Origin of the sequence: Achromobacter sp. K91 (assembly GCF_003576205.1) — a bacterium.
GTDB lineage: Bacteria > Pseudomonadota > Gammaproteobacteria > Burkholderiales > Burkholderiaceae_B > Achromobacter > Achromobacter aegrifaciens.
This window is the reverse complement of sequence record NZ_QWFB01000013.1, coordinates 1-40,874: the sequence shown is the minus strand read 5'-3', so window position 1 is coordinate 40,874 and position 40,874 is coordinate 1. Positions and strand designations below refer to the sequence as shown.

Here is a 40,874-nt window from a genome sequence, read left to right as displayed (position 1 = left end):
CGCCGATGATAGTGGACGGACGTCTGTGAAAGTAGGTCATCGTCAAGCTTTTATTCCGCAGAACCCCACAGGTAACCCCTGTGGGGTTTTGTCTTTGTGAGAGCCCCTTGCGGGCGCCTGTCGAGATCTGCTCCAGGCACGCGCATCGGTCTCGCTACAGGATTGGAGCGTTTGCCCACGATAGGGCAGGCACTCAAGCAGTTACGCCTGACAACCATAGCAAGGTGGTCCCACTCCTTCCCATCCCGAACAGGACAGTGAAATGCCTTTGCGCCGATGATAGTGGACGGACGTCCGTGAAAGTAGGTCATTGTCAGGCTTTGATTCCAGGAACCCCGCAGCTCGCGCTGCGGGGTTTTTTCTTTTGCGGTGTTGTTGCGATGAGCTAGCAAGCGGTCGGCGCGGCTGCGGGCGGCTGGGGCTTTTGGGCGAGTGGTTGCGGACCGTCAATCAGGCTGCAAGCCGCGCCAGCATTGAATGTGCACAAATAACAACGGCCGTGGGCGGGGTAGCTTTGTGCGGTAAGATTGACCGAGTCAATTCGTTGGAGCGTTATCGTGAGTGATCCCCAGACCCCCGTGCCCGGAACGACGTTAGACCTGCGCACGCTGACCCACGTTGCCTATGGCTTGTACGCCCTGGGCTTCCTGACGAGCGGTTTCCTGGGCATCGCCACGCTGGCGGCCGTAGTGCTGATGTACCTGAAGCGCTCGGACGCCGCAGGTACCGTCTATGCCGCTCATTTCGACTGGCTGCTGCGTACCTTCTGGTGGGCCCTGCTGTGGCTGGCCATCAGCGGCATCGCGACGCTCATCTTCATCGGCTGGATCGGCCTGGCCGCGACCGTGATCTGGGTGCTGTATCGCCTGATCAAGGGCTGGCTGTCGTTGCTGGAAGGGTCCGCGCCGACTACCTACGCCTGAAGGCTCGCGTTCAAACAGAAGGCCGGCATATGCCGGCCTTTTGCTTTGTTGAGTTTGATCTTGGCGCCGTACTTGGACAGCGGGCGCGGGCATCAGCGAACAAGCGCTGAGTGCAATTCAGCGTTTCGAAGGCCTCTGCTGGTGCAGGATTATTCACGCTCGACACGTGGGCCCGCAGCATGTGCAGCCATCGCGCATGGGCCAATCCATGTTGCTTCCGAATGCTGGCCGTGGGACCGTGAGGAAGCCATGCCAACTGCCTGAAGAGGCGCGCCAGGCTTGGCTTTCGGGGAATGCTGGTGTGGGGAATCGGGCCGTGCCGGCGAGGTTGCGGCGTGGCTGTCGCGGTGAGAGAAAGCTGCGCTGGGGAGGCGAGCTCGCCCAGGAATGAACCGGGGCGTCGCGACGATATGAAGGCAGGGACGTACGGGGTACGCCCTTTGCCTGCTTACTTCAGATGTGCGTTGACCAGCTTGGTCAGTTCGAACATCGTGACCTGATCTTTGCCGAAGATCGGGCGCAGCTTGGCATCGGCGTTGATGTTGCGCTTGTTGCTGGCATCTTGCAGGTTGTGCTTCTTGATGTATTCCCAGATCTTTTTGGTGACCTCGGTACGCGGCACGGCTTCCGAGCCGATGACGGCGGCCAGTTCGGCGCTGGGGGTCAGGGGCTTCATGAATGCAGCGTTCGGCTTGCGCGCGGTCGCGGGTTTGGAGGTTGTGGCCATAATGCGGCGCTCCTTCTCTGGCTGTTGGAAAAATTGTCCTGCGGCCGGAGCATAACGTGTCTCTCTCGTAAAGACAAAGGCATTTATCCTCTGTAGCAACTAAAATGCACAGACTGTCCCCTCTATATCGTCATTCTGTAACCTCCTATGTACGCACGATCTCCTTTGGAATCAATTCGCCTCTTTCATGACGAATTGACGGCGCTGCGGCGCGATTTGCACGCGCACCCCGAGTTGGGCTTCGAGGAAGTCCGGACCTCCGGAATCGTGGCGGGCGCGCTGGAGGCGCTGGGGATCGAGGTGCACCGCGGCATCGGCAAGACTGGCGTGGTGGGCGTCATCCGCGGCAAACGCTGCGATAGCGGGCGCATGATAGGCCTGCGTGCCGACATGGACGCCTTGCCCATGACCGAAGACAACGACTTCGGGCACAAGTCGACCAAGCCTGGCCTGATGCACGGTTGCGGCCACGACGGTCACACCGCGGTACTGATCGGCGCGGCCAAGTACCTGTCGCAGACGCGCAATTTCGATGGCACCGCGGTTCTGATCTTCCAGCCCGCGGAAGAGGGGCGCGGCGGCGCGCGCGCCATGCTGGAAGATGGCCTGTTCGACACCTTTCCGTGCGACGCGATCTACGCGCTGCACAACTGGCCGGGCCTGAAGCCGGGCACGATAGGCATCAACCCCGGGCCGATGATGGCCGCGGCCGATCGCTTCGAGATCCTGATCACAGGGCGCGGCGGCCACGGCGCGCATCCTTACCAGACCATCGATCCGGTCACCATCGCAGGGCAGATCATTACGGCGTTGCAGACCATCGTGTCGCGCAACGTCAATCCGCTGGATTCGGCGGTGGTGTCCATCGGATCGCTGCAAGCCGGGCATCCCGGCGCCATGAGCGTGATTCCGCGCGAAGCGAGAATGGTCGGCACGGTGCGCACGTTCCGCAAGTCCGTCCAGGAAATGGTGGAGACCCGCATGCGCGAGTTGGTGTCCGCGATTGCGGGCGCTTTCGGCGGCACTGCCGAGGTCACTTACGAACGGATCTACCCTGCGACCTTGAACACGCCGCAGCACGCCAATCTGGTGGCCGACATCGCCACCGAGATGATAGGCAAGGAGAACGTCGTGCGCGATCTGACGCCGTCGATGGGCTCCGAGGATTTCTCTTTCATGTTGCAGAGCAAGCCTGGCGCATACTTCCGCCTGGGCCAGGGCGGAGCCGATTCCGGCTGCGTGCTGCACAACTCGCATTTTGATTTCAACGATGCCGTCATCCCCTTGGGCAGCGCGATGTTCAGCGCGCTGGCCGAACGGGGCATGCCGCTGGCAGATTAAGAAGCCTTTCCATGTCTACTCAAAACACGACTCAGCTCACCATCACCCGGCCGGACGACTGGCACTTGCATCTGCGCGACGGCGCAGCCCTCGAGGCGGTGGTGGCGGATACCGCGCGCCAGTTCGCGCGCGCAATCATCATGCCCAACCTGAAGCCGCCGGTCACGACCACCGAACAGGCGTTGGCCTATCGCGGCCGCATTCTGGAGGCCTTGAAGAAGGCGGGCGGCAATCCCGATGCCTTCACGCCGTTGATGACGCTGTATCTGACCGACAACACCACGTCGGAAGAGATTTTCCGCGCCTACGAGTCGGGCCAGGTCTATGCCGTGAAGCTTTATCCGGCAGGTGCGACAACCAACTCCGATGCCGGCGTGACCGATCTGCTGGGCAAATGCACGAAGGCGCTGGAAGCGCTGGAAAAATGCGGCATGCCGTTGTTGGTGCACGGCGAAGTGACGGATCCGTCGATCGACCTGTTCGACCGCGAAGCAATCTTTGTCGAGCGCGTGATGAAGCCGCTGCGCCGCGCCTTCCCCGCCTTGAAGGTGGTGTTCGAACACATCACGACGAAAGAGGGCGCGGAATACGTGCGCGACGCGGACGGTCCCATCGCAGCCACGATCACACCGCAGCACCTGCTGTACAACCGCAATGCGATTTTCCAAGGTGGCGTGCGGCCGCACTTCTACTGTCTGCCGGTGCTTAAGCGCGAAACGCACCGCCTTGCGCTGGTCGAGGCGGCGACCAGTGGCAGCCCGCGCTTTTTCCTGGGCACCGACAGCGCGCCGCACGCGCGCGGGTTGAAGGAGCATGCTTGCGGTTGCGCCGGCTGCTACACGGCATTGCACGCGATGGAGCTGTACGCCACCGCCTTCGACGCGGTCGGCAAGCTGGACAAGCTGGAAGGCTTCGCCAGTTTCCATGGCCCGGACTTCTACGGCCTGCCGCGCAACACCGGCACGCTGACGCTGGTGCGCGAGGCCTACCAGGTGCCCGAGGAAGTCGCGTTCGGCAACACGACGCTGGTTCCGCTGGCTGCGGGTGAAGCGCTGACCTGGCGCGCGCGGGGCTAGGCAATTGCGCCGTCCGGCAAGTCCGGAACAAAAGAAATGCCCCCGGATTTCGGGGGCATTTTTCATGCGCCTCTATATGTATATAGAGACAAGCTGATTACAGCGTGCCTTCGCGGCGCGCTTCCAGCAGTTCCCAGCGGGCGAAGCGCTCTTCGAGTTCGCTTTCCAGCTTGGCCAGTTCGCCGTTGATGCGTTCGACTTCGGCGGGCGCGTCGCGGTAGAGGCTGCCATCGGCGAGCTTGCCGGCAAGTTCCGCTTGTTGCGCCTCCAGGGCGGCGATGGCGTCCGGCAGGCCTTCCAGTTCGCGCAGTTCCCAGGAGTTCATCTTGGCCGACTTGGCCGGCTTGGGCTTGGCGGCCTTGGCGCGCGCGGCGGCATCGTCGACAGGCCGGGCGGCAGGGGTTGCGTCTTCGGCCGGGGCCGCGGGCGCGGGCCGCTGCGCGACCCATTCATCGTAGCCGCCCACGTAATCGCGCCAGCGGCCATTGCCTTCGTAGGCGATGGTCTGCGTAACGACGTTGTTCAGGAAGGCGCGGTCATGGCTGACCAGCAGCACCGTGCCCTGGTACTCCTGCAGCAATTCTTCCAGCAGTTCCAGCGTTTCGATGTCGAGGTCGTTGGTGGGTTCGTCCAGCACCAGCACGTTGGCAGGGCGGGCGAACAGGCGCGCCAGCAGCAGGCGGGCGCGTTCGCCGCCGGACAGGCTGCGCACGGGCGAGCCGGCGCGGGCGGGCGAGAACAGGAAGTCCCCGAGGTAGCTCATGACGTGCTTGCGGGCGCCGCCGATTTCCACCCATTCGCTGCCCGGGCTGATGATGTCGACGAGCGTGGCGTTTTCGTCCAACTGCGCGCGCATCTGGTCGAAGTACGCGACCGCGACGTTGGTACCCAGCCGCGTCGTGCCGCTGTCGGGTTGCATCTCGCCCAGGATCAGCTTGAGCAGGGTGGTCTTGCCGGCGCCGTTGGGGCCGATGATGCCGATGCGGTCGCCGCGCAGGATGGTGGTGGAATAGTCGTCCACCACGATCTTGTCGCCGAAGGCCTTGTTCACGTGGTCGAGTTCGGCGACCAGCTTGCCGGAGCGCTGGCCCTCGGCCAGCGCGAGCGAGACGTCGCCGACGCGTTCGCGGCGTTCGGCGCGTTCGACCCGCAGCCGTTCCAGGCGGCGCACACGGCCTTCGTTGCGGGTGCGGCGGGCCTCGACGCCCTTGCGGATCCAGACTTCTTCCTGCGCCAGCAGCTTGTCGAAGCGCGCTTGTTCCAGGCGCTCGGATTCGAGCCACTGGGCCTTGCGCTCCTGCCACTGCGAAAAGTTGCCGGGAAAACTCAGCAGGCGCCCGCGGTCGAGTTCGACGATGCGGGTAGCCACTGCGTCCAGGAAGCGGCGGTCGTGGGTGATGATGACGGCGGCGCCTTTCCAGGTGCGCAGCATGTCTTCCAGCCAGGCGATGCCTTCGAAGTCCAGGTGGTTGGTGGGTTCGTCCAGCAGCAGCAGGTCCGGCTCATCGACCAGGGCGCGCGCCAGCGCGACGCGCTTGCGCGTGCCGCCGGACAGGCCGGCGATCTGTACGTCCGCGGGCAGGCCGAGTTTTTCGAGCACCGAGCGCACGCGCGAGGGGCGCTGCCAGTCTTCATGATCGCCCTCGACATTGCAGACCACATCGAAGACGGTGGCGTTTTCGTCCAGTTCGGGTTCCTGTTCGACCGTGGCCACGCGCAGACCCGAACTGCGGGCGATGTCGCCGTCGTCGGGCTGGGTCCTGCCGTCCAGCAGTCTCAGCAGCGAGGACTTGCCGGCGCCATTGCGGCCGATGAGGCCGATGCGCTCGCCGGCCTGGATGGCGAAATCGGCGTGGTCCAGCAGCGGGTGGTGGCCATAGGCCAGCTGGATGTCGGTAAGGGTGATGAGAGTAGCAAGGGCCATGTGATGGGTATTGTCTGCGGCGTCTGAGCGAATCAAGGCGTATTGTCGCAGGAACCCCGTAACGCCGTTTGCACGGCTAGTGTCGCGGCTTCTTCGGGGACGGAGCTGGCGGGTGTAATAGAATACGCACCGCAAGGCGGGTCGGACGATCGCGGTGGATGCGAATCCATCGAGGAAGGTCCGGACTCCACAGGGCAGGGTAACGGCTAACGGCCGTCCGGCCGCGTCTTCGGGCGCGGTTGAGGAATAGGGCCACAGAGACGAGTCTGCGGGGCGGGCGTGCATCGCGCGCACAGATACGGCCATCTCCGTATCGCGCCGTCCGGCAACGGGCGGCGGCATCGCAGGGTGAAACGCGGCAACCTCTATCCGGAGCAACATCAAATAGGCATGCGTGCGGTCTTCGGACCGCGTAGGGCGGCCCGTCCAAGCATGCGGGTAGATGGCTAGAGCGGCTCAGCAATGATCCGTCCAGAGGAATGATCGTCCGCCAGGGAAACCTGGTGTACAGAATCCGGCCTATAGACCCGTCTTGCAACTCATTCGCAACGCGAGCCTGGTCCTGGCTGGAACCTGGCGTCGCGCTGGCCGGGCCGGACCATTTTTGGGGCCGCTCAAATCGGCGGGCCCGGCTGGAAGCCTTGCCAACCGGAGCAAACGACCGACCGTAAAACAATGCAAAGGCATTGTTAGCCGCCACTTCTGAAGAAGGACTTTTAGATAGTGCCGCAACCTCCTGATTTATTGGGAGGTTTTTCTTTTTGCGGATTTACATATTGATCTAAGTCCTTGTTGTGATTGAAAAAATTGCAACCACGCGCTTGACCGCCCCGATCCCATACCGTAGAGTGGGAAATAGTAGGAAATTGTGCAATTAAGTGGGGTAAAAGTGGTGTTTCAGGGAAGCAGCGCGCTCACGCTGGATGCCAAGGGACGGATCTCGATTCCGACCCGGCACCGTGACGCGCTCATGTCGCAGGCCGATGGCCGGCTGACCCTGACACGCCACCCTGACGGCTGCTTGCTGGTCTACCCGCGGCCCGAGTGGGAAAAGAAGCGCGAGCAGATTGCCGCCTTTCCCATGACGGCGCGCGCGTTGCAGCGGCTGTTGCTGGGCAACGCTCAGGACGTGGAACTGGATGGCTCCGGCCGGGTCCTGATCGCTCCTGAACTGCGCAACGCTTCCGGTATGACGCGCGATGTGATGCTGCTCGGTCTGGGCGCGCACTTCGAGCTGTGGGACGCCGCTACTCTGGCCAGCCGCGAGGCTGAGGACCTGGCCAAGGGTATGCCGGATGTGTTGAATCAGTTTTCGTTCTGAAAAAGTTATGGAATTCGAACATCGGCCCGTTCTGCTGGAGCCGACGGTGGACGCGCTATTGCTGCCTGACTTCGGCGGCAAGGGTGCGGCACGGTCGCATCAGCAGGCCGGGCCGGCTGCGGCTACGCGGGCGGAAGGCGGCGTTTTCGTCGACGGCACCTTCGGGCGTGGCGGGCACAGCCGCGAACTGCTTGGCCGCCTGGGCCCGAGCGCCAGGCTGGTGGTGTTCGACAAGGATCCGGAGGCGATCGTCGTAGCCAGGCAACTGGCGGCAGCGGACCCGAGGGTCACCGTGGTGCATGGCGGCTTTGCCACCATGGCCGAAGAATTGGAGCAGCTCGGCATCGGCAAGGTCGATGGCGTGATGCTGGATCTGGGCGTTTCCTCGCCTCAGATCGATGACGCTGAGCGTGGTTTCTCGTTCATGCGAGACGGCCCGCTCGATATGCGGATGGACACCACTCGTGGTCCCACGGTGGCGGATTGGCTGGCGCAAGCCAGTGTGGATGAGATGCGGGAGGTCATAGCGGATTATGGCGAAGAACGGTTTGCTTTTCAGGTTGCAAAGGCGATTGCTGCTCGCCGCGCAACAAGGCCGCTGCGCACCACGCTCGAGCTTGCCGAGTGCGTCGCCAGCGCCGTCCGCACGCGCGAAAAGGGGCAACATCCGGCCACACGCACCTTTCAAGCTCTACGGATTTACATCAATCGGGAACTCGAAGAGCTCGCGCGCACCCTCGCGGCAGCTCTAGACCTGCTCGCCCCGGGAGGGAGGTTGGCGGTGATCAGCTTTCATTCGCTTGAAGACCGCATGGTCAAGCAGTGCATCGCGGCGGCGGCTCGTCCGGCCGCCGCGCATGCGCGCCTGCCCCTGCGCGAAAGCGAAATGCCCCAGCCGGTCCTGCGCTCCCTGGGCCGCGTGCTGGCCGAAGACGACGAAGTCTCGGCCAACGCCCGCGCCCGTTCCGCCGTCTTGCGCGTAGCCGAACGTACCGAGACGCCGCTGCCCGCCGAGGGCGGCTTCGCGTTCGTGAAGATCGGTTCGCTGCCGGGCAGCGACCTGGCACCCCCGCCGCGTCGCGGCAAGGGAGGGCGCCGCTAATGGGTCGCGTCAACCTGATCGTTGCGGCTTTGCTGATGCTGTCGGCCATTTCCCTGGTCACCAGCCGGTATCAGTCGCGCCAGCTCTTCATCGAGCTGGGACGTGATCAGGCGCAGGCTCGCGACCTCGAAACCAACTGGCGGCGCCTGCAGCTGGACCGCGCCGAACTGGCCCGCAACGCGCGGGTCGACGCCATCGCGCGCGATGGCCTGAAGATGATCTCCATCGTTCCGGATCGCACGCTGTACTTGAACCAGCCGCCCGCTTCCGCCACCGGAGGCGCGCAATGAAACGCGTCCCTTTCTTCGATAACCCCGTGCTGCGCGGGCAATTGCCCACCTGGCGCGCGCGCCTGGTGCTGATCCTGCTGTTCGGCGGGTTCACCGTGCTGGCCGGCCGCGCTCTGTTCCTGCAGGGGCTGTCCACCGAATTCCTGCAGCAGCAGGGCGAGCGGCGCTATGAGCGCACGCTGACCCTGGCCGCGACGCGCGGCAAGATCATGGATCGCAACGGCGCGGTGCTGGCCTCCAGCGTGCCGGCGCGCGCCATCTGGGCGATTCCGGAAGACGCCAAGCAGGCTACCCCGGCGCAGATGGACACGCTGGCGAAGCTGCTGGAAACGCCGCCGGCCGACCTGCGTCACCGCCTGGTCGACGAAGACAAGAACTTCGTCTACCTGAAGCGCCAGGTCTCCATGGACGTGGCCGACAAGATCAAACAATTGGGCATGCCCGGCGTGCACCAGCAGCCCGAGACCCGCCGCTACTACCCGGACGGCGACGTGATGGCTCACGTGGTGGGTTTCAATAGCGTCGAGGATCAGGGGCAGGAGGGCGTCGAGCTGACGTTCAACCAGCAGTTGTCCGGCCGTCCCGGCAGCCGCCGCGTCATCAAGGACCGGCTCGGCCGCGTGATTGAAGATGTGCAGGCCGTGACCCTGCCGGTGGATGGCCGCGACCTGCGCCTGTCGATCGACACGCGTCTGCAGTATCTGGTGTTCAAGGCGTTGAAGGACGCCATGGACAAGCACCAGGCCAAGGGCGCGACCGCCGTGGTCGTGGACGTGCATACGGGCGAGATCCTGGCCCTGGCCAACGTGCCGACCTTCGATCCGAACAAGCGCGAGACCTTCCACGGTTCCAAGCTGCGCAACCAGGCCATCACCGACACCTTCGAGCCGGGCTCGATCATGAAGCCGTTCACCGCCGCGTTGGCGCTGGACCTGGGTCGCATCAGCACCAAGACCCTGTTCGAAACCGGCAACGGCCGATTCCAGTATCAGGGCAGCACGATCAGCGACGTGAGCCGCAACGGCACGCTGGACGTGGCCGGCGTGCTGCGCAAGTCCAGCAACATCGGTATGACGATGATCTCCGAGAAGCTGGAATCCCGCGAAATGTGGGACCGCTTTACCGAACTTGGCCTGGGCCAGGCGCCCCAGGTGGGATTTCCCGGCGCGGCGCCCGGACGCCTGCGTCCCTGGGATCGTTGGCGCCTGATCGAAAAGGCCACCATGGCCTACGGCTACGGCCTGTCGGTGTCGCTGCTGCAGGTGGCGCGCGCCTATACCGTTTTCGCCCGCAACGGCGACATGGTGTCGCTGACCCTGGTCAAGCGCGACAGCGATCCCACCAGCGTCAAGATCTACACGCCCAAGACGACTGAAATGGTGCGCGGCATGCTGGAAGCGGCTGCCGGCCCCGAAGGCACCAAGGCTGCCCAGGTGCAGGGCTACCGCGTCGCCGGCAAGAGCGGCACGGCGCGCAAGATCGTCGACGGCAAATACAGCATGCAGCGCTATCGGAGCTCCTACGTGGGCTTCGCTCCGGTGTCCGATCCGAAGATCGTCGTGGCCGTGTCCATCGACGAGCCGACGATCGGCGGCTATTACGGCGGCGCCATCGCCGCGCCCGTGTTCTCCCAGATCGTGGGGGGGAGCTTGCGGCTGATGGGGGTGCGCCCGGACGCGCCCTTCGAATCCACAATTGTTGCTGGTCTCAAGGAGCCAGGCAGATGAGCGCCAAAGGCTTCCTCTCCAACCCTGTCGCCACGGTTGCCGAAACCGTGGCGTGGTTGCATTCGCGCGTGTCGTTGACCGCGCACCTCAAACTGGACTCCCGCGATATCGAGCCGGGCGATGTGTTCGTCGCCTGCCCGGGCCTGTCCAGCGACGGACGTCTCTATATAGAGAAGGCGTTGGCGCTGGGCGCCAGCGCGGTGTTGTTCGAAGCCCCCGCCAACGATGCCGTCGCGGCCGTGGCGGACCAGGCCGCGATGCTGCCGGTGACTGGCCTGCGCGCCCTGCTGGGCGAGTTGGCCGACACCTGGTACGGCCGGCCCTCGGCCGAGCTGGCGGTGGTCGCGGTGACTGGCACCAACGGCAAGACGTCGTCGGTGCAATGGATTGCGCACGCGCTGAGCCGCAATGACAAGCCCTGCGGCACCATCGGCACCCTGGGCGCCGTGCTGCCCGACGGCCAGACGCTGGGCGGCGACCTGACGACGCCGGACGTCTTGACCGTGCACCGTACGCTGGCCGCCATGCGCGACGCCGGCGCCAAGGCCGTGGCCATGGAAGCGTCTTCCATCGGCATCGAGCAGGGCCGGATGGATGGCGTGCGCGTTGCGCTGGCCGCCTTCACCAACCTGACGCGCGATCACCTCGATTACCACGGCACGATGGAACGGTACGAAGCCGCCAAGGCGCGCCTGTTCCGCTGGCCGGGCCTGACCGCCGCCGTGATCAATGCCGACGACGAAGCCGGCCGCCGCCTGATTGCCGATCTGCCGGCTGGCATGGCAATGGGCTACAGCCTGAGCGAAGCGCAGGACATTCCCGCCGCCATGCGCGCGCGCGATCTCCAGGCCACCGCGCAGGGTCAGATCTTCACGCTGGTGTCGCCGCATGGCGAAGCCCAGATCGTGACGCGCCTGCTGGGCGCGCACAATGTATCGAACCTGCTGCTGGTAGCGGGCGTGCTGTATCAGTTGGGCCTGCCGTTTGCGCAGATCGCGCGCGAACTGGCCGCGACGGACCCCGTCGACGGCCGTCTGCAAACCGTCGAGCCGGTGGCGCACAGCACCCAGGCCAGCACGGGCCGCGGCCCGCTGGTGGTGGTGGACTATGCCCATACCCCGGATGCGCTGTCGCGGGCGCTGACCGCCTTGCGCGCCGTTGCGACCGCGCGATCGGGCCGCTTGATCTGCGTGTTCGGCTGCGGCGGCGAGCGGGATCCGGGCAAGCGTCCCGTGATGGGCCGCATTGCGGCGGACCTGGCCGACCATGTGGTCGTCTCCAGCGACAACCCGCGCACCGAGTCGCCTGAAGCCATCGTCGAACAGATCCTGACGGGCATCCCGGACAGCGTGAAGCCCGACGTGCAAGTGGACCGCGCGCGCGCCATCATGCAGACCATCTGGGCCGCGACGCCCGACGATGTAGTGCTGCTGGCCGGCAAGGGCCATGAAACCTACCAGGACATCGGGGGCGAGAAGCTGCCTTTCGATGACCGGGAATGGGCGCGGCTGGCGCTGCTGCTGCCGCAGGTCAAGGGTGTGTCGACCGACACCCGCCGTATCGGCGAAGGCGAATTGTTCGTGGCGCTGGTGGGCGAGAACTTCGACGCCCATAACTATCTGGATCAAGCCGAAGCGCGCGGTGCGTGCGCGGCCGTGGTGGCGCACGCCGTGCCCGACGCCAAGCTGCCGCAACTGGTGCTGGGCGACACCCGCGTCGCGTTGATGCGCATCGGCGCCGCGTGGCGCGCGCGGTTCACGCTGCCCGTGGTGGCGGTGACCGGCAGCAACGGCAAGACCACGACCAAGGAAATGATCTCGGCGATGCTGGCCGAGTGGCAGGGTGAAGCGGGCCGCCTGGCGACCGCGGGCAACCTGAACAACGACATCGGCGTGCCGCTGACTCTGCTGCGCCTGCGGCCGGAGCACCGCGCGGCCGTATTCGAACTGGGCATGAACCACCCCGGCGAGATCGCGCAACTGGCCGCGATCGCGGCGCCCTCGGTGGCGCTGGTCACCAACGCTCAGCGCGAACACCAGGAATTCATGCATAGCGTGGAAGCGGTGGCGCACGAGAACGGCTCCGCCATCGCGGCGCTGCCCGAGGATGGCGTTGCCGTATATCCCGGCGACGAACCGTATTCGGCGATCTGGGATGCCCTGGCCGAGCCGCGCCGCGTGTTGCGTTTCGGCCTGCAGCCCGGCCTGGACGTGTACGCCGAGCAGATCCTGGCTGACGTGAACGCCACCCGCTGCCGTGTGGTGACGCCGGTGGGCGTCGCCGACCTGGCGCTGCCGGTGCCGGGCCTGCACAACCTGCGCAATGCGCTGGCCGCCATTGCCAGCGCGATCGCGGCGGGGGCGCCGCTGGACGGCGCGGTGCGCGCCCTGGCAGGTTTCAGCCCGGTCGCGGGTCGCATGCAGCACAAGAGTATGAGTGACGGAACGTTGCTCATTGATGACACTTACAATGCCAACCCCGACTCGGTTCGCGTAGCCGTGGACGTGCTGGCCCGCATGGCCGGCAAGCGCGTCCTGGTGCTGGGCGACATGGGCGAGGTCGGGGACAACGGCCCCGCCATGCATGTCGAGGTGGGCAATTACGCGCGTGAGCAAGGGCTCGACGCGCTCATCACGCTAGGCGAAGCCAGCCGGGCGGCCGCGGCCGCATTCGGAGTGGGCGCACACGCCTGCGCATCGGTAGACGAAGTGGTTGCCGCAATGCGCGGCTTGCGCGCGTCCTGCGTATTGGTAAAGGGATCGCGCTTTATGCGCATGGAGCGGGTAGTGACGGCTTTTTCTACGAATGAAGGTGTGACGGCCAAGGGGCAGGGAGAGCAGAATGCTGCTTGAAATCGCCCGCATGCTGTCTGACGATGTGCGCGCACTGGGGGTGTTCGAATACATCACCCTGCGCGCTGTTCTGGCATGCGCGACCGCGCTGTTGATTGGCCTGGTGGCGGGTCCGCGCGTGATTCGCAAACTGACCGAGATGAAGATCGGCCAGGCCGTGCGCTCCTACGGTCCGGAAACCCATCTGGTCAAGACCGGCACCCCCACCATGGGCGGTGTGCTCATCCTCATTTCCATCGCCATCAGCACGCTGCTGTGGGCGGACTGGACAAACCGCTTCGTGTGGGTGGTGTTGCTGGTGACCTTCGGCTTCGGCTGGATCGGCTGGATGGACGACTACCGCAAGGTGGTCTATCGCGATCCGGAAGGCATGCCCGCGCGGCAGAAGTTCTTCTGGCAGGCCACCATCGGCATGGTGGCCGCGGTGTATCTGGCGTTTGCCGTGTCGGCGCCGGCCAATACTGAACTGTGGCCCTTGTTCAAGGCCTGGGTGGGCAGCGGTTTCACGATGTCCTTGCCGACGCGCGCCGACTTGATCGTGCCTTTCTTCAAGAGCGTGAGCTATCCGCTGGGCGTGCTCGGTTTCGTGGCGCTGACCTGGGCGGTCATCGTCGGCACCAGCAATGCCGTGAACCTGACCGACGGCCTGGACGGCCTGGCCATCATGCCTACCGTCATGGTGGGCAGCGCGCTGGGTATCTTCGCCTACGTGGTCGGCCGCGTGGACTATTCCAAGTACCTGCTGTTCCCCTACATCCCGGGAGCGGCGGAATTGATGGTGCTGTGCGCCGCGATTGGCGGCGCCGGGCTGGCATTTTTATGGTTCAACGCGTATCCGGCCCAGGTCTTCATGGGCGACGTCGGCGCGCTTGCCTTGGGAGGCGCGCTGGGCACCATCGCGGTCATCGTGCGCCAGGAAATCGTGCTCTTCATCATGGGCGGCGTGTTCGTGGTCGAGACCCTTTCCGTGATGATGCAAGTGACTTGGTTCAAGTACACGAAGCGACGTTATGGAACAGGTAGACGCATTTTCCGCATGGCCCCGTTGCATCATCACTTTGAAGTGGGCGGCTGGAAAGAAACCCAGGTGGTCGTGCGTTTCTGGATCATCAGCATGATGCTGGTGCTGATTGGCCTCTCTACCCTGAAGTTGCGATGAATACGATGGAAACCTCCCGCGCAGACGCGCCGCTCGTCCTGATCCTCGGATTGGGCGAGACGGGTGTCGCCGCCGCTCGCTGGTGCGCCCGCCTGGGTGCCCGCCTGCGCGTGGCCGACACGCGCGCCGAACCGGGCGGGCTGGCCGCGCTGCGCGAATCACTGGCGCAAAGCGAAGTGGAGTACCGCCTGGGCTGCGACGAGTCCTTCGACACGGCGCTGCTGGACGGCGTGAATCAGGTCGTGCTGAGCCCCGGCTTGGCGCCCTCCCAGGCACCCGCGGCCGAGCTGCTGCGCGAGGCCGAGGCCCGCGGCATCGAGGTCGTCGGCGAGATCGAATTGTTTGCGCGCGCTTTGGCCGATCTGGCCGAGACGCGCGAGTACCGGCCGCGCCTGTTGACCGTGACCGGCACCAACGGCAAGACCACAGTCACCGCGCTGACGCGCCAGCTGGTCGAGGCCAGCGGCCTGTCGGCCGTGGCGGCGGGCAATATCAGCCCCGCAGCGCTGGCCGCGCTGATGGAAGCGCTGGACGCCGAATCGCTGCCGCAGGTCTGGGTGCTGGAGCTGTCCAGCTTCCAGCTGGAAACCACGCGCTCGCTGATGGCCGACGCGGCCGTGGTGCTGAACGTCACCCAGGATCACCTGGACTGGCACGGCGGCATGGAAGCCTACGCGCAGGCCAAGGCCCGCCTGCTGAAGATGGCCCGCGTGGCCATCGTCAACCGCGACGATCCGTACACCGTGGACATGGTCGCCACGCTGAACGCGCTGAACGTGCGCAGCTTCGGCCGTGACGTGCCGGAGCTGGTCGGCGACATGGGCCTGGAGCTGGGCCAGGGCGTGGCCTGGCTGGTGGCCTGCGAACCCAACGATTTCGATGAACCCGCGCCGCCGGTGCGCCGCAAGAAGGACGCGCCCGAACCGACGCGCGCCAAGGGCCGCATGAGCCGCCTGATGCCGGTGGACGCCTTGCGTATCCGCGGCATCCACAATGCCTTGAACGCGCTGGCCGCGTTGCAGTTGGCGCGCTGCCTGGACCTGGGCTGGGGGCCGATGCTGCGCGCCTTGCGCGAGTACACGGGCGAACCGCATCGCGCGGCCTTCGTGCGCACGATCGGCGGCGTCGACTACATCAATGACAGCAAGGGCACCAACGTGGGCGCCACTGTGGCCGCGTTGGAAGGCCTGGGCCAGCAAGTCGTGCTGATCGCCGGCGGCCAGGGCAAGGGCCAGGATTTCTCGCCGCTGATTCCCGTGGTGGCGCAGCATGCGCGTGCCGTGATGCTGATCGGCCAGGACGGCCCCGAGATCGGCCGCGTGCTGGCGTCGACCGGCGTGCAGTGCGTGACGGTTGAAACCCTGCGCGACGCCGTGCGCGGCGCCGCTGAATTGGCCCAGCCGGGCGATGCCGTGCTGCTGTCGCCCGCTTGCGCCAGCCTGGACATGTTCCGCAACTATCCGCACCGCGGACAGGTGTTCGTGGAAGAGGTCGAAGACCTGGCCCGCGACCGTGGAGAGATCGCATGAGCCTGATCGCCGATCTCACTGCCAGCGTCAACGCCGTACGGCCCGGCCGTACCCGCATGCGCAATTTCGATCTGCCGCTGGTCATCGCGGCGTCGACCTTGCTGCTGCTCGGCCTGCTGATGGTGTATTCGGCGTCGATCGCGCTGGCCGACGGCCCGCGCTATGCCTCATATGGCCGCTACTACTTCGTGATCCGCCACGGCCTGTTCATCAGCGCCGGCCTGGTGGGCGCGGCGGTGGTGCTGGCGGTGCCGATCCGCGTGTGGCAACGCCTGGCGGTGCCGCTGTTCGTGGTGGCGATGGTGCTGCTGGTGGCGGTGCTGATCCCTGGCATCGGCCGCGAGGTCAACGGCGCGCACCGCTGGATCCCGCTGGGTCCGCTGAATTTCCAGCCCTCCGAACTGATGAAGCTGGCTGCGCTGCTCTACGCTGCCGATTACACCGTGCGCAAGCAAGAGCACATGCAGGCCTTTGCCCGCGGCTTCCTGCCGATGGCGTTCGCGCTGGCCGGCGTAGGCATGCTGCTGCTGCTGGAGCCTGACCTGGGCGCCTTCATGGTGATCGTGGCGATCGCGATCGGCATCCTGTTCCTGGGCGGCATCAACGGCAAGTACTTCAGCAGCCTGCTGGCCGTGCTGGTCGGCACTTTCCTGATGTTGATCTGGCTGTCGCCGTGGCGTCGGGCGCGCCTGTTCGCGTATCTGGATCCCTGGAACGAAGACAATGCCTACGGTAGCGCCTACCAGTTGTCGCATTCGCTGATCGCTCTGGGGCGTGGCGAATGGCTGGGCGTGGGCCTGGGCGCCAGCGTCGAGAAGCTCCATTACCTGCCGGAAGCGCATACAGACTTCCTGATGGCGGTGGTGGGCGAGGAATTGGGCTTTGCCGGCGTGATGCTGGTCATCACCCTGTTCGCCATCATCGTCTATCGCGGTTTCGACATAGGCCGCCAGGCCATCGCCATGGAACGCACCTTCGCGGGCCTGGTTGCGCATGGCGTGGCGATGTGGTTTGGCGTGCAGGCCTTCATCAACATGGGCGTCTGCCTGGGCCTGCTGCCCACCAAGGGCCTGACCCTGCCCCTGATGAGCTATGGCGGTTCGGGCATCGTGATGAACCTGTGCGCGCTGGCCATGCTGATCCGGGTCGACGTGGAAAACCGCGTCATGATGCGTGGAGGGCGGGTATGACGGCCTCTCGCACCATTCTGATCATGGCTGGCGGTACCGGCGGACACATCATGCCGGGCCTGGCCGTGGCTGATGTGCTGCGCGAGCGCGGCTGGCGCGTGCTGTGGCTGGGCAATCCTGAAAAGATGGAAGGCCGGCTGGTGCCGCCGCGCGGCATCGAGCTGGTTCCGCTGCGTTTCCAGGGCGTGCGCGGCAAGGGTGCTTCGGCGCTGCTGAAGCTGCCGTTTCTGTTGCTGCGCGCATTCGGGCAAGCGTGGTCGCGCCTGTCCGACGTGCGGCCCGACGTGGTGCTGGGCATGGGCGGCTACGTCGCTTTCCCGGGCGGCGTCATTGCGGCGCTGCGCGGCACGCCGCTGGTGGTGCATGAACAGAATGCCGTGGCCGGCACCGCCAACAAGTGGCTGGCCAGGATGGCCCGCCGCGTGCTGAGCGGCTTTCCCGGCGTGCTGCCCAAGGGCGAGGCCATGGGCAATCCGGTGCGCGCGGACCTGTGCGCGTTGCCGGACCCGGCCGCGCGCTACGCCGGCCGCAGCGGCCCGCTGCGCGTGCTGGTCGTGGGCGGCAGCCTGGGCGCCCAGGCGCTGAACACGACTTTGCCGCAGGCGCTGGCGCGCCTGCCGCAGGAAAACCGGCCGGTGGTGGTGCACCAGGCCGGCGAGCAACATTTGCCCGCGCTGCAGCAGGCCTACGCCCAGGCGGGCGTGGAAGCCGACTGCCGCGCATTTATCGATGACATGGCGGGCGCCATGGGCGAAGCCGATCTGCTGATCTGCCGCGCGGGCGCCATGACGGTGTCCGAAGTGGCCGCGGCGGGCGTCGCAGCCCTGTTCGTGCCGTTCCCGCATGCCATCGACGACCACCAGACCGCCAACGCGCGCTTTCTGAGCGACGCGCAGGCTGCCTGGCTGCAGCCGCAGACCGGCCTGACGCCCGAATGGCTGGCGCAGTGGCTGGGCCAACGCTCTCGACAAGAACTCCAAGCCGTGGCCGAACGGGCCCGCGCGCATGCGCGCCCCGAAGCCGCGGCCCATATCGCCGACGTCTGTGAACAAGCAGCGGGGCGCGCATCATGAAACACAGAATTCAACACATCCATTTCGTAGGCATCGGCGGCTCGGGCATGAGCGGCATTGCCGAGGTGCTGCTCAACCTGGGCTACACCATCAGCGGTTCCGACCTGAACGAGTCGGCGGTGACGCGCCGCCTGGCCGGCCTGGGCATGAAGATCGCAATCGGCCACGTGGCCAGCAACGTCACGGGCGCCGCCGCCATCGTCACGTCCACCGCGGTGGCAGGCGACAATCCCGAGGTGATCGCCGCCCGCGCCGCCCGCATCCCGGTGGTGCCGCGCGCCATCATGCTGGCCGAGCTGATGCGCCTGAAGCGCGGCATTGCCGTCGCCGGCACGCACGGCAAGACGACCACGACCAGCCTGGTGGCCAGCGTGCTCGCCGCTGGCGACCTGGATCCGACCTTCGTGATCGGCGGCCGCCTGAATTCGGCCGGCGCCAATGCGCGGCTGGGGCAGGGCGACTACATCGTGGTCGAAGCCGACGAATCGGATGCTTCGTTCCTGAACCTGCTGCCGGTGATGGCCATCGTGACCAACATCGATGCCGATCACATGGACACCTACGGGCACGACGTGGCGCGCCTGAAGAGCGCCTTCATCGAGTTCACGCAGCGCCTGCCGTTCTACGGCAGCGCGGTGCTGTGCTCGGACGACGCCAATGTGCGCGAGATCATGCCTTTTGTCTCGCGGCCCATCACGACCTACGGCCTGAACGAAGAGGCGCAGGTGCGCGCCTATGAAGTGCAGCCGGAAGGCACGCGCATGCGCTTCAACGTGCAGCGCACGCATCGCGACACCCTGCTGCCGCCGCTGCAGGTCGAACTGAATCTGCCGGGCCTGCACAACGTGCGCAACGCGCTGGCCGCGATCGCCGTGGCGACCGAGCTGGGCGTGGCCGATGCAGCCATCTGCGAGGCGCTGTCGTCCTTCCATGGCGTGGGCCGCCGCTTCACGCAGACGGGCGAATTCCCTGTGCCGGCCAGTCATGGCGGCGGCACTTTCACGGTGATCGACGATTACGGCCATCACCCGGTGGAAATGGCCGCGACGCTGGCCGCCGCGCGCGGCGCCTGGCCCGACCGCCGCATCGTGCTGGCCTTCCAGCCGCACCGCTACACGCGTACCCGCGACTGCTTCGAGGATTTCGTGCGCGTGCTGGGCACGGCCGACGCGGTGTTGCTGACCGAGGTCTACGCCGCGGGCGAACCGCCACTGGTGGCGGCGGACGGCCGAGCCTTGTCGCGCGCCCTGCGTGTGGCCGGCAAGGTCGAGCCGGTGTTCGTCGAGGACGTGACGGAACTGCCGCAGGCCATCGTGGATTTCGTGCGCGATGGCGACGTGGTGATAGTGATGGGAGCGGGTTCGATCAGCAAGGTCCCCGCTCAAGTTGGAGAACTGGCATGAACACGCAATTCGGCAAGGTCGGTGTGTTGTACGGCGGACGATCCGCCGAGCGCGAAGTGTCCTTGATGTCGGGCACGGGCGTGCACCAGGCGCTGCTCAGCGCCGGCGTCGACGCGCACCTGTTCGACACGGGCGAGCGCAGCCTCTCCGAGCTGGCCGCCCAGGGTTTTGACCGCGTGTTCATTGCCTTGCATGGCCGCTACGGCGAAGACGGCACCATCCAGGGCGCCCTGGAACTGCTGGGCATCCCCTATACCGGCAGCGGTCCGCTGGCCTCCGCGCTTGCCATGGACAAGACCATGACCAAGCGCGTGTGGCTGCAGCACGGCCTGCCCACACCCGACTTCGAATTGCTGGACGCCGACACCGAGCTGCGCTTGGTACCGGACCGCCTGAGCCTGCCGCTGATCATCAAACCGCCGCATGAAGGCTCGACGGTCGGCATTACCAAGGTGGTGGGCTATTCCGACATGAAGGAAGCCTATGCCGCGGCCGCGCGTTTCGACGCCGAAGTGCTGGCCGAGCAGTTCATCACCGGTCGCGAGCTGACCGTGGCGGTGCTGGGCGGCGGCAAGACCGCGCGCGCGCTGCCCGTCATCGAGATCGCCGCGCCCGGCGGCAACTACGACTACGAGCACAAGTACTTCTCCGACGACACGCAGTATTTCTGCCCGGCCACGCTGCCGCCCGAAGTGGCCGCGGAAGTCGCCGAGATCGCGGTCAAGGCTTATCAGGCGCTGGGCTGCGAAGGCTGGGGCCGCGCCGATTTCATCCTCGACCGCGACAACCGGCCGTGGCTGCTTGAAATGAATACCTCGCCTGGCATGACCAGCCATTCACTCGTTCCCATGGCCGCCAAGGCGGTGGGAATCAGCTACGCCGATCTGTGCGTGGCGATCTTGTCCGAGGCTGCGTGCAAAGTGCGCAGTCCGGCCCGCAACGCTTGACCCGGATACTCTGTGTGGAACGACGCTCGCACCACCAACCTGATCGCCAACACGCTGGCCGTGCTGGCGGTTTGCGCCATGCTCGTCGCGGGTGTGGTGTGGGTGGCGCAACGCCCGTTCTTCACGCTGCAGGCCATCGAGCTGGAATCGATGCCGGACACCGAGCTGCACTACGTGTCCACGGGGGCGGTGCGATCGGCGATCGCGGGCCGCTTCAAGGGCAATTTCTTCACGGTGGACCTGGACGAAGCGCGCGAGATCTTCGAATCGGTGCCGTGGGTCCGGCACGCCACCGTGCGGCGGATCTGGCCCAATGTGTTGCGCGTGCGGATCGAGGAACAGCAGCCCCTGGCGTTGTGGAACGAGAACCAGATGATCAACACCTGGGGCGAGGCGTTCACGGCCAACACGGGCGAGGTGGACGACGAGACCGTTCTGCCGCAGTTCTCCGGTCCGGAAGGCACCGAGTCGCTGGTCGTGCAGCGCTACGCCGAATTGGCGCGCTGGTTCGCCCCGCTGGACATGCACGTCACGCAGCTGGACCTGAGTCCGCGCTACGCCTGGCGCGTGGTGTTGTCCAACGGCATGTCGCTGGACCTGGGCCGCGATCCGGGCGCCGATGCGCCGGATCCGCATGGCCTGCCCGGCGCTCTGCCGTTCGCGGCCCGCATTCAACGTTTTGTGCAGGCGTGGCCCGCCGTGGCGGGGCGCCTGGAAGGGCGCACCGTGACGCAGGCCGATTTGCGCTATCCCAATGGTTTCGCCCTGGCGCTGGCCCCGTTGCCGCCGTCGGAAACCAAATCCAAATCCATACCGAAACCTCCCAAGAAACGCTAACGCCATGACCCGTGACATCAAGGACCTTATCGTCGCCCTCGATATCGGCACCAGCAAGGTGGTGGCTGTGGTGGCTGAAATTTTGCCTGAAGGGCGATTCGAAGTGCTGGGCCTCGGCCAGCACGAATCGCGCGGCATGCGCAAGGGCGTGGTCGTCAATATCGAGACCACTGTGAATTCCATTCAGCGCGCGCTTGAAGAAGCCGAGCTGATGGCAGATTGCAAGATTCGCGACGTCTACACCGGCATTGCCGGCAGCCATATCCGCAGCTTCAATTCCAGCGGCATGGTCGCCGTGAAGGACAAGGAAGTCACCGCCACCGACGTTGCCCGCGTCATCGAGACCGCCAAGGCGGTGAACATCCCGACCGACCAGCAGGTGCTGCACGTGCTGACGCAGGAGTTCATCGTCGACGGCCAGGAAGACATCCGCGAGCCCATCGGCATGAGCGGCCTGCGCCTGGAAGTGCGCGTGCACATCGTGACCGGCGCGGTCAGCGCCGCCCAGAACATCGTGAAGTGCGTGCGCCGCTGCGGCCTGGAAGTGCAGGACCTGATCCTGCAGCCCCTGGCCTCGAGCCTGGCCGTGCTGACCGCCGATGAAAAGGAACTCGGCGTCGTGCTGGTCGACATCGGCGGCGGCACCACCGACGTGGCCATCTTCACCGGCGGCGCGATCCGCCATACCGCCGTGTTGCCCATCGCCGGCGACCAGATCACCAACGACATCGCCGCGATGCTGCGCACGCCGACGCCCGATGCCGAGGAAATCAAGCTGCGCTACGGCGTGGCCAAGCAGGTGCTGGCCAGCCCAGACGAATCCGTGGAAGTGCCCGGCCTGGGCGACCGCGGCCCGCGCCAGGTCAAGCGCCAGGCGCTGGGCGCCGTGATCGAGCCGCGCGTCGAAGAACTGTTCACGCTGGTGCAGCAGGTCGTGCGCGACTCCGGCTACGAGGACCTGCTGGCTTCCGGCGTGGTCCTGACCGGCGGTTCGGCGCAGTTGCCCGGCATGATCGAACTGGCGGAGGACGTGTTCCTCAAGCCGGTGCGCGTGGCTGTGCCCGAATACGAAGGCAGCCTGGCCGACGTGATGCGCAATCCGCGCTTCTCGACGGTGATGGGCTTGTTGCAGGAAGCAAGAATGCAGCGCGTGCGCGGCCGCAAGGTCGCCGCCCAGACAGGCAACTTCAAGAGCCTGCTGGCGCGCATGAAGGAATGGTTCATGAACTGAGTTGTAAAGGGCAGGTTGGGGCCTGTCCTTGGTGCGGTTCGCAGCGGTATTGCGGACCGGGCCAGAAGAGGGGAGGCGCTTCAAACCCGTTGCGGGCCCGTCCGGCGACGAGTTTGAGGCGATTCACAAAACATAGGTTGGTTGGGGAATTTTTGTGATTTGCGAAATCGGACTTGTGAGGGAGTCATCATGATGAACTTTGAGATGCTTGAGAACAACACCAAAGGGACCGTTATCAAGGTCGTTGGTGTGGGCGGTGCGGGCGGCAATGCCGTGGCGCACATGATTCGCAGCGGTGTGCACGGCGTGGATTTCATCTGCGCCAACACCGATGCGCAGGCACTGGCGGCGACCAACGCCCCGGTGCAGATCCGTCTGGGCCGCACCGGCCTGGGCGCGGGCGCCAAGCCCGAGCAGGGACGCGCGTCGGCTGAGACCGCGCGCGAGGAGATCCGTGCCGCGCTGAACGGCGCGCACATGGTCTTCATCACCGCCGGCATGGGCGGTGGCACCGGCACCGGCGCAGGTCCGGTCGTGGCCGAAGTCGCCAAGGAACTGGGCATCCTGACCGTGGGCGTGGTCACCAAGCCTTTCACCTTCGAAGGCAACAAGCGCCTGAAGATGGCCGAGGACGGTATCTCGGAACTGGCCAAGCACGTGCATTCGCTCATCGTGGTGCTCAACGAGAACCTCTATGAACTGATGGACGAGGACGCGACGCAGGAAGACTGCTTCCGTTCGGCCGACGACATCCTGCACAACGCTTGCGCGGGCATCGCCGAAATCATCAACGTCGAAGGCAACGTCAACGTCGACTTCGAAGACGTCAAGACGATCATGGGCGAGCAGGGCCAGGCCATGATGGGCACGGCGTCGGCTTCGGGCGCAGACCGCGCCCGCGTGGCTGCCGAGCACGCGATTGCTTGCCCGCTGCTGGAAGGCGTGGACCTGAACGGCGCTCGCGGCGTGCTGGTCAACATCACCGCCAGCCGCTCGCTGAAGATGCGCGAAACGCGCGAAATCATGGAAACGATCCGCAGCTACGCTTCGGACGACGCGACCGTGATCTTCGGCACCGCCTATGACGAGTCCATGGGCGAAAACCTGCGCGTGACCGTGGTTGCGACCGGCCTGGGCCGTGCGCAAGCGCGTCCGCAGCTGGTGCAGAACACCGCTGAAGTGCTGCGTACCGGCACCGACAACATGCCCATGGGCGCGATGCCGGCTGGCGGTCAAGGCGATTACCGCAACCTGGACATGCCGTCTGTCATGCGCAATCCGCGCAGCCAGGCGTCGGCCCAGGTGCGTGCTCTGGAAAGCTCGGGCATGGATCATTTCGACATCCCGGCATTCCTGCGCAAGCAGGCGGATTGAACCTGAGAGCCCGTTTCGGGCTCTAAACGCACTCCCTCATCTCCGGCTTGCCTGTCCCCACAGGCAGGCCGGAGGCGGAGCGGTCCGTGTTTCCCTTGCACGGTTTCAATAAGGGACGGAGGTATCGGTCGGTCCGGACGCCAAATGGCGCCAGGGATCGGACAGAGTTACAATACGTCAGTTACGCCGGCAATCTGCTCGTCTTCTTGCCGGCTTCCTGGCTCAAAACACCCAAGTCTCATGTTCCGACAGCGCAGCATTCAAAATCTCGTCCGCACGACAGGCGTCGGCGTCCACTCCGGACGGCGGGTCGAGCTCACCTTGCGCCCGGCACAACCGAATACGGGCATCGTTTTCCACCGCGTCGACCTGCCGCAGGTCGTGGACCTGCCCGCGCAGGCCACGGGCGTGGGCGACACGCGCATGGCATCGGTGCTGCAGCAAGGCAATGTCCGCGTGTCGACGGTGGAACACCTGATGTCGGCGCTGGCCGGCTTGGGCATCGACAACCTGCATATCGACCTCACTGCCGAAGAAGTCCCCATCATGGACGGCAGTGCGGCCACGTTTGTCTACCTGCTGCGCTCGGCAGGCATCGTCGAACAGAACGCGCCCAAGCAATTCATCCGCGTCCTGAAGCCGGTGGAAGTGCGCGAAGGCGAAGGCCGCAACGAGAAGTGGGCCCGGCTGGAACCGCACGAAGGCTATGCGCTGGCGTTTTCGATTGATTTCCGCCACCCCGCCATCGACTCCACGGCCAATTTCGCCGAGATCGATTTCGCCACGCATTCGTACGTGCGTGAAATCGCCCGCGCGCGCACCTTCGGTTTCGTCAACGAAGTCGAGGCCTTGCGCTCCATGGGCCTGGCCCGCGGCGGCAGCCTGGACAACGCCATCGTCATGGACGAGTACCGCGTGCTCAACAGCGACGGTCTGCGCTACGACGACGAATTTGTAAAACACAAGATCCTGGACGCCATCGGCGACCTGTATCTGCTGGGCAAGCCCCTGGTGGCGCGCTATGTCGCGTGCAAGTCGGGCCACGGCCTGAACAACCAGCTGGCCCGCGCGCTGCTGGAGCAGCGCGATGCCTGGGAACTGATCACCTACGAATCGCAGGCGGAGGCGCCGCAGGCGTTCCGCCACGAGTGGAAGCTGGCCTGAGCGGCAAGGCCAGGCCCATCCCCAACCCCCTGACGCGGGCCCCCTGAGGGGGCGGCGCTGGCGGACCGGCAAAGCCGGCTCCGCGGCGCCCGCGCTATCATCTTGCGCGACGGGGTTCTTGCTTGATTCCTGATCGTTCGCGGTAATTCCCCGGTGCGGTTCCCGACGGATGGCTGCGGTCGTCATCCCCTAGCGCTTAAGGCGCAAACCGGCGGCAAACCATAGTATCGATCCGTCCGAGAACTTGGTTTCGCTTCGTTTCCGGGTGGGCCGGATCAAGGACAACCCTGCCGGCTTCAGCTACTCTTGTGATGCTTCAAGAGCTTGGCGACCGCGTCGGCCAGAGGACCGGGCCGCAGGTTGCCGTGCAGTGTCTCGAACGCGCCCAGGGCGGTATTGCCCAGCGGTTGCGCCTCTTTGGGAGGGCGCGGCTGACGGGCGCCGGGCTTGGGCAAACCCGCTTGTACCTTGACGGCGATTTCGTTAAGGTTCCAGCCTTGGTCTGCCAGGGACCGCGCGATGCGCGGTGCCAATTGACGCATCTTGGCCGCATGCGCGGCACTCGGCACCACCAGGTGGAGGCACTGGTTTTCCAGCTTGCCCACCTGGCATACGGCGCCCAGCGGGGCGGGCAGAACCGCCGCCACCGCGTACTGAATTTGCAGGTGCTTGCGGGCGGTCGCCAGAACTCCGGCGCCCCGCATGTCATGACCCAGCCATCCCAGGGCGGTATCTTCTTTCCGCCGGCTGGAACTGGAACGTTGACGGTATGAAGTGGGTCTATTCATCCCGGCTCTAAGAATTAGGAAGCAAACCTTGAAAATCGTGATTATGCACGCCCGCGACGGGCAGGACGGGCATTTCACCCTGGGCGGCGCGCGCCTCGCGCTGTTTCTGGGGGGCGCCTTGATCACGGCCGCCATCTTTGGCGCCGCATTACAACGATACCTTACTCCGATCCTGCCGGCCGTACATGCCGTGGGCTGGCCCCTGGCGGGCCAACCCGGGCGCGATGCCGATTTCCTGCGCGGCAACATGAATCTGCTGGCCGCCAAGGTCGGTGCGTTGCAGGCCAAGCTGGTGAGCATCGACGGCTTGGGCCAGCGCGTGGCCAAGGTGGCCGGCGTGGCCTATACCGACCCCGAATTGGCCAAGCAGCTGGCCGTGGCGCAACCCGAGGCGCTGACCCAGCCCGAAGCCACCCAGGTCATGGACGATCTGTTCACCGACCACCCGCCGCCCAGCGCGGCCTCGGCCGAGGCGCTGGGCCGCCAGCTCGACGAGATCCAGGCCAGGCTGGCCCAGCAGTCCGACAATCTGAAACTGCTGGACGCGGCGCTGACCAAGCGGTCGGCGGACCAGGCGCGCATGCCGACCGCGATGCCGATCACCGATTATCCCTACCTCAGTTCGTCGTATGGCTGGCGCCGCAACCCCGTGACCGGCCGCAGCGCCATGCACGAAGGCCTGGATTTCGCCGCGCCTCCGGGTACGCCCATCCTGGCGGCCTCGGGTGGCGTGGTGCTGGAGTCCAAGTTCCAGCCGGGCTACGGCAACATGGTCGAGATCGATCATGGCGACGGCCTGATCACCCGCTACGCCCACGCTTCCTCCCTGATGGTGAAGCAGGGGCAGCTCGTCGAACGCGGCCAGCAAGTGGCCCGCGTGGGCAGCTCCGGCCGTTCCACGGGGCCGCATTTGCACTTCGAAGTCCGTCTGGCGGGACAGCCGCTGGACCCGCGCCTGTTCCTGGGGCCGCACCAGACCGCACCGCCTTCCACGGTGGCCCACGCCGCCCAGTGAACCTGGGCGGCCCGCGCCGGTCAAACCGGCCGGCAGCGCTACCCTGGCCATAGGTTCAGGCTATTGCGCTCCATGTGCGTTAAACTGGTTCGTTTTCCAGCGGACCCCCGCTCAACCAATAACATCAAGTCACGGGTGACGCTGCTCCGGCCTTTCGTGGGCGCGGCGTGGCTCGTGCGGCCGACATACGCATGGTTTCTCTGCTCAAAAAACTCATAGGCAGCCGCAACGACCGGCTGCTTAAGCAGTATCGCAAGCTGGTAACCCAGATCAATGGGCTCGAACCCAAGATCTCCGCGCTTTCCGACGCGGAGCTGGCGGCCAAAACCGAGGAATTCCGGTCCCGTCACGCCCAGGGTACGTCCCTGGACGATCTGCTGCCCGAAGCCTTCGCGGTTGTTCGCGAAGCCGGCAAGCGGGTGTTCGGCATGCGCCACTTCGACGTGCAGATGCTGGGCGGCATCGCCCTGCACAGCGGCAAGATCGCCGAAATGCGCACGGGCGAAGGCAAGACCCTGATGGCAACGCTGCCGGTCTACCTGAACGCGATCGCCGGCAAGGGCGTGCACGTGGTCACGGTGAACGACTACCTGGCGCGCCGCGACGCCGAATGGATGGGGCGCCTGTACCACTTCCTGGGCCTGAGCACGGGCGTGGTGGTGCCGCAGCAGCCCAACGAGGAAAAGAAGGCGGCCTACCAGGCCGACATCACCTACGGCACCAATAACGAATTCGGCTTCGACTACCTGCGCGACAACATGGAATACCGTGTTGAAGACCGTCGCCAGCGCGGCCTGTTCTACGCCATCGTCGACGAAGTGGACTCGATCCTGATCGACGAAGCCCGTACCCCGCTGATCATCTCCGGCCAGGCCGAAGACCATACCGAACTCTACGTCCGCATGAACGCGGTGCCGCCGCTGCTCAAGCGCATGGCGCATGAGCCGAAGCCGCAGGAGCCGGAACCCGAAGGCGACTACTGGGTCGACGAAAAGAGCCAGCAGGTCTACCTGTCCGAAGCCGGGCACGAAAACGCCGAAGGCATCCTGTCGCGCCTGGGCATCCTGCCGGAAGGCGAATCGCTGTACGACCCGCGCCATATCGCGCTGATGCACCACCTGATGGTGGCGCTGCGCGCCAACACGCTGTTCTTCCGCGACCAGCAGTACGTGGTGCAGGACGGCGAAGTGGTCATCGTCGACGAATTCACCGGCCGCCTGATGGTGGGCCGCCGCTGGTCCGACGGCCTGCACCAGGCGGTCGAGGCCAAGGAAGGCGTGAAGATCCAGCACGAGAACCAGACGCTGGCGTCGATCACGTTCCAGAATTACTTCCGCATGTACGAAAAGCTGTCCGGCATGACCGGCACGGCCGACACGGAAGCCTACGAATTCCAGGAAATCTACGGGCTCGAAACGGTCATCATCCCGACCAACAAGCCCATGGTCCGCAAGGACCAGAACGACCAGGTCTTCAAGACCGACGGCGAAAAGTACAACGCCATCCTCGAAGACATCCGCGACTGCCACGAACGCGGCCAGCCGGTGCTGGTGGGTACCACCAGCATCGAGAACTCCGAGCTGCTGTCGGGCCTGCTGAAGAAAGCCAAGCTGCCGCACGAAGTGCTGAACGCCAAGCAGCACGCCCGTGAAGCCGAGATCGTCGCCGAGGCCGGCAAGCCTGGCCACATCACCATCGCCACCAACATGGCGGGCCGCGGCACCGACATCGTGCTGGGCGGCAGCGTCGACAAGCAGGTCGATCTGATCCGCGCCGACGAATCGCTGTCCGATGCCGAGAAGAGCGCCCGCATCGAAAAGGTGCGCGCCGAATGGAAGCCGCTGAACGAGCAGGTCAAGGCCGCTGGCGGCCTGCGCATCATCGGCACCGAACGCCACGAATCGCGCCGTATCGACAACCAGTTGCGCGGACGCGCGGGCCGTCAGGGCGATCCGGGCTCGTCGCGCTTCTACCTGTCGCTGGAAGACTCGCTGATGCGCATCTTCGCGGGCGACCGCGTGCGCGCCATCATGGAACGCCTGAAGCTGCCCGAGGGCGAACCCATCGAGGCCGGCATGGTGACGCGTTCGATCGAGACCGCGCAACGCAAGGTGGAAGGCCGCAACTTCGACATCCGCAAGCAATTGCTGGAATACGACGACGTCGCCAACGACCAGCGCAAGGTGCTGTATTCGCAGCGCAATGACGTGCTGGAAGCCGCCAGCGTGGGCGCCACCGTGCAGAACCTGCGCGACGCCGCCGTGACCGAGATGTTCAACACCTACGTGCCGCCGGAATCGGTGGAAGAACAGTGGGATGTGCCGGCGCTGCAGAAGGCGCTGGAGGCTGACTGGCATGTGCAGCTGCCGCTGACGGAAATGCTGGAAAAGGAAACCAACCTGACCGACGACGACCTGCGCGAACGCGTGGTGAGCGCCGCGCGCGAGGCCTATCAGGCCAAGGTCGACCAGGTGGGCACGGAATCGTGGTCGCAGTTCGAGCGTTCGATCATGCTGCAGGCGATCGACACGCACTGGCGCGAACACCTGTCGGCGCTGGACTACCTGCGCCAGGGCATCCATCTGCGCGGTTATGCGCAGAAGAACCCCAAGCAGGAATACAAGCGCGAAGCCTTCGAGCTGTTCTCGGGCATGCTGGATCGCATCCGCGACGACGTGGTCCGGGTGCTGATGACGGTGCGCGTGCAGTCGCAGGAGCAGGTCGAACAGGCCGAAGCCGAAGCGGCGCAGCCGCACGTGCAGAACGTGCAATACCACCATTCCGACTACGACGAAGCGCTGACCCAGTCTGAACCGGAAAGCGGTGCGCAGCCCGTGCGCAATGCCTTGCCCAAGGTCGGCCGCAACGACCCGTGCCCTTGCGGCAGCGGCAAGAAGTACAAGCAGTGCCACGGCAAGCTCGTCTGATCCAGGAGCCATGATGCTGCATTCCGTCGGCCGCACAGAATTCGACCATGCCGTGGTCATGGTGCGCGACCGGCTGGATGCGCTGGCCCCGCATTTCGAACGCCAGGGTTTTCATCTGAGCGACAAGGCGGTGCACAACCTGGGGTCGTGCAACCGCCTGATCGTGCTGGAAGGCACGTACGTCGAATTGCTGGGCTGGCCGCCCGGCGCGCCGCCCGCGCGCAAGGAAATCGCTGATTCCCCGTTCGGGCTGGAGGCGCTGGTGTTCCGCACCCATGACGCCGAAGCCACCCGCGAGCGCCTGCTGGCGGCAGGTTTTGCCGTCAATCCCGTCCAGGAACTGAGCCGCCCCGCCATGCTGGACGGCCAGGAAGTCCAGGCCCGTTTCCACACCGTGCGTTTCGCCGAGCAGCCCTTGCCCGGCATCCGCATGTATTTCTGTCGCCATCTGACGCCCGAATGCGTGTGGTCGCCCGAACTCATGGCGCATCCCAACGGCGCGCGCAGCTTGCTGCGCATCGATGCCCGCGCGCCCGATGCCCGCGCGGTTGCCGAGCGCCTGGCGCTGGTGGCCGGCGTGCAGGCCGAAGCCGCCAGCGGTGGCTGGGATGTGCCGCTGGCCAACCTGCGCATCCATGTGAGCCAGGATGCCGCAGCGGCGGGGCCTACGCTGTCGACGCTGACTCTGGAAAACAAGGACGGCGCGCATTACACGCTGGATACCGGCTTGTAAGCGCCAGGCGGCAGATGCCGCTGACAAGGACAAAATCGCCCGCAACGTCCGCGTTGCGGGCTTTTTTTGTCCCGAAAATTATGGTGAGCGCGGCTGGTAAGAGCCCGCTTCCGGGGAAACCCGGGTTGTTGGGTAAAGTGTATGCACTTTAGTATGCAGTTCATTCCCGACGATCCAACCGACCAGGTGATCCGGCATGACGCAACCCTCAGTCGCAATCCGGCCTGCAGCGCGCACCAAGGAAGCACAGGCCGAGCTGTATGGCGCGGTCAAGGCGATGGCCGTGCGCTTCGAATTCAAGCCAGGTGAGCGCATCAACGAGGTCGAGCTGGCCCGCAGGCTGAACGTCAGCCGCACGCCGCTGCGCGAGGTGCTGAACCAGCTGATGGTCGAAGGTTTCCTGACCCGCTCGGTCAATCGGGGCTTCATCGCCCGCCTGCTCGACGCCAAGCAGATCCACAGCCTTTACGAATACCGCGCAGTGTTGGAGGCGGGCATCGTGCGCGCGGCCTGCGAGCGCGCCACCGACCAGGAGCTGGCAAGCCTGCGGGAATTCGTCGAGCGTTCGCGCGACGTGCCCGAGGACAGCGACGCCACCCGCCTGCTGGAACTCGATGAGGCCTTTCACCTGACGCTGGCGCGCTATTCGCGCAACGAGGAGTTCGTGCGCGCGCTGGAAAGCGTCAACGCCCGCATCCATTTCGTGCGCTGGATCGACATGCTGCAAGGGCGCCGCAGTCATACCCAGGGCGAGCATCTGCGCATCGTCGAGGCGCTGGAGCGGCGTGACATCGACGCTTTGCCGGCACTGATGAGCGCGCATATCGGCCGCCGCCTGGACCAGATCACCGACGTCATACGTACGGGTTTTTCCACGATTTACATGCGGGACCAGGCCGAACCCGCCACGGCAGCGCCGGCCAACACCATACGAGCAGGGGAAAAGCTATGAATCACGGGATAAAGCGCGGACTGGCTGCGCTATGCATGCTGTCCGCCACGGCGGGAGCCTTCGTTGCCGCGCCGGCCGCCGCCGAAGAACGGCCGCTGGTGCTGGTCGTGCCGTATCCGCCCGGAGGCAGCACCGACATCCTGGCGCGCATCCTGCAGCCACGCCTGTCTCAGCAATTGGGCGGCCGCGCGGTCGTGGTCGAGAACCGGCCGGGGGCGGCCAGCCAGATCGCCACGGCTTTTGTGGCGCGCGCCGAACCCGACGGCAACACGCTGCTGGTCAGCTTCGACAACCACGGCATCAACCCCGCCGTGAAGCCCAAGCTGCCCTACGACACGTTCAAGGACTTCGTCGCCATTTCGCAGACGGTGCGTTTCCCGCTGGTGCTGGGCGCCAATCCCGGCGTGCCGGGGGACAACCTGAAGGAGTTCCTGGCCGCGGCCGCCAAGCAGCCGCCCAACAAGTTCAACTACGCGTCCACGGGCGTGGGTTCGCTGAACCATCTGGCGCCCGAAGAGCTCAAGCGCCTGTCGAAGGTGGAGTTGCTGCACGTGCCGTACGGCGGCGGCGGACCGGCCATCCAGGCGGTGGTGGGCGGCCAGGCCAGCATGACCTGGCTGAGCTTCGCGGCGCTGCGCGGCCAGATCCAGGCCGGCAAGATCAAGCCGCTGGCGGTGGCGGGCGAAAAGCGCCTGCCGGATCTGCCCAACGTGCCGACCGTGGCGGAATCCGGCTTCCCCGGCTTTGTCGCCTATTCCTGGAGCGGCATGTTCGCCCCCAAGGGCACGCCGGAAGCGACCGTCAAAAAGCTGACGGCCGACTTCAAGGCCGTACTGGCCGACCCGGAAATCCGCAAGAAAGTGACCGACGCGGGCTTTGAGATCGTGGCCTCCGACGGCCCGGCGCTGGATGCCTACGTGAAGTCGGAATACGACCGGTGGAGCGCCTTCATCAAGAGCAGCAACATCAATCTGGACAACTGAACGGCTCGCGGCCTGGCGCTGAGGCGCCCGGCCGCGACGCGTGCAACACAAGTGGAGATGACATGGAAAACATGACCGGCGCCGAAGCCATGGTGCGCATGCTGCAGCACAACGGCGTCAAGCACATATTCGGCCTGTGCGGCGACACCAGCCTGCCGTTCTATGACGCGCTGTACCGTCTGGACCACGGCATGCAGCACATCCTGACGCGCGACGAGCGCAGCGCCGGCTACATGGCGGATGCCTATGCCCGCGTGACCGGCAAGGTCGGCGTGTGCGAAGGCCCCAGCGGCGGCGGCGCGACCTATCTGCTGCCCGGGCTGGTGGAGGCCAACGAATCGTCCATTCCGGTCCTTGGCATCACCTCGGACGTGGCGGTGGGCTCGCGCGGCAAGTACCCGCTGACCGAGCTGGACCAGGAAGCCTTGTACCGTCCACTGACCAAGTGGAACCGTACCATCGACCGCGCGGACCAGATTCCCGGCATGGTGCGCGCGGCCTTCCGCGCCATGACCACCGGCAAGCCTGGCGCGGCCCATCTGTGCTTTCCGTACGACGTGATGAAGCAGCAGGTGGACGCGTCCGATGTCTGGGCCCAGCCCGAGCACGGGCGTTTCCCGTCCATGCGCTACGCGCCGGATCCCCTGGACGTCGCGCGCGCCGCGCAGCGGCTGGTCAGCGCGCGGGCGCCGGTGATCATCTGCGGCGGCGGCGTGGTCATCGCCGGCGCCAGCGGCGCCTTGCAGGAGCTGGCTGAATCGCTCAAGGCCGCGGTCTGCGTGACCGTGAGCGGGCAGGGTAGCCTGGCCGACACCCATCCCCTGAATGCGGGCGTGGTCGGCTCCAACGGCGGCGTGATGGCGACGCGCGACGTGGTGGCCGCGGCCGACGTGGTGCTGTTCGTCGGCTGCCGCGCGGGCTCCACCTCGACCGAGCACTGGCGCTTCCCCAACCGCGACGTGCCCATCCTGCACATCGACATCGATCCCATGGTGATCGGCGCCAATTACCTGACCGAGGTCGGCATGGTGGGCGACGCCAAGCTGGCGCTGGAAGCCCTGGGCGTGGAGGTGGCTGCGCGCCTGGCGCACCGTCCGTCCGACGCCGCCGACGGCGCGGTGCTGGCCGGCCGCGCCAAGGAGGCGCGCCGCGCGCAGCTGGAGCCGCTGGCCCACAGCCTGGACGCGCCTATCCGCCCCGAGCGCGTGGTGCAGTCCTTGAACCGCCTGCTGCCCGACGACGCGGTGGTCTGCGCCGACCCCGGCACGCCTTGCCCGTATTTTTCCGCCTATTACGACGTGTCGCGCCCCGGCCGGCACTTCATCACCAACCGCGCCCACGGTGCGCTGGGCTTCTCCATGTCGGCCGCCCTGGGCGCCTGGGTGGGCCGGCCGCAGTCCAAGTGCGTGTCGGTGATGGGCGACGGCAGCTTCGGCTTCACGGTGGGCGAACTGGAAACCATCGTGCGGCACAAGGCGCCGCTGCTGATGGTGGTGTTCTCGAACTCCGTCTATGGCTGGATCAAGGCCAGCCAGAAGGCGGGCTACGACAAGCGCTACTACAGCGTGGACTTCAACCGCACCGACCATGCCCGCATCGCCGAGGCTTATGGCGTGAAGGCCTGGCGAGTCGAGGATCCGTCCAAGCTGGATGCCGCCATCAAGGCCGCGATGGAGCATGACGGCCCGGCGCTGATCGACGTGGTGGCGCAGCCCTTGCAGGACGCGGCCGCGCCGGTCAGCCAGTGGATGGGTTGACGCTGTCGACCAGGTGGTTGACGCCGGTGCACAGGTCGTCCCGGGCCACGCCGTAGATGTGCAGCGATACGGCGATGTCCGGGCCGGCATTGCCCAGACGGTGGATCTGGCGCAGGCCTTGCGTCGCGGTGACGATGTCGCCAGGGCGGCGGATCACCGTGCCGCAGGCCTGGGCGATGGCGGATTCCTGATCCCAGCGGTAGTGGGTTTCGGTGAGTTTGCCCTGTAGCACCTGGTAGGTGCACCAGGTCTTGTGGCCATGCACCGGGCTGAACTGTCCCGGACGCCAGATAAGGTAGGCCATCGTAAAGGCGCCATGCGGGTCGGCGTAGGCGATATGGCGGGTGTAGGACTCGGCCCGTCCACCGCGGAGTTCCGCGGGCAGGTTCTGCAGCATGTCGCCGGCGTTGGCGACGCTGGCGACCAGGTCGCGCAGCAGGGCGCGCGCGGCGTTCAATTGGGCGGACTGCACCGATGCGCAGAGCGATTGCAGGTCGCCGCCGGCGAGTTGGATGGAAGACATGGCAGGCCTCCGGGCAGAGCTTCCATGGTAGGAGCTTGCGCTGGAATGCCTTTGCCAAATTCGGCGCGCCAGGGCCGCAGATTGGAAAAAAATTCCATTCCGCCCGGCAGCTGCGCGCTCCTATACTGGTCCGCGTTGGCGCAAAGCTGCGCCGGGCAGCGCAATGACAGGGGAGTCAGGCATGGATCTGGGGATCAGCGGCAAGACGGCACTGGTATTCGGCGGCAGCCGCGGTATGGGCCGGGCCTGCGCCCTGCAACTGGCGCGCGAGGGCGTGGCGGTGACGATCGCCGCACGTAACCCGGCCACGCTGGAGCAGGCCGCGGCCGAGATATCGCATGAGACCGGGATAGGAGTCGGCTGGGTGTCGGCCGACCTGACGCAGGCGCAGGGGAGGGATGCGGCCATGGCCGCCTGTCCCCATCCGGACATCCTGGTCAACAATGCGGACGGCCCGCTGCCGGGCGATTTCCGCAACTGGAGCCACGACGACTGGATCGCCGCGCTGGACAGCATGATGCTGGGGCCCATCGACATGATCCGGCGGGTCGTGGACGGGATGATCGAACGGCGCTTCGGGCGCATCGTGAACATCGTCTCGCGCAGCGTGAAGGCGCCGCACGCCGAGCTGGGCCTGTCCAACGGCGCGCGTTCGGGCCTGATCGGCTTCGTCAGCGGTCTGGCGCGGCAGACCGTGCGCCACAACGTCACCATCAACAACCTGCTGCCTGGCGCCTTCGCCACGGATGCGCAGGTCAGGCACATACAAGGCATGCTGGAGCAATCCGGCGGGAAGAGCTTCGAACAGCTCTGGGACGAGCGCGGACGCGCCAACCCGGCTGGCCGCTATGGCCAGCCCGAGGAGCTGGGCGCCCTGTGCGCCTATGTCTGTTCCGCGCAGGCCGGCTACATGACCGCCCAGAACATCCTGATCGACGGCGGCGGCTACCCCGGGACCTACTGAAGTCCGGCGCCCCGGGAGGGCGCAGGCTGGACGCGGGCAGGCGGAACAGGCAACATTGGGGCCGATCCAGCCAAGGAAACCCATGGACCAGACGGACATCAAGATACTGGCCTTGCTGCAGAAGGACGCCACCTGTTCGGTCGCCGAGATTGCCGAGCAGGTGCATCTGTCCGTCACCCCTTGCTGGCGCCGCATCCAGAAGCTGAAGGATGACGGCGTCATCGCCCGCAACGCCATCTTGCTGGATCCCTGCGCGCTGGGCCTGAACCTGACGGTCTTCGTCTCCATCAAGACCAGCCAGCACAACGAGAAATGGACGCAGAGCCTGATCAATGCCGTGATGGCCTTGCCCAACGTGGTGGAGTTCCACCGCATGGCGGGCGACGTCGATTACCTGCTCAAAGTCGTGGTCGAGGACATGGCGGCCTATGACCGCTTCTACCGGCGTCTGATCGCCGCCGTGGACCTGCTGGACGTCAGCGCCAGCTTCTCGATGGAAGTCATCAAAAGCACCACGGAATTGCCGCTGGACGCGGTGTAGGCGGCCGCGCGCAATTTTTTTTCCATGGCAGGGGGCGGCGGGGATGCAAATTCCATTCGGCCTGCCGGCCGGCCCCCATCACGCAATTCTTTTGCGCGGGCTACGGCGTAGGATATTCCCCACTCCCATCATGGGACAAATCGGGATATCAGAGGACCCTATGTCGTTGGCAGTACCCGCCGGCTGCGCCGGTACGGAAAATTCGCGGCGCGCGCTTTCGGTGGATGACCTGCTGGGCGGCTGGAACGGCGTCGACGACCTGTGGGTGTTCGCCTACGGCTCCCTGATATGGCATCCCGGTTTCACCTGGCGCGAACGGCGGTTGGCGACTGTGCGCGGCTATCACCGGTCCCTGTGCCTGTGGTCGCACGACCATCGCGGCTCGCCCGACAATCCTGGCCTGGTGTTTGGCCTGGACCGCGGCGGCTGCTGCCGCGGCGTCGCCTTCCAGATTGCCGCCTGCGACGTGCCTGCGGTGTTCCAGGCGCTGTGGCGCCGGGAAATGGTCACTGGCGCCTACACGCCGCGCTGGCTCACCTGCCATACCGAAGCCGCGCCGGTGCGCGGGCTGGTGTTCCTGCTGAACCGGGCCTGCCAGGAATACGCGGCCGGCCTGAGCGACGACCGTCTGCTGGCGTCGGTGCGCAATGCCGTGGGGCATTCGGGGCCGTGCCTGGACTATGTCGTGGAAACCGAGAGAGCCTTGCGCGCGCATGGCATCGACGATTGGCGCCTGGGCGATCTGGTGCGCAGGCTGGGGCAGGTCTTCTGAGGCCTGGGGTGCGTCAGAAGTGCCAGCGGCCGAACATGAACAGCACGTTGCCCGCGCCAGCTGACCCAGGGATGTAGGTCGCGTAGAGCATCGTGTCCTTATAGCTGGCGCTCACCAGCGGCAGGATGCCGGGAAACGGCACATAGCTCATGATGTCGTGGCGCGCCGTCAGGAAGACGGTGTAGCCCGCGCCCAGACGGACGTTTTCACTGACGCGTCCGATCTTCAGGAAGCCGTAGCCCGCGATGGGCTCGATCTTGCTGTGCGAATCCAGGAAGGCCATGGCGTACAGGCCTTGCCAGTCGCCATCTTCGTCGTAGATGCTGCGGCCGTAGCCGCCGCCCCAGGCCAGTTCGTTGAAGCTGTCGATCTTCTCTTTGCTGTAGGTGGCCCGGTTGTGCCAGGAATAACCGGTGAAGTACAGGTCATTGCCGCCTTCGGTCCAGATCTGGTCCAGGCGGTTGCAGGCGGACTTGGCCCATGAGGGCATGCTGTCACAGGCTTGGGCGGTGGCGGCGAAGGTGGCGAGCAGCAGGCAAAGGATTGCCGCCCGGAATCTTGCGGTCATTGTGGGCGCTGAAAAGGGGGAGATGACAATCCCATTACTGTAATGGAACAGTCGTCTTTCACCCTGTCAGCTAGCTGTCAAGCGGGCGTCGCCAGAGGGAAGCGGATTTTTCCTGCTGTTGTATGCGAACTACAGCAGGAAAATCGTGGCCAGGCCCAGAAAGATGAAGAAGCCCAGCGAATCGGTGGCGAAGGTCAGGAGCACGGAAGAACCCATCGCAGGATCCTTGCCGAAGCGGGCGCGCACCATCGGCACCAGCACGCCGACCGACGCGCCGACCAGCATGTTGCAGACCATGGCGGCCATCATCACCAGCGCGATCGACACCGAGTGCGAGATGACCCAGGCGAACAGGGCCGCCACCAGGCTGCCGCACAGGCCCACCATCAGGGTGACGAAGAGTTCGCGCTTGACCAGCTGCCACAGGTTGCGGCCCGTGATGCGCCCCATGGCCAGGGCCCGGATGATCAGGGTCATGGTCTGGTTGCCAGAGTTGCCGCCGATGCCGGCCACGATGGACATCAGGAACGCCAGAATGACGATCTGGCTGACCGTGCCTTCGAACTGGGAGGCCACGAAGGATGCCGTGGCGGCGGTACAGAGGTTGAACAGCAGCCAGGGGGCGCGGTTGCGCAGGGCGGTGGACACCGGCGCGAAGATGTCCTCTTCCTGCAGACCGGCGCGCGACAGCGCCTGCTCCTGCGAGTCTTCGCGCATCACGTCCACCACGTCGGCGATGGTCACGCGGCCGATCAGGCGGCCCTGGTCGTCCATGACGGGCGCGGAGACCAGGTCGTAGCGTTCGAAGGCGCCGGCGGCGTCAGCATCGGAGTCCAGGGGGTTGAGCGTCAGGAAGTCCGAGTTCATGACGGCGCGCACTTCGGTTTCGGGCTCGCTGACCAGCAGCTTGGACAGCGGCAGGATGCCCTGCAGCTTGTCCTGGCGGTCCACCACGAAGATCTGGTCGGTGTGGTCGGGCAGTTCGTGCAGCCGGCGCAGGTAGCGCAGCACCACTTCCAGGGTGACGTCCTCGCGCACCCGGACCATCTCGAAGTCCATGATCGCGCCCACGCTGTCTTCCGGATAGCCCATGGCTTCCAGCAGCTGTGCGCGTTCCTCTTCGGTCAGGCCCTTCTGGACTTCGGCCACCACGTCGGGCGGCAGGTCGGGCGCCAGGTCGGCCAGCTCGTCGGCGTCCATGTTGCCGGTGGCGGCAACCAGGTCCTGGCGGTCCATCGCCTCGATCAGCGATTCCCGCACCCAGTCTTCGACTTCCAGCAGCACGTCCGCGTCGTGCTCGGGGCTGACCAGCTTCCAGATGGCTTGCCGTTCGTCCTTGGGCAGCGACTCCAGGATGAAAGCGATGTCGGCCGGATGCAATCCGTCCAGCAGGGTCTTGAGTTCGGCCTCGTGCTGGCGGTGCACCAGGTCCTCGACCAGCGAGGCCTTGGAGTCGCCTTCCTCCTGGCGATGCACCAGGTCGGCAACCAGTTGCTGGCGGCGCAGGCGTTCCTGCACTTCCGCCAGGGCGTGTTGGGCGTCTTCCGGGTCGAGGCGGCGGGGCGTCGCGGGCGGTTTCTGCGCGGCGGCGGACTGCGTCATGCGTTACGGCTCAAAGAGTGGGGAGGGGACGGCGGCGGCGGGCTTCGTCGGTGGCGACGTAGGTCAGCGTGGCCTCGGTGACCTTGACGATCTCGGCGTCCAGCCGCTGGCGCTCCGCGTAGACCTCGACGGACACCGTGACCGACGTCGTGCCGGTCTTGATGATGGCTGCGTAGAAGCTGAGCAGGTCGCCCACGAACACCGGTTCTTTGAACTGGAAGGCATTGACCGCCACGGTGGCCACGCGTCCGGCGGCGCGGCGCGCGGCGGGAATGGATCCGGCGATGTCGACCTGGGACATGATCCAGCCGCCAAAGACGTCCCCGTGGATATTCGCGTCCGCCGGCATCGGCATGACGCGCAATACCGCGTCGCGATCGGCGGGCAAAGTCGTAAACGGGGTTTTGGTGCTGGAGGTCATGCGGCCGACTCCACTGCTAGGGAACCAGCCGATTATGCAGGAAAAACGAGACAGCGGCGTGCATGCGCAAAGCCCGCCGCTGCCTTGGGCGCGGCGGGCCGGGGATCAGGCTGCCAGCTTGACGATGCCGTAGCCGCCGACCAGCAGCCAGAGGTACAGGATCAGGCCCAGCGCCATCACCCGGGGACCGGCCTTGCGGATCTGGGCGAAGCGGGTTTCGATGCCCAGGGCGGTCATGGCCATGGTCAGGGCGAAGACGTCCAGGCGGCGGATGGCGGCGACGGCATCGGCGGGGATGATGTTCAGCGAATTGATGATGGCCAGCACCAGGAATCCCACCGCGAACCAGGGAATGGGCAGCTTGGCGCCTTTGCCCTGGCCGCCGGCATGCGAGGCCGCGCTGCGCAGATACATGCCCAGGATCAGCAGGACCGGCACCAGCAGGGCCACGCGGGTCATCTTCACGATGGTGGCGACTTCGGTGGTGGCGGGATCGACATTGCTGGCTGCGCCGACGACCTGGGCCACTTCATGGATGGTGCCGCCGATATAGATGCCCAGGGCCTGGGTGTCGAGGTTCAGCCAGCCCGCGTGATAGAGCACCGGGTACAGGAACATGGACAAGGTGCCGAACAGCACTACGGTCGCCACGGCCACCGCGCTCTTGTGCGGCGCGGCCCGCAGCGTGGGCTCGAAGGCCAGCACGGCGGCGGCGCCGCAGATGGCACTGCCAGCGGCGGTGAGCATGGCGGTGTCGCGGTCCAGGCCCAGCAGGCGCTGGCCCACCACGGTGCCCAGCAGCAGGGTGCCCACCACGACCGCCACCGAAACCGCCAGCCCGGGCAGGCCCACGGCGGCGATCTGCTGGATGCTGATGTTCAGGCCGTAGAAGGCCACGGCGATGCGCAGCAGGCGCCGCGCGGTGAAGTTCACGCCCGCGCCCCAGTCGGCGGGCATGGTGCCGCGCAGGAAGTTGCCGTAGAGCATGCCGCAGACGATGCCCACGACCAGCGGCGAGAAACCCAACTGGCGGATCGCGGGCAGGTCCGCCAGCTGCATTACCGCGGCGGCCATCAGGCCGACGAACAGTACGCCGTTGAGTTTGTCCCGCCACGGCGTCGGTCTCTTATACACATCT

At 65.8% G+C, this 40,874-nt stretch carries 35 protein-coding genes, 1 rRNA gene and 1 other RNA gene; 29 read left to right on the top strand and 8 right to left on the bottom strand.

The genetic code is table 11. From position 1 onward, the window contains the following. The first annotated feature begins 206 nt into the window (after positions 1–206). Both rrf and DXK93_RS03750 read left to right on the top strand, forming a co-directional pair. Positions 207–319: ribosomal RNA gene (gene rrf, locus DXK93_RS03755) — 5S ribosomal RNA — on the top strand. Between the two features lie 238 nt (positions 320–557). Next, positions 558–923, top strand: a complete 366-nt coding sequence (locus DXK93_RS03750; protein ID WP_013391517.1) for a membrane protein — start codon at positions 558–560, stop codon at positions 921–923. A 448-nt stretch (positions 924–1,371) separates the two neighbouring features. Here DXK93_RS03750 and DXK93_RS03745 read toward each other — a convergent pair whose 3' ends face one another. Next, positions 1,372–1,650, bottom strand: a complete 279-nt coding sequence (locus DXK93_RS03745) for an SWIB/MDM2 domain-containing protein (RefSeq protein ID WP_006217453.1) — start codon at positions 1,648–1,650, stop codon at positions 1,372–1,374. A gap of 147 nt (positions 1,651–1,797) precedes the next feature. On the opposite strand from DXK93_RS03745, the gene DXK93_RS03740 reads away from it, so the two are divergent. Together DXK93_RS03740 and pyrC are read left to right on the top strand one after the other, a co-directional pair. Beyond that, positions 1,798–2,991: a M20 aminoacylase family protein gene (locus DXK93_RS03740; RefSeq protein WP_054457611.1), complete on the top strand. Its 1,194-nt coding sequence runs from the start codon at positions 1,798–1,800 to the stop codon at positions 2,989–2,991. An 11-nt stretch (positions 2,992–3,002) separates the two neighbouring features. Continuing rightward, positions 3,003–4,067, top strand: coding sequence for a dihydroorotase (pyrC, locus tag DXK93_RS03735; protein ID WP_119449383.1), 1,065 nt, complete (start codon positions 3,003–3,005; stop codon positions 4,065–4,067). 97 nt (positions 4,068–4,164) lie between these two features. Here the strand turns inward: pyrC and DXK93_RS03730 are convergent, their stop codons facing one another. Next, positions 4,165–5,991, bottom strand: coding sequence for an ATP-binding cassette domain-containing protein (locus tag DXK93_RS03730; protein WP_054457609.1), 1,827 nt, complete (start codon positions 5,989–5,991; stop codon positions 4,165–4,167). Between the two features lie 133 nt (positions 5,992–6,124). Here DXK93_RS03730 and rnpB point away from each other — a divergent pair. The 16 genes from rnpB to lpxC all read left to right on the top strand — a co-directional run bounded on the left by rnpB (position 6,125) and on the right by lpxC (position 25,190). After that, an RNA gene (gene rnpB / locus DXK93_RS03725) (RNase P RNA component class A) lies at positions 6,125–6,529 on the top strand. 354 nt (positions 6,530–6,883) lie between these two features. Further along, positions 6,884–7,312, top strand: a complete 429-nt coding sequence (mraZ, locus tag DXK93_RS03720; RefSeq protein ID WP_006226256.1) for a division/cell wall cluster transcriptional repressor MraZ — start codon at positions 6,884–6,886, stop codon at positions 7,310–7,312. A gap of 7 nt (positions 7,313–7,319) precedes the next feature. Next, positions 7,320–8,414, top strand: a complete 1,095-nt coding sequence (gene rsmH, locus DXK93_RS03715; RefSeq protein ID WP_119449382.1) for a 16S rRNA (cytosine(1402)-N(4))-methyltransferase RsmH — start codon at positions 7,320–7,322, stop codon at positions 8,412–8,414. Beyond that, positions 8,414–8,704 (top strand): cell division protein FtsL, encoded by a 291-nt coding sequence (gene ftsL, locus DXK93_RS03710; RefSeq protein ID WP_054457607.1) that lies wholly within the window; start codon positions 8,414–8,416, stop codon positions 8,702–8,704. The genes rsmH and ftsL overlap by 1 nt, the downstream gene beginning before the upstream one ends. Then, on the top strand, positions 8,701–10,431 hold the full coding sequence (locus DXK93_RS03705) for a penicillin-binding protein 2 (protein WP_054457606.1): 1,731 nt from the start codon (positions 8,701–8,703) through the stop codon (positions 10,429–10,431). The genes ftsL and DXK93_RS03705 overlap by 4 nt, the downstream gene beginning before the upstream one ends. Further along, positions 10,428–13,283, top strand: a complete 2,856-nt coding sequence (murF, locus tag DXK93_RS03700) for a bifunctional UDP-N-acetylmuramoyl-L-alanyl-D-glutamate--2,6-diaminopimelate ligase MurE/UDP-N-acetylmuramoyl-tripeptide--D-alanyl-D-alanine ligase MurF (protein ID WP_119449381.1) — start codon at positions 10,428–10,430, stop codon at positions 13,281–13,283. The genes DXK93_RS03705 and murF overlap by 4 nt, the downstream gene beginning before the upstream one ends. Beyond that, positions 13,273–14,442 carry a phospho-N-acetylmuramoyl-pentapeptide-transferase gene (gene mraY, locus DXK93_RS03695; protein ID WP_042796413.1) on the top strand — a complete coding sequence of 390 codons (1,170 nt, stop codon included), beginning with the start codon at positions 13,273–13,275 and terminating at the stop codon, positions 14,440–14,442. Before murF ends, mraY begins: the two co-directional genes overlap by 11 nt. After that, complete coding sequence (gene murD, locus DXK93_RS03690; protein WP_119449380.1) at positions 14,439–15,971, top strand: UDP-N-acetylmuramoyl-L-alanine--D-glutamate ligase; 1,533 nt, start codon at positions 14,439–14,441, stop codon at positions 15,969–15,971. Before mraY ends, murD begins: the two co-directional genes overlap by 4 nt. Further along, positions 15,968–17,161 carry a putative lipid II flippase FtsW gene (gene ftsW, locus DXK93_RS03685; protein WP_042796415.1) on the top strand — a complete coding sequence of 398 codons (1,194 nt, stop codon included), beginning with the start codon at positions 15,968–15,970 and terminating at the stop codon, positions 17,159–17,161. Before murD ends, ftsW begins: the two co-directional genes overlap by 4 nt. Further along, entirely contained in the window at positions 17,158–18,234 is a 1,077-nt protein-coding gene (gene murG, locus DXK93_RS03680; protein ID WP_054457602.1) for an undecaprenyldiphospho-muramoylpentapeptide beta-N-acetylglucosaminyltransferase, read from the top strand. Before ftsW ends, murG begins: the two co-directional genes overlap by 4 nt. Beyond that, a complete protein-coding gene (murC, locus tag DXK93_RS03675) occupies positions 18,231–19,637 on the top strand; it encodes a UDP-N-acetylmuramate--L-alanine ligase (RefSeq protein WP_054457601.1) in 1,407 nt (468 codons plus the stop codon). Before murG ends, murC begins: the two co-directional genes overlap by 4 nt. Then, positions 19,634–20,584, top strand: coding sequence for a D-alanine--D-alanine ligase (locus tag DXK93_RS03670; protein WP_054457600.1), 951 nt, complete (start codon positions 19,634–19,636; stop codon positions 20,582–20,584). The genes murC and DXK93_RS03670 overlap by 4 nt, the downstream gene beginning before the upstream one ends. Positions 20,585–20,596: 12 nt before the next feature. Beyond that, positions 20,597–21,421, top strand: coding sequence for a cell division protein FtsQ/DivIB (locus DXK93_RS03665; protein ID WP_054457599.1), 825 nt, complete (start codon positions 20,597–20,599; stop codon positions 21,419–21,421). A gap of 4 nt (positions 21,422–21,425) precedes the next feature. Next, positions 21,426–22,652 (top strand): cell division protein FtsA, encoded by a 1,227-nt coding sequence (gene ftsA / locus DXK93_RS03660; protein WP_006217473.1) that lies wholly within the window; start codon positions 21,426–21,428, stop codon positions 22,650–22,652. A 189-nt stretch (positions 22,653–22,841) separates the two neighbouring features. Continuing rightward, positions 22,842–24,026 carry a cell division protein FtsZ gene (gene ftsZ, locus DXK93_RS03655; protein ID WP_054457598.1) on the top strand — a complete coding sequence of 395 codons (1,185 nt, stop codon included), beginning with the start codon at positions 22,842–22,844 and terminating at the stop codon, positions 24,024–24,026. A gap of 240 nt (positions 24,027–24,266) precedes the next feature. Then, complete coding sequence (lpxC, locus tag DXK93_RS03650; protein ID WP_008160097.1) at positions 24,267–25,190, top strand: UDP-3-O-acyl-N-acetylglucosamine deacetylase; 924 nt, start codon at positions 24,267–24,269, stop codon at positions 25,188–25,190. A 296-nt stretch (positions 25,191–25,486) separates the two neighbouring features. Here the strand turns inward: lpxC and DXK93_RS03645 are convergent, their stop codons facing one another. Further along, positions 25,487–25,894 carry a DciA family protein gene (locus tag DXK93_RS03645; RefSeq protein WP_082401228.1) on the bottom strand — a complete coding sequence of 136 codons (408 nt, stop codon included), beginning with the start codon at positions 25,892–25,894 and terminating at the stop codon, positions 25,487–25,489. Positions 25,895–26,021: 127 nt separating this feature from the next. On the opposite strand from DXK93_RS03645, the gene DXK93_RS03640 reads away from it, so the two are divergent. The 6 genes from DXK93_RS03640 (at position 26,022) to DXK93_RS03615 (ending at position 34,345) form a co-directional block, all read left to right on the top strand. Beyond that, positions 26,022–26,993, top strand: a complete 972-nt coding sequence (locus tag DXK93_RS03640; protein WP_054457596.1) for a M23 family metallopeptidase — start codon at positions 26,022–26,024, stop codon at positions 26,991–26,993. A gap of 191 nt (positions 26,994–27,184) precedes the next feature. Then, a complete protein-coding gene (secA, locus tag DXK93_RS03635; RefSeq protein WP_119449379.1) occupies positions 27,185–29,920 on the top strand; it encodes a preprotein translocase subunit SecA in 2,736 nt (911 codons plus the stop codon). Positions 29,921–29,933: 13 nt separating this feature from the next. Further along, positions 29,934–30,653 (top strand): VOC family protein, encoded by a 720-nt coding sequence (locus DXK93_RS03630; protein WP_054457594.1) that lies wholly within the window; start codon positions 29,934–29,936, stop codon positions 30,651–30,653. Between the two features lie 196 nt (positions 30,654–30,849). Next, positions 30,850–31,605 (top strand): GntR family transcriptional regulator, encoded by a 756-nt coding sequence (locus tag DXK93_RS03625; RefSeq protein WP_119449378.1) that lies wholly within the window; start codon positions 30,850–30,852, stop codon positions 31,603–31,605. Then, on the top strand, positions 31,602–32,588 hold the full coding sequence (locus DXK93_RS03620) for a tripartite tricarboxylate transporter substrate binding protein (protein ID WP_119449377.1): 987 nt from the start codon (positions 31,602–31,604) through the stop codon (positions 32,586–32,588). Before DXK93_RS03625 ends, DXK93_RS03620 begins: the two co-directional genes overlap by 4 nt. Before the next feature lie 62 nt (positions 32,589–32,650). Continuing rightward, positions 32,651–34,345 carry a thiamine pyrophosphate-binding protein gene (locus DXK93_RS03615; protein ID WP_082401227.1) on the top strand — a complete coding sequence of 565 codons (1,695 nt, stop codon included), beginning with the start codon at positions 32,651–32,653 and terminating at the stop codon, positions 34,343–34,345. Here DXK93_RS03615 and DXK93_RS03610 read toward each other — a convergent pair. Next, complete coding sequence (locus DXK93_RS03610) at positions 34,326–34,868, bottom strand: cysteine dioxygenase family protein (RefSeq protein WP_119449376.1); 543 nt, start codon at positions 34,866–34,868, stop codon at positions 34,326–34,328. The two genes, DXK93_RS03615 and DXK93_RS03610, sit on opposite strands and share 20 nt — an antisense overlap. 181 nt (positions 34,869–35,049) lie before the next feature. On the opposite strand from DXK93_RS03610, the gene DXK93_RS03605 reads away from it, so the two are divergent. The 3 genes from DXK93_RS03605 (at position 35,050) to DXK93_RS03595 (ending at position 37,145) form a co-directional block, all read left to right on the top strand. Further along, positions 35,050–35,832, top strand: coding sequence for an SDR family oxidoreductase (locus DXK93_RS03605; protein WP_119449375.1), 783 nt, complete (start codon positions 35,050–35,052; stop codon positions 35,830–35,832). Between the two features lie 82 nt (positions 35,833–35,914). Next, positions 35,915–36,373, top strand: a complete 459-nt coding sequence (locus tag DXK93_RS03600) for an Lrp/AsnC family transcriptional regulator (protein ID WP_042796425.1) — start codon at positions 35,915–35,917, stop codon at positions 36,371–36,373. Positions 36,374–36,533: 160 nt separating this feature from the next. Further along, positions 36,534–37,145: a gamma-glutamylcyclotransferase gene (locus tag DXK93_RS03595; protein ID WP_054457588.1), complete on the top strand. Its 612-nt coding sequence runs from the start codon at positions 36,534–36,536 to the stop codon at positions 37,143–37,145. Positions 37,146–37,158: 13 nt separating this feature from the next. Here DXK93_RS03595 and pagP read toward each other — a convergent pair whose 3' ends face one another. The 4 genes from pagP to DXK93_RS03575 form a co-directional block, all read right to left on the bottom strand. Beyond that, positions 37,159–37,713, bottom strand: coding sequence for a lipid IV(A) palmitoyltransferase PagP (gene pagP, locus DXK93_RS03590; RefSeq protein ID WP_054457587.1), 555 nt, complete (start codon positions 37,711–37,713; stop codon positions 37,159–37,161). A gap of 129 nt (positions 37,714–37,842) precedes the next feature. Further along, positions 37,843–39,315 carry a magnesium transporter gene (gene mgtE, locus DXK93_RS03585; protein WP_054457586.1) on the bottom strand — a complete coding sequence of 491 codons (1,473 nt, stop codon included), beginning with the start codon at positions 39,313–39,315 and terminating at the stop codon, positions 37,843–37,845. A 10-nt stretch (positions 39,316–39,325) separates the two neighbouring features. Beyond that, the gene (locus DXK93_RS03580; protein WP_054457585.1) at positions 39,326–39,736 is read right to left on the bottom strand and encodes an acyl-CoA thioesterase; all 411 of its coding nucleotides are present in this window, start codon (positions 39,734–39,736) and stop codon (positions 39,326–39,328) included. A gap of 105 nt (positions 39,737–39,841) precedes the next feature. Further along, positions 39,842–40,870: a YeiH family protein gene (locus tag DXK93_RS03575; RefSeq protein WP_119449384.1), complete on the bottom strand. Its 1,029-nt coding sequence runs from the start codon at positions 40,868–40,870 to the stop codon at positions 39,842–39,844. Positions 40,871–40,874 lie beyond the last annotated feature (4 nt).

Bases quoted from the DNA above. Each gene is read 5' to 3' on its own strand.
- DXK93_RS03705 (WP_054457606.1), top strand. From the start codon at position 8,701: ATGAAACGCGTCCCTTTCTTCGATAACCCCGTGCTGCGCGGGCAATTG.
- murD (WP_119449380.1), top strand. From the start codon at position 14,439: ATGAATACGATGGAAACCTCCCGCGCAGACGCGCCGCTCGTCCTGATC.
- mgtE (WP_054457586.1), bottom strand. From the start codon at position 39,315: ATGACGCAGTCCGCCGCCGCGCAGAAACCGCCCGCGACGCCCCGCCGC.
- DXK93_RS03640 (WP_054457596.1), top strand. From the start codon at position 26,022: ATGCACGCCCGCGACGGGCAGGACGGGCATTTCACCCTGGGCGGCGCG.
- murG (WP_054457602.1), top strand. From the start codon at position 17,158: ATGACGGCCTCTCGCACCATTCTGATCATGGCTGGCGGTACCGGCGGA.
- DXK93_RS03605 (WP_119449375.1), top strand. From the start codon at position 35,050: ATGGATCTGGGGATCAGCGGCAAGACGGCACTGGTATTCGGCGGCAGC.
- DXK93_RS03645 (WP_082401228.1), bottom strand. From the start codon at position 25,894: ATGCGGGGCGCCGGAGTTCTGGCGACCGCCCGCAAGCACCTGCAAATT.
- DXK93_RS03745 (WP_006217453.1), bottom strand. From the start codon at position 1,650: ATGGCCACAACCTCCAAACCCGCGACCGCGCGCAAGCCGAACGCTGCA.
- DXK93_RS03600 (WP_042796425.1), top strand. From the start codon at position 35,915: ATGGACCAGACGGACATCAAGATACTGGCCTTGCTGCAGAAGGACGCC.
- rsmH (WP_119449382.1), top strand. From the start codon at position 7,320: ATGGAATTCGAACATCGGCCCGTTCTGCTGGAGCCGACGGTGGACGCG.
- DXK93_RS03630 (WP_054457594.1), top strand. From the start codon at position 29,934: ATGCTGCATTCCGTCGGCCGCACAGAATTCGACCATGCCGTGGTCATG.
- pagP (WP_054457587.1), bottom strand. From the start codon at position 37,713: ATGACCGCAAGATTCCGGGCGGCAATCCTTTGCCTGCTGCTCGCCACC.
- DXK93_RS03595 (WP_054457588.1), top strand. From the start codon at position 36,534: ATGTCGTTGGCAGTACCCGCCGGCTGCGCCGGTACGGAAAATTCGCGG.
- ftsW (WP_042796415.1), top strand. From the start codon at position 15,968: ATGAGCCTGATCGCCGATCTCACTGCCAGCGTCAACGCCGTACGGCCC.
- DXK93_RS03740 (WP_054457611.1), top strand. From the start codon at position 1,798: ATGTACGCACGATCTCCTTTGGAATCAATTCGCCTCTTTCATGACGAA.
- lpxC (WP_008160097.1), top strand. From the start codon at position 24,267: ATGTTCCGACAGCGCAGCATTCAAAATCTCGTCCGCACGACAGGCGTC.
- mraY (WP_042796413.1), top strand. From the start codon at position 13,273: ATGCTGCTTGAAATCGCCCGCATGCTGTCTGACGATGTGCGCGCACTG.
- DXK93_RS03670 (WP_054457600.1), top strand. From the start codon at position 19,634: ATGAACACGCAATTCGGCAAGGTCGGTGTGTTGTACGGCGGACGATCC.
- DXK93_RS03620 (WP_119449377.1), top strand. From the start codon at position 31,602: ATGAATCACGGGATAAAGCGCGGACTGGCTGCGCTATGCATGCTGTCC.
- secA (WP_119449379.1), top strand. From the start codon at position 27,185: ATGGTTTCTCTGCTCAAAAAACTCATAGGCAGCCGCAACGACCGGCTG.
- ftsL (WP_054457607.1), top strand. From the start codon at position 8,414: ATGGGTCGCGTCAACCTGATCGTTGCGGCTTTGCTGATGCTGTCGGCC.
- DXK93_RS03610 (WP_119449376.1), bottom strand. From the start codon at position 34,868: ATGTCTTCCATCCAACTCGCCGGCGGCGACCTGCAATCGCTCTGCGCA.
- DXK93_RS03625 (WP_119449378.1), top strand. From the start codon at position 30,850: ATGACGCAACCCTCAGTCGCAATCCGGCCTGCAGCGCGCACCAAGGAA.
- murF (WP_119449381.1), top strand. From the start codon at position 10,428: ATGAGCGCCAAAGGCTTCCTCTCCAACCCTGTCGCCACGGTTGCCGAA.
- DXK93_RS03580 (WP_054457585.1), bottom strand. From the start codon at position 39,736: ATGACCTCCAGCACCAAAACCCCGTTTACGACTTTGCCCGCCGATCGC.
- ftsA (WP_006217473.1), top strand. From the start codon at position 21,426: ATGACCCGTGACATCAAGGACCTTATCGTCGCCCTCGATATCGGCACC.
- ftsZ (WP_054457598.1), top strand. From the start codon at position 22,842: ATGATGAACTTTGAGATGCTTGAGAACAACACCAAAGGGACCGTTATC.
- murC (WP_054457601.1), top strand. From the start codon at position 18,231: ATGAAACACAGAATTCAACACATCCATTTCGTAGGCATCGGCGGCTCG.
- DXK93_RS03730 (WP_054457609.1), bottom strand. From the start codon at position 5,991: ATGGCCCTTGCTACTCTCATCACCCTTACCGACATCCAGCTGGCCTAT.
- pyrC (WP_119449383.1), top strand. From the start codon at position 3,003: ATGTCTACTCAAAACACGACTCAGCTCACCATCACCCGGCCGGACGAC.
- DXK93_RS03615 (WP_082401227.1), top strand. From the start codon at position 32,651: ATGGAAAACATGACCGGCGCCGAAGCCATGGTGCGCATGCTGCAGCAC.